The organism is Amycolatopsis sp. CFH S0740 (assembly GCF_004522315.1).
In the GTDB taxonomy this organism is placed as follows: Bacteria; Actinomycetota; Actinomycetes; order Mycobacteriales; family Pseudonocardiaceae; genus Amycolatopsis; species Amycolatopsis nivea.
Genome location: NZ_SDLS01000027.1, coordinates 1 through 57,370 on the forward strand (window position 1 = coordinate 1; position 57,370 = coordinate 57,370).

Genomic DNA, 57,370 nt, shown 5'->3' on the forward strand with positions numbered 1-57,370 from the left:
TGGTTCGTGTCCCGGCGGCCGCCCGGTTTCCCTGGCGACTTGGAGAACTTTACACGCCCTCCCAGGGCCCGAAACAGGGGGGTACCTTAACTGCGTTCCCGCAGGTCAGACCCCCTGTTTCGGGCCGAGGGCGAGATCAGGCCCCGACGCGGACGCCGGCGACCGTGCGCTTGCCCTTGCGGACCACGAGCCAGCGGCCGTGGAGGGCGTCGGAAGCCGAGGGCTTCCACTCCTCGTCGGCGATCTTCACGTTGTTCACGTACGCGCCGCCCTCCTTCACTGTCCGCCGCGCCGCGCCCTTGCTGTCCACCAGTCCCCCGGCGAGCAGCAGGTCGACGATCGTCGCGTCTCCCGCGGGCTCGACCTGGCCGTTCGGGACCTCGGCCATCGCCGCGTCGAGCGTCGGGCCGTCGAGGTCGGTCAGCTCGCCGCGGCCGAACAGGGCCTGGCTCGCCGCGATGACCTGACGCGTCTGGTCCTCGCCGTGCACCAGGTTCGTGAACTCCTCGGCCAGCCGCTTCTGCGCAGCGCGCAGGTGCGGACGTTCCTCGGTTTCCTTCGCCAGCGCCTCGATCTCCTCCCGGTCGAGGAAGGTGAACAGGCGCAGGTAGCGGAGCACGTCAGCGTCGCCGACGTTCACGAAGTACTGGTACCAGGCGTACGGCGAGGTCAGCTCCGGATCGAGCCACACATCGCCGCCACCGGTGGATTTGCCGAACTTGCGCCCCTCGGCGTCGGTAACCAGCGGCGCGGTCAGCGCGTGCGCCGTTCCGCCTTCGACTCGGCGGATCAGGTCGACGCCGCCGACGAGGTTGCCCCACTGGTCCGAGCCGCCGACCTGCAGCTTGCAGCCGTGCTTGCGGTACAGCTCCAGGTAGTCCTGCGACTGCAGCAGCAGGTAGCTGAACTCGGTGTAGGACATGCCGTCGCCCTCGAGGCGGCGCTTGACCGTCTCCCGGTTCAGCATCACGTTCACCGAGAAGTGCTTGCCGACGTCCCGCAGGAACTCCAGCGTGTTCTGCTTCGAAGTCCAGTCGAGGTTGTTCTCCACGATCGCGCCGGTCGGCGAATCGTCGAAGTCCACGAACCGCTCCAGCTGCCCGCGGATCCGCCCCGCCCAGTCGGCGACGACGTCCAGGGTGTTCAGCGTGCGCTCCCCGTTGTCGCGGGGGTCGCCGATCATCCCGGTGGCTCCGCCCGCCAGCACGATCGGCCGGTGCCCGGCGCGCTGGAACCGCTTGAGCATCAGCAGCGGGACGAGGTTGCCGGCGTGCAGGCTGGGCGCGGTCGGGTCGAAGCCGCAATAGAGCGTGAGAGGGCCGCGGTCGAGTTCTCGGCGCAGGGCGTCGATATCGGTGGATTGCGCGATCAGGCCGCGCCAGGACAACTCGTCAAGGATGTGCTCACTCACACCTGTAGATGATCCCCCACCAGGTCAAACGACTATCCCGCGGGTCGCACCTGCCGGCGTTTCCCGCCGCGGCGGTAGGTCGAGACGGCTGGTGAGCCGTCGATCCAGAACCGCCACGGCGTGTCCATCGCCATCGCGACGCCGACGCGCGGGCCGGTGCGCACGTTGTCCGCGGGCACGCGTTCGCCGGCGAGCAGCCGCACCGGCGATTCCGGGTCGGTGAGATCGAGCCCGTTCTGCTCGCGGGCGAGACCCAGCACGGAGGTGAGGATGGCCGGGCCTTTGGCGAGCTCGCCGTTGCCGCGCGCGTTAGGCCGCCGCTTCCGCACGATGTCCGCGCCCTCGACGACCTCGCCGGCGCGCAGCAGCACCGCGCCCGGCTGGCCGTCCTCGGTGCCGACGACGTTCGCGCAGAAGTGCATGCCGTAGACGAAGTACACGTAGAGGTGCCCGGCCGGACCCCACATCACCGCGTTGCGCGGGGTTTTCCCGCGGTAGCAATGCGAAGCGGGATCGTCGAGCCCGCGATAGGCCTCGACCTCGACGAGCCGCACCCCGACCCGGCCTTCGGGCGCGTCGGCCTCGAGGACGGCACCGAGCAGCAGCCGAGCCAGGTCGACCGGGTCCAGTGCCAGTTCTTCGCGCCGGAACAACCGGTCCACACGCACTCCCCTCGTCAGGCCGCCAGCCTAACCAGCGGCCCGACGACAGATCACTTCAGCCACTGCCGATGCGCCGCGACGCGCTCGACCAGGCGTTCCCGCTGCTCGGCAACCCGGTCCGGAGCGGTGCCGCCGCGCGCGTCGCGCGAACGCACCGAGCCTTCGACGGTGAGGACTTCGCGCACCGCCGGGGTGAGCGCCGGGTTGATGGCCTGGAATTCCTCGTCGGTCAGCTCGTCGAGCCCCGCCCCGCGCGCCTCCGCGACCCGCACGCTCTCCCCCGCCGCCTCGTGCGCGACGCGGAACGGCACGCCCTGGCGCACCAGCCATTCGGCGATGTCGGTGGCGAGGGTGAACCCGGCGGGAGCCAGTTCGGCGAGCCGGTCGGTGTGGAAGGTGAGCGTGCCGAGCATCCCCGCGATCGCCGGGAAGAGCAGTTCCAGCTGTTCGACCGAGTCGAAGACCGGTTCCTTGTCTTCCTGCAGGTCGCGGTTGTACGCGAGCGGCTGCGCCTTGAGCGTGGCGAGCAGGCCGGTGAGGTTGCCGATCAGCCGTCCGGCCTTGCCGCGGGTCAGCTCCGCGACGTCCGGGTTCTTCTTCTGCGGCATGATCGAGCTGCCGGTGGCCCACGCGTCGTCCAGCGTGACGTAGCCGAACTCGGCGGTGTTCCAGATGATCACCTCTTCGGCGATCCGCGACAGGTTGACCGCGAGCATCGCGACGGCGAACGCGAACTCGGCGACGAAATCGCGCGAGGCGGTGCCGTCGATCGAGTTCTCCACGCTGGTGTCGAAGCCCAGTTCGGCGGCCACGGCTTCTGGGTCGAGGCCGAGCGACGAACCGGCCAGCGCGCCCGAACCGTACGGCGATTCCGCGGTGCGGGCGTCCCAGTCGCGCAGGCGGGAGACGTCGCGCAGCAGCGACTGGCCGTGGGCCATCAGGTGGTGCGCGAGCAGAACCGGCTGCGCGTGCTGCAGGTGGGTGCGCCCGGGCAGGATCGCGTCCGGGTGCCGGGACGCCTGCGACACCAGGGCGTCGATCACGTCGAGCGTGCCCGCGACCACGCGGCGCGCGGCGTCGCGCAGCCACATCCGGAACAGCGTCGCGACCTGGTCGTTGCGGGAACGGCCTGCCCGCAGCTTGCCGCCCAGTTCAGCGCCGGCGCGCTCGATCAGACCGCGTTCGAGTGCGGTGTGCACGTCCTCGTCGGCGACCGTCGGGGTGAACGCGTCGGACGCGACGTCCTGCGCCAGCGTGTCGAGCGCGTCGAGCATCCCGGTCAGTTCCGCTTCGGTGAGCAGACCCGCCTTGTTCAGCACGCGGGCGTGCGCGCGCGATCCGGCGATGTCGTAGGGCGCCAGGCGCCAGTCGAAGTGGGTCGAGGCGCTCAGCGCCGCCATCGCCTCGGCCGGCCCGCTGGCGAACCGGCCGCCCCACAGCTGCACCGGCTGGTCTTTCCCGCTCACGTTCTGCCTCTCTCGTCCGGCGTCTCAGGACGCCTGGGTGCTCGGATGCTGGGTGTTTCCCAGCGGAGTCTGCCCGGTCGCGCGGCGGTGCCGCCGTCCGACCGGGCGAAGCCGCCTCCCGGGGAGGCCGGCCACGGTCGCGCTGCCCGCGTGCAGCACCAGCCGCACCTCGGCGGACACGCGCTCCTGCGCCCGCCGGACGAACGCGTCCAGCGGCTCGCGCAGCGGCGAGAACCACAATCCGTCGTGGACCAGTTCGGCCCACCGGCGGTCGACGCCGCGTTTGAACCTCGCCAGATCACGGTCGAGCGTGACCGATTCCAGCTCCTGGTGCGCGGCGATCAGCACCGCCGCGCCCGGTGCGTCGTAAGCCTCGAACCGGCCGATCCCGTGCGGCCCGGCCCGATGTCCGAGCCGCTGCACCGCCTCGGCGACGCTGACCGTCTCGCCGTCGACCGCGACCGGCACCCCCTCTTCGAAGGTGACAACCACCTCGTCCGGCGCGCCGAGGTTCGCCACTGCGTCCTCGGTCCAGCGGTAACCGTCGTCCGCGGTCCGGCCCCACAAAGTCCGGCTCGTCGACAACTCTTGCCTGCCTCGGACGCCGAGTTCCACGATCTCGAGGTCCGGCGCGAGTACCGCGATCCTGCTGGACAACGTGTCTCCGCCACCGTGTGCGACGGCGGAGGCGTTCCGGTCCCTCGCGGTCGCGACGAGCTGGCTTGCCAGCAGCGGCCGGGCCAGCGCTTCGATCAGCGGGTGCCGGTCGAGAATCAGCGCATTCGCTTGCAGCGCAAGCAAACAGTAACTGTTCGCGAACTCCTCGCGGACATCCGCGACCACGACGTCAGCGGCCCCGTCGGCCATCGCCTGCCGCTGGAGCGCGCACAGATCCACGTCGCCTGAGCCGAAATCCACGGCGACCGCGACCACTTCGCCTTGTTCCTGAAGGAGACTCAGCGCGGATGAGGAGCCGTGCCCGCCCGGATAGGCGAGCACGACCCGCCGGGTCACGGCTCGTTTCCTTCCGCCGAACCTTGGGCGAGCGCGGTGAACCGCTCGGCGAGGTCTCGTCCGGTGAGCGGTTCGCGCGCGATCACCGCAACCGTGTCGTCGCCCGCGATGGACCCGACGACTTCTTCCAGCGCAGCGCGGTCGATCGCGCTCGCGAGGAACTGCGCGGCGCCCGGCGGCGTGCGCAGCACGGTGAGGTTGCCCGACGAGTCCGCCGACACCATCAGCTCGGCGAGCAGCCGGGACAGCCGCGAGGTGCCGCCCTGGACGCCGCGCACGGGACTGCCGTCCTCGGGGATGACGTAGACCGGCGCGCCCGAGTCGGCGCCGCGCAGCTTGATCGCGCCGAGTTCGTCGAGGTCGCGCGACAGCGTCGCCTGGGTGACCTCGATCCCCTCGGCGGCGAGCAGCCGCGCGAGTTCCGTCTGGCTGCGGATGGCCATCGTGGACACCAGTTCGGTGATCCGCGCCTGGCGCCCGACCCGGCTGCTGGTCATTGGCCGTTCTGCCCGAACAGCCAGACCAGCAGGGCTTTCTGCGCGTGCAGCCGGTTCTCCGCCTCGTCCCACACCGCGCTGGCCGGGCCGTCGAGCACCTCGTCGGTGATCTCCCAGCCGCGGTGCGCGGGCAGGCAGTGCAGCACGATCGCCTCGTCGGCGGCGCGCTTCAGCAACGCGGCGTTGACCTGCAGCGCGCGGAACGGGCCGACCCGGTCGAGGCCGTCGTTCTCCTGGCCCATCGACGTCCAGGTGTCGGTGACCAGCACGTCCGAGCCGTCGACGGCCTCGTGCGCGTCGGTGTAGACGTTCGCGCTGCCGCCGGTTTCGGTTCCGCGCTGCTTGGCGTCGAGCATCACCTGCTGGTCGGGCTGGAACCCCTCCGGCGACACGACACGCACGTTCATCCCGGCCGTCGTGCCGCCGAGCAGCAGCGAATGCGCCATGTTGTTGGCGCCGTCGCCGAGGTAGGTGAGCGTGAGCCCGGCGAGCTTGCCCTTGCGCTCGCGGATGGTCATCAGGTCCGTGAGCACCTGGCACGGGTGGAATTCGTCGGTGAGCGCGTTGACGATCGGGATCGACGCGACCGACGCCATCGAGTCGATGCGCTTCTGCGCGAAGGTGCGCCACACGACGGCGTCGACGTAGCGCGACAGCACGCGCGAGGTGTCCTCGATGGTCTCCTCGCGGCCGAGCTGCATCGAACGGCCGTCGACGATCACCGGATGCCCGCCGAGTTGGCTGATGCCGACCTCGAACGAGAACCGGGTGCGGGTGGAGTTCTTTTCGAAGATCGCGGCCACCGTGGAGCCGGCGAGCGCCTTCGTGCCGAGCGGGTCGGCTTTCAGCTGGTCGGCGAGGTCGAGCAGAGCGGCCTGCTCGGCGGGGGTGACGTCGTCGTCGCGGAGGAAATGGCGGGGCATCAGTCGGATTCCTTCGTGGTGGTGGAGTCGAGCACGCCCGGGAGGGCGGAGAGGAAGCCGTGCGCCTGCTGCTCGTCGAGCACGAGCGGCGGGGCGAGCCGGACGGTGTCCGGGGCGACCGGGTTGACGAGGTAGCCCGCTTCCTGCGCGGCCTTCGCGACCGCCGCGGAAACCGGCTTCCGCAGACCGATGCCGAGCAGCAGCCCCGCGCCGCGGACCCCGGACACGAGCGGGTGGCCGAGCGCCTCGACTCCCGCGGCGAGGTCCTTGCCCAGCGCGGAAACGTGGTCGAGCAGGTCATCCCGGACGATGGTGCGCAGCACGGCCAGCCCGGCCGCGCAGCACACCGGGTTGCCGCCGAAGGTCGTGCCGTGCTGGCCCGGCTTCAGCAGGTCGCCCGCCGCGCCGACGCCGATCACGGCGCCGAGCGGAAGCCCGCCGCCGAGGCCCTTCGCGAGCGTGATCACGTCCGGCACGATCCCGGCCTGCTGGAAGCCGAACCACGTGCCGAGCCTGCCGATCCCGGTCTGCACCTCGTCGAGGACGAGCAGCGCACCGGCGGCCTTGGTGATCTCGCGCGCCGCGTGCAGGTAGCCGTCCGGAGCCGGGATCACCCCGGCCTCGCCGAGCACCGGCTCCAGGAAGACCGCAGCGGTCTCGCCGTCCACGGCGGCCCGCAACGCGTCTACGTCGCCGTAGGGAACGTGCGTGACGCCCGGAACCAGCGGCTCGAACGCCTCGCGCTTCGAGGGCTGCCCGGTGAGCGACAGCGCGCCCATGGTGCGGCCGTGGAACGCGCCCTCCGCCGCGACGACCTTGCTGCGGCCGGTGAGCCGGGTGATCTTCAGCGCGGCCTCGTTCGCCTCCGCGCCGGAGTTCACGAACAGGACTTTCCCTTGCCCGTTCAGGCCCGCGACGTCCAGCAGGGTTTCGGCGAGTTCGACCGCGACCGGGTTCACGTACAGGTTCGACGTGTGCCCCAGCTTCGAGATCTGCTCGGTGACCGCGCGCACCACCTCCGGGTGGGCATGGCCGAGCGCGTTCACCGCGATGCCGCCGACCAGGTCGACGTACTCGGCGCCGTCCGCGTCCCACACTCGCGCGCCTTCGCCGCGCACCAGGGTCAGGCCGGGGGTTCCGTAGTTGTCCATGACGGCCGACTGCCAGTGCTGCTGGCCGTCCGCATTGGACTTGAGGGTAGTCACGCGTGCTCCGTTCCGGGGTGCGCTGCCTCGGGCAGCACCATGGTGCCGATGCCGCGCGAAGTGAAGACCTCGAGCAGCACCGAATGGGCGAGCCTGCCGTCGATGACGTGGGCGCCGCGCACGCCGCCGCGCACCGCGCGCACGCACGCCTCCATCTTCGGGATCATGCCGCTGGCCAGGCCGGGCAGCATGCGTTCGAGACGGTCGACGGGGATCCGGTCGATCAGCGACGACCGATCCGGCCAGTTGGCGTAAAGGCCTTCGACGTCGGTGAGCACGACGAGCTTCTCCGCACCGAGCGCCGCGGCGAGCGCGCCCGCGGCGGTGTCGGCGTTGACGTTGTGCACCACGCCGTCGATGTCGGGGGCAACCGTGGACACCACCGGGATGCGGCCGGCGTTCACGATGTCGAGCACCGCGGCCGGATTCACCTCGGCGACCTCGCCCACGAGGCCGATGTCCACCTGCTCACCGTCCACAGTGGCCTGTTTGCGCTCGGCGGTGAACAGCCGCGCGTCCTCGCCGGAAATGCCGACCGCGTACGGTCCGTGCGCGTTGATCAGGCCGACCAGCTCGCGGCTCACCTGCCCGACGAGCACCATGCGCACGATGTCCATGGTCTCCGGCGTGGTGACGCGCAGCCCGCCCTTGAACTCCCCCGGCACGCCGAGCCGGGACAGCATCGCGCTGATCTGCGGGCCGCCGCCGTGCACGACCACCGGGTGCAGCCCGGCCAGCCGCAGGAACACCATGTCCTCGGCGAACGCGGCCTTCAGCTGGTCGTCGATCATCGCGTTGCCGCCGTACTTGACCACGACGGTCGCGCCGTTGAACCGCTGCAGCCACGGCAGCGCTTCGATCAGCACCCCGGCCTTCTCGGCCGCGCTGGCGAGCCGTTCGTCCGCGGAGACGAGCCTTCCGGTATCCGTCATGACGAGTACGCGCTGTTCTCTTCGACGTACGCGTGCGAGAGGTCCGTGGTGTAAATCGTGGCCTCGCCCGAACCTACTCCGAGATCCACGACGACGTCGATCGCCCGCCCGGACAGATCGGCCGCGGACCGGTCCTCGGCCGTGGTGCCGCCCGCGAACAACGTGACGCCGTTGATCGCGATCGACACCGTCTCGGGGTCGATCCGCGCCGGTGCGCGGCCAAGCGCCATCGCGATGCGGCCCCAGTTGGGATCGGACCCGAACAAGGCGGTCTTGACCAGGTTGTCCTCGGCGATCGTCCGAGCCACGGCGATCGCGTCGGCTTCGGACGCGGCGCCCTTCACCGTGACGTCGACGTCCTTGGTGGCGCCTTCGGAATCGGCCCGCAGCTGCAGCACCAGGTCGTGGCTGACCTTGGTGAGCAGCTCGGTCAGCTCGGCTTCGGTCGGCTCCACCCCGCTCGCGCCCGAGGCGAGCACGAGCACGGTGTCGTTGGTCGACGTCCCGCCGTCCACGTCGAGCCGATCGAACGTGACGTGCGTGGCGGCGCGCAGCGCACGGTCGAGAGTTTCCTTGTCCGCCACGGCATCCGTGGTCAGCACGGACAGCATCGTCGCCAGGTTCGGCGCGAGCATTCCCGCGCCCTTGGCGAACCCGCCGACGCTCCACCCGGAGTCGTGCCGGGCGAACGCCTGCTTCGGTTTGGTGTCGGTGGTCATGATGCCGGTGGCCGCGTTGAGCGCCGCTTCCGGGCCGGCGTCCAGCGCCTTGACCGCACTGTCCACACCGGACAGAACGGCGGGCATCGGCAGCCGCTCGCCGATCAGGCCGGTGGAACACACCGCGACCTCGATCGCCCCGGCGCCCAGCACCTCGGCGACCTTTTCCGCGGTGGCGTGCGTGTCCTGGAACCCGCCTGGCCCGGTCGCCGCGTTCGCCCCGCCGGAGTTGAGCACGACGGCCTTCAGCTTCTGCTGTTTCAGCACTTCCTGCGACCACAGCACCGGCGCGGCTTTGATCACGTTGCGGGTGAACACGCCCGCCGCGACGTCGAGCGGGCCGTCGTTGACGACCAGCGAGAGGTCGAGCGCGCCGGAGGCTTTGATCCCGGCGGCCACGCCCGCGGCGCGGAAACCCTTCGGTCCGGTGACGGTCACGGTGCCACTCCCACGGTGGAAAGTCCGGTGGCCTCGGGGAAACCGAGCGCCAGGTTCATCGACTGGACGGCACCGCCCGCGGTGCCCTTGGTGAGGTTGTCGATCGACGTGACGACGACCAGCCTGCCCGCGCCGTCGTCGATCCCGAGCTGGAGCTGGACGTTGTTCGAGCCGACCGTGGCCGCGGTCGTCGGCCAGGTCCCTTCGGGCAGCACCTGGACGAACGGCTCCGCGTCGTAGGCCTTCTCGTAGACCGCGCGCGCGGCGGCCTCGTCGACGTCGCCCGCGAGCTGGGCGCTCGCCGTCGTGAGAATGCCGCGCGGCATCGGCGCGAGCACCGGCGTGAACGAAACGGTCACCGGCTTGCCCGCCGCGCCGGAGAGGTTCTGCACGAACTCCGGCGTGTGCCGATGCGCACCGGCGACGCCGTACGCGCTCGCGTTGCCCATGACCTCGGACCCGAGCAGGTTCGGCTTCAGGCTCTTGCCCGCACCGGACGTCCCCGTCACCGACACCACGGTGACCGCGGGCTCGATCAGCCCCGCCGCCAACGCCGGGGCCAGCGCCAGCGACCCGCCGGTCGGGAAACAGCCCGGAACCGCGATCCTCTTGGTCCCGACGAGCTTCTCGCGCGCACCAGGCAGCTCGGGCATCCCGTAAGGCCATTGCCCCGCGTGCTCGCCGGAGTACCACCGTCGCCAGTCCGCCGCGTCCGCGAGCCGATGGTCGGCCCCAAGATCGACCACGAGCACGTCCGGCCCGAGCTGCGCCGCGATCTCGGCCGAATGGCCGTGCGGCAGAGCAAGGAACACGACGTCGTGGCCCGCGAGCGTCTCCGCGTTCGTCTCGAGCAGCACCCGCCCGGCCAGCGGAGCGAGGTGCGGCTGGTGCGCGCCCAGCGTCGTCCCCGCGCTGCTCGCCGCCGTGAGAGCGCCGATCTCGACCTCGGGATGGGTCAGGAGCAGGCGCAGCAGTTCGCCGCCCGCGTACCCGCTGGCACCGGCTACCGCGATCTTCACCGTCATACGAATGATTATGCACGAGCGTGCAAGCTCAAACAAAGAGGGTTTGCTCACCCTGACCGTCCCCTCCCCGGGACTTCCTTGGATTCCCTGCGTTCTCCAGGCTTTTTCCGCCGCCGCGATGGACTGGATCAGCCCTGATCGACGGCGTGCCGATGCGGTTCCGCGGCGGCAGGACTTCCGGACGGGCTTAGGCGACGGGTTCCTGGCCCGCGCTAACGACCGAGCCGCCTGAACAGGCGGACTCGTCAGCCGCGCGAGCTGGGTGCACGGGTTGTTCCAGCCCGCCGAGCCGCCCAGCCAAGACCGCTCAGCAACGCGCATCGTTCAACCGTTCGAACCTGCCTCCTTGACCGCCTGCCCTGTACCTGAGCCACCAGACCTGCGCGGGCACCACCTGTTCCGCGCCCGCCGCTCACCCCGGCACCTCAGCCGCGTGTCCGGCACCCACCGTCGCCCCGGAGCCCACGCCGCAAATCCGGCGCGCACGCCACCAGTCCGGCGCATGCCGCCCGCGCTGGGCCCAATCCGTCACTCCGGCACCCACCACTCGCCACGGAACCTATGCCGTAAGTTCCGCGCGAGCGCCGCTCGCCCGGGAGCCCAGGCCACCGTCCCGCGCGCATGCCGCTCGCCTCGAGACCCACGCCGCAAGTCCCGCGCTGCGGAACCCGCGCCACAACTCCCGCGCGCGCCGCGTCGCGGAACCCGCGCCAGAAATCCAGCGCGCACACCGCCGATCCCGGAGCCCAAACCCCAGTCCGGCCAGCAGCCACCGCCACGCCGGGCCCGCCTCGGGATGCGAACCCGGCGGGCACTCGTCAGTCCACCCCCTCCTCCGCTTCGCGCAGACTCGGCGGTGTGGGCAGATGATTTCCCGGATGTTCCGGATCGCACCCGACCCTCGGCAGCCGCGCCCGGATCCCGCCGGGCGTTCGCGCGAAATGGCGCGCCAACTCGATCACCGAGTCCCCGGCGAGCCAGCGGGCTTCCAGATCCGCGTCCATCTCGTCGGTCCACGGCCGCCCCTGCTGGGCCGGGCGTCCGCGCGATCTTCGCCGCGAGCCGCCGCCCGCGAAGGTGCGCAGGCTCGTGTCGAGCAGTTCCGCGACGGTCGCCACGGACGTCACGTCGAGTTCGAGTCTGCCCTCGACGACGGGTTCGCCGTCCGGCCGTTCTCCGCCGACCGTGACGGTGACCCGCTCGGGCTCGCCGTCCTCGGTGCGGGTGACGACGGCGACCTGGTACTGGACATCTCCTGACCGGACCTCGGTCCGGTGCTCCTGAATGATCGTCATGGCCGCGAAGGTATCCGCGACCCCCGACAATTTTCGATCACTTAACGCGATCGGGTGACTGCGGTCCGAAATTGTCAGACCCTCGTCGTAGCGTCCTCGGCGACCCGAAAACGACCGAGGGGGCTCGATGGACCAGCGGAAAAGAACAATGCCCCGGCCTGGCAGGCCAGGCCGGGGCACCGCGCAGGACAACTCAGAAACGCAGCAGACCGGCAAGCAGGCCCTGCTTCTCCTCCGCCGCGGCCTTCGCCGCGGCATCAGCCTTCTGCTGCGCATCGGAAGCGACCGGAGACGGAACCGGCTGCGGCACTGCGGCGCACTGGACGTCGGAGCGGTCGCCTCGCACCCGCTTCGGCAACGCGCCGGTGGCGAGGTAGTCGGCGACCCTGTCGTCCACGCACGAAACCCCGGAGAGCGATCCGGCGTGCGTCGTCCCGCCGGGCGCGCTGATGAGGCTCGAGCGCGGGTAGCGCTTGCGCACTTCGAGGCTGCCCGAGTACGGCGTCGCCGCGTCGAGTTCCTCGCTGATCAGGAGCGCGCCGCTCGCCTTCGAGCCGTCGATGTCCATCGGCTTGCCCGGCTTCGCGGGCCAGTTCAGGCAGGTCGCGTTGTACCAGGTGTTGCTCCAGGTCTCGAAAGGCGCGCGAGTGTGGGTGGCCCAGGCGTCGCGGCGCCAGCGGTCCCAGTCCTGCGGCCACTGGACATCGGTGCACTGCACCGCGCTGTAAACCGCGTAGCCGTTGTCGTCGCCAGGCGCGTTCGACTTGTCGTACAACGCTTTCAGCGTCTGCCAGTCGCCGCGGTGCACCCATCCGTCGAAGGCCTTGGCCATGTCTTCCCAGCCGAACACGTAGTAGCCGGCTTGAAGGAAGATGTCGGTCCACTCGTCGCCGCCGATCACGCCGCCCGCCGGGGCGCGGTCGAGCTTCCGCTGCTGCGCGTACCAGAGCTGCTCGACGGCCGAACCGGTCTTGCCGAGGTGGTAGACGTTGTCGTACTTCGCGAGCCAGTCGAAGTAGATCTTGATGTTGCGGTCGAAGGCGACGTCCTGGTCCAGGTTGGCGTCGTACCAGACCTTGCGCGGGTCGACGTTCCCGTCGAGCACCATCCGGCGCATGCGGTCCGGGTACAGCGTGCTGTACACCTGCCCGAGGTAAGTGCCGTAAGAGAACCCGTAGTAGTTGATCTGCTTCTGGCCCAGCGCCTTGCGGAGGCTTTCCATGTCCTGCGCGACGTCAGTGGTCTTGATGTGCTCGAGCAGCGGGCCGTTCTTCGCGCAGGCCTCGGCGTAGCCCTTCGTGCGAGCGCGCCAGGTGTTCTCCAGCTGCGGGGTCTTCGGCACGTAAGCCGGACGGACTGGAGCGAAGTAGTTCCCGTCGCACGTGAGCGCCGGTTTGCTGGAGCCGACACCGCGAGGGTCGAAGCCGATCCAGTCGTAGCTGTCTCCGGCGTGCTTCGGCACATTCCGGCCGAGCACCGAAAGACCGAGGCCGGAGCCTCCCGGCCCGCCCGGGTTCACCAGCAGCACGCCCTGGAACTTCGCGGTCTTGTGCTTCACCCGGGAAACGGCGATCTGCGCCTTCTCGCCCGACGGCTGCGCGTAATCCATCGGGACCTCCAGGAATCCGCATTCGGCTCCCGACTTGGCGAGTCCCGGTGCGGAACACGGTCCCCACTTGATCGGCGGCGCGTAGCCCGGCCCTTCGGGCTGCACCGCGGTGGCGGCGGGTGCGACAGCCAGCGTTCCGGCCGCGACAGCGGCGGCGGCCAGCGCGGTGACGATTTTCCTCACAGTGGTCCTTTGCGTCCGACGGCAACCAGGGCTCGTCGAAGCTACCGGCTGCGCGGCAGAATCTCGTTTCCCGACACGAGCCGCGCTGTCCCCCGATCGTCGGGATCCGAGACGACGGAGGTGGTCCTCAATGGGTGCGGGCGAAGCCTTGATCACGGCGGTGCGAACCGGGCTGGCCGAGCTGGCGGACCCGGTCAAAGCACCGGAGATGCAGGCGTACATGAAGTCCGCGATGCCGTTTCGCGGCGTGCCGAAACCGCCGCGCGGCAAGCTTATGAAGACGGTCTTGGCCGAGCATGTTCTGCCCGATCGAGTGACGTACGTCGAGACCGTGCTCGCGTTGTGGCGGCAAGCGGAGTACCGCGAGGAGCGGTACTCCGCGATCGACCTCTCCGGGCACCGTGCCTACCGGCAATGGCAGGACCCGGAACTGCTGGAGGTGTACGACGAGCTGATCGTCACCGGTGCGTGGTGGGACCACGTCGACGAGGTCGCGATCCGCCGGGTCGGGCCGATCCTGCGCGAGCACCGGGCGGCAGTCGCGCCGGTTCTGCGCCGCTGGATGACAGACGCTGATCGCTGGCGCCGGCGGACGGCGGTGATCTGTCAGGTCAGCGCGAAAGGCGAGGTGGACCAGAAGCTGCTCGCCGACGCGATCGAGGCGAACCTCGAGGACCGGGATTTCTTTCTGCGCAAGGGAATCGGCTGGGCACTGCGGGATCATGCTCGTGCCGAGCCGGAGTGGGTCCGCGCGTTCGTCCGCGCACACCCGGGGCTGTCCCCGCTGTCCGTCCGGGAGGCGATGAAGCACCTCAGCTGAAGCGAACCGTTCGAGGAAAAGGAAAGGAGGGTGCCATGACACCAGCGCTCCCCCGCCCCGGCTGACCGGCCGGTGGCCGGAGCGCGGGACGGGGACAGCGTCGGATCAGGCGCGGAGCGTCGCTCCGAAGCGCTCGCCGGCAGCGGCGACCGCGGCGTCGCGGGCCTTGGTGGCCTCGTCGACGGTCAAGGTGCGGTCCGCGGCGCGGAAGCGGAGCTTGTACGCCAGGGAACGCTTGCCTTCGCCGAGCTGCTCGCCGGCGTAGACGTCGAAGAGGGTGATCTCCTCGAGCAGTTCGCCCGCACCTTCGCGGAGCACGTCGGCGAGGTCGGCGGACGGGACGTCCGTGCCGGCGACCAGTGCGACGTCCAGCAGCACCGGCGGGTAGGCCGAGATGCTGGGCGCCGGACGGGAGTCGGGCAGCGGGATCGCGTCCAGGTCGAGTTCCATGGCGACCGTGCGCGGCGGCAGGCCGAGGGCCTCGACGACCTTCGGGTGCAGTTCGCCCGCGTGGCCGACCGGCCAGTCGCCGACGCGCAGCTGGGCGCACCGGCCCGGGTGCCACGGCAGCAGGTCGGCGGCCTGCACGGTGAGCTGCACGCCGGCGGCCTCGGCCACCAGGCGCGCGGCCTGCACGGCATCGGCCCAGCCTGCCTGGTCGCCCTTGCCCCACCAGCCGGCGCGCGGGCGCTGGCCGCTGAGGACGACGGCGACGTGCACCGGCTGCGCGGGCACGGCGGCCTCCAGCACGGCGAGGTCCTCGTCGCTCGGGCGGTGCTCGACGCCGAGGTCCGGGACCTTGAGCTGGTTCGGCTTCGGCAGCACGACCTGGCCGACGTGGAACAGCGACACGTCCTTCAGGCCGCGGGACACGTTGCGCTGCAACGTCTCCAGCAGGCCCGGCAGGAGGGTGGTCGCCATCCGGTCGTGGTCGGCTTCGAGCGGGTTCTGCACGCGCACCGTCGTGCGGCGGATGTCGTCCTCGGGCAGGCCGAAGGCGTCCCACACGGCGTCGCCGATGAACGGGAACGGGCGCACCTCGACGTAGCCCGCCTCGGCGAGCGCGCCGGACACCGCGCGGCGGCGGCGCTGGACGTCGGTGAGGCCGCGGCCCGCGGGCGCGGCGGGCAGCACCGACGGGATGCTGTCGTAGCCCTCGAGCCGCAGGACCTCCTCGACGAGGTCCGCCGGCTGCACGAGGTCGCCGCGCCAGCTCGGCGGGGTCGCGGTGACCAGGCCGACGCCCTGGTCGCTCGTGCTGAGCTGGACTTTGCAGCCGATCTGGCCGAGCCGCCGCACCGTGACGCCGCGTTCGTAGCGGACGCCGGCGACCTGGTCGGGCAGGTTGATCGGCATGGTCACCGGGGCGTGCGGGGCGACGCCGCCGACGTCGGTGCGGCCCGGGCGGATCGCGCCGTCGCCGTACTGGCGCAGCAGCCGCGCGGCGAGCTCCACCGCGGCCGCGCACAGCGCCGGGTCGGTGTAGCGCTCGAAGCGCTTCGCCGCCTCGGAGAACAGCTTGTGCCGGCGCGCGGTGCGGCTGATCGACGCCGGGTTCCAGTGCGCCGCCTCGAGCAGCACGTCCGTGCTCTCCGGCGTGATCTCCGTGCTGGCGCCGCCCATCGTGCCGGCGAGGGAGATGACGCCGCTGTCGTCGGCGATCACGATGTCGTCCGCGTCGAGGGTGCGCTCGACGTCGTCGAGGGTGGTGAGCTTCTCCCCCGCCTTCGCGCGGCGGACCACCAGGTCGCCCTGGATGGAGCCGGTCGCGAACGCGTGCAGCGGGTGGCCGAGCTCGAGCATCACGTAGTTGGTGACGTCGACCGCGAGGGAGATGGACCGGATACCGGCCAGCATCAGCCTGCGGCGGATCCGCCACGGCGTCGGCGCGGTCGCGTCGAGACCGGTGACGCGGCGCAGCACGAACCGCGGGCAGCCCTCGGGGTCCTCGACCCGGACCGGCCACGCTTCGCCCTCGGCCTCCGGGAAGTTGTCGAGCATCGCCGGGTCGCCGAAGGGCACGTCGAGCGCGTTCGACAGCTCGCGCGCCAGGCCGCGGATCGACAGCGCGTAGCCGCGGTCCGGGGTCGGCGTGACCTCGATGACGGTGTCGTCGAGACCGAGCAGGTCCTTCGCGTCGTCGCCGGGGCTCGCCGTGCCCGGCGGGAGCACGAGGATGCCGCTGTGGTCGTCGCCGAGGCCGAGTTCGGCCGCCGAGCAGATCATGCCGTCGCTGACCTTGCCGTACGTCTTGCGCGCGGCGATCTCGAAATCGCCCGGCAGGACCACGCCCGGCAGCGCGACCACGACGAGGTCGCCCTCGGCGAAGTTGCTCGCGCCGCAGACGATGCCGCGCGTCTTGATGCCGTGCGGACCTTCGTTCTCGAGCGGGCCGTCGTCCTCGTCGTCGTCCTCTTCGGACAGTTCGGCGTCGTCGGGCTCCGGGTCGGGTTCCTCGCCGACCTCGACGCGGCAGAACCGCACCGGCTTCTTGAAGCCGGTCAGCTCCTCGATCTCCGCGACGCGGCCGACCACGAGCGGGCCGGTCACCGGGCCGAGCTTGCTGAGCTCGTCGACCTCGATCCCGATCCGCACGAAGGCGTCGGCCAGGTCCTGCGGCGTGACGTCGGCATCCACCTCGAGATGCTCGGTCAGCCAGCTCACCGGGACTCGCACTACGCCTCCGTTCCGAAGGGAAGGGTGAACCGGACGTCGCCTTCGACCATGTCGCGCATGTCCGGGATGCCGTTGCGGAACTGCAGGGTCCGCTCGATGCCCATGCCGAACGCGAAGCCCGAGTAGACCTCGGGGTCGACGCCGCACGCGCGCAGGACGTTCGGGTTGACCATGCCGCAGCCGCCCCATTCGACCCAGCCGGGGCCGCCCTTCTTCTCCTCGAACCAGACGTCGACCTCCGCCGACGGCTCGGTGAACGGGAAGAAGTGCGGGCGCAGCCGCGTCGTGGAGCTCTCGCCGAACATCGCGCGGGCGAACGCGTCGAGCGTGCCCTTGAGGTGCGCCATGGTGAGGCCCTTGTCGACGGCGAGGCCTTCGACCTGGGTGAACACCGGCGTGTGGGTGGAGTCGAGTTCGTCGGTGCGGTACGTGCGGCCCGGGCACACGACGTACACCGGCAGGTCGCGGTGCAGCAGGCTGCGGGCCTGCACCGGCGAGGTGTGCGTGCGCAGCACCAAGCCGGAGCCTTCCTCGCCGACGTAGAACGTGTCCTGCAGCTGGCGCGCCGGGTGGTCCTTGCCGAAGTTGAGCGCGTCGAAGTTGAACCACTCCGCCTCGAGCTCGGGCCCTTCGGCGACCTCGTAGCCCATGGCGACGAAAACGTCGGCGATGCGCTCCGACAGCGTGCTGATCGGGTGCCGGGCTCCGCGCGGGACCTGGTCCCACGGCAGCGTGACGTCGACGGCCTCCTCGCGAAGCACGCGCTCGTCGCGCTCGGCCTGCAAAGCCGCGCGGCGCGCGTCGAACGCGGACTGCACCGCCTGGCGGGCCTCGTTGACGCGCTTGCCGGCGTCGGCCTTCTCCTGCTTCGGCAGCGCGGCGATTTCCCGGCGCGCGAGGAGCACGGGCGACTGGTCCCCGAGATGGGCCGGTTTGACGGCGGCGAGCGCGTCCAGGTCGGCCGCGCCGGCGAAGGCGTCCTCGGCCGCCTTGATCGCCGCGCGCAGGGTCTCCGGTGCGAGCACGTCGACCGGCTGTTCTGTGGCTCCGGACATGACTCCTCGGCGTCCGCTGGGACTGGTGTTGTCGGCGGCACGCGGGCATGCCGCCGCACGTGCACATCGGGCAGCTCAGTCTAGGGGATCGGGCGCCGGGCCCGGCCGCTCACCCTCCGCTTCCGGAGCGGCTGCGCCGGATCCGCCCCGTGATCACGACTGACCGTCGCCGGGGACCCGAACGGTGGTCAGCGGATCAGGTGAGAACCGCCTCCCGACCGGCTCGCCCCGGCCGCCCTCGCAAGCGGCTGCGGAGCGGCTCGGCCGGGCGGGGTTTCGGGAGTGATCGGCACCGCCAATGCGGAGCGCGGGACTGCCAGACCGAAAGCGCGGCACGGCTCGTGCCAACGGCGGCAGCGCGGGTGGCGATGGCGGCGATGGGCGGTGGCGGTGGGCGGTGGCGGCGGGCGGTGGCGGCGGGCGGTGGCGGCGGGCGGTGGCGGCGGGCGGTGGCGGCGGGCGGTGGCAGTAGCGGTGGCAGTAGCGGTGGCAGTAGCGGTGGCAGTAGCGGTGGGCGATGACGGTGGCAGTCGTGGTGGTGGCGATGGCACTGGTGGCGATGGCAGTGGCGGCGGTGACGGCGACGACGTCGCGGCGGTGCTGATGACGGCGGCGGCAGGGGGCAGCGCCGGGGGTGGTGCGGGCGCGTGGGCGCGCATGGTGTCGTCGGATGCGTAGTGATGCCAGCCATAACGCGCGGCCAGCCAGCGGGCAATCGTCGATTTGCCCGCACCGGGGGCACCGCCGATGCAGTAGACGTGCAGCAGGTCAGCGGCGGGCGGCCATCGCTGCGGTATAGACGCAGACCGCGGCGGCGGTAGCCAGGTTGAGGCTTTCCGCCTTGCCGTACAACGGGATCCGGACCGCTTCGTCAACCGACGAGAGGACGTCCTCGGGCAGGCCGTGTGCCTCGTTGCCGAAGATCCACGCCACGGGGTCTCCGAAGTGGACAGTCTCGAGCGAGGTCGAGGCGTAGCCGTGCGCGGCTAGCGTGCGGAGGCCGGCCGTGCGGAGGGCGGTGAGGACTGACGGGATGTCGCGGGCGCGGGCCAGCGGGACGTGGAACGTCGAGCCGGCGGCGGCGCGGACGCTTTTGCCGTTGTGCGGGTCGACGGTGTCGCCGGCCAGGACTACCGCGTCGGCGCCGGCGGCGTCGGCTACTCGGATCACGGTGCCCGCGTTGCCGGGTTCGGCGACGTCGACCAGGACCACCACGAGGCGGGCCGAGGCGAGGACTGTCTCCAGTGGACGGTCGACCAGCGAGCAGACCGCGATGATTCCTTGCGGGGTCACGGTTTCCGACAGGCTCGCGGCGGCGCGATCCGTGATGGGCGACACGCGGGGAGCCGACGCGACCAAAGAAGGGTGGGCGGCGGCGGCGCGTTCGGTCACGAAGAGTTCGTGGACCGTCCCGTGGGACAGGGCCGACGTGACCGCGTTGACCCCTTCGGCCAGGAAGCGGCCGGTTTTCTCTCGTTCCGCGCGCCGGGTCAGTTTGCGCGCAGCAACGACCCGGGGGGTCCGTTCGGTGAACGGATCCGCCCCGGGTCGGAAAATGCTGCCGGTCAGGCCGACTTCGCTTCGCCGGTCGTGACGTTCGCCTTGGCGAGCTCGGCGAGCGCGGTGAAGGCGGCCGCGTCGTTGACCGCGAGGTCCGCGAGGATCTTGCGGTCCACCTCGACACCGGCGGCCTTCAGGCCCTGGATGAACCGGTTGTAGGTGACGCCGTTGGCGCGAGCGGCCGCGTTGATGCGGGTGATCCACAGCTGGCGGAAGTCACCCTTGCGCGCGCGGCGGTCGCGGTAGGCGTAGTTGAGCGAGTGGAGCGTCTGCTCCTTGGCCTTGCGGTACAGCCGCGAACGCTGGCCGCGGTAACCGCTGGCCAGTTCGAGAGTCGCGCGACGCTTCTTCTGGGCGTTGACCGCCCGCTTGACGCGTGCCACTGGTCCATCCTGTCGAATTCGGGGGGTGCGAGGACCCCGGGGTGGTCGGGAAAGGGTGCGGGCCTCAGCGGCCGAGCAGGCGCTTCACGCGGCCGACGTCGTTCTGGGCGACCTCGGTGGTGCCCTCGAGACGGCGGGTGAGGCGGTTGGACTTCTTCTCCATCAGGTGGCGACGGCCGGCCTTCTGGCGACGCAGCTTGCCCGAACCGGTCACGCGGATCCGCTTCGACGTGCCCTTGTGCGTCTTCATCTTCGGCATGCTTGTAGTCCTCTTTCGTGCGGCGGCACACCGGATCACCGGTGTGCCGCTGACTGTGCTGGTCGGCGCTGGGGCGCTACGCCTCGGGAGCCGATTCGGCCGATTCGGCTTTCGCCGCCTTCGGCTTCACGTTCTTGTGCGGGGCCAGCACCATGATCATGTTGCGTCCGTCCTGCTTCGGCGACGATTCCACGAAGCCGAGCTCGGTGACGTCGTCGGCGAGCTTCTGCAGGAGCCGGAAACCGAGCTCCGGCCGGGACTGCTCGCGACCGCGGAACATGATCGTGACCTTGACCTTGTTGCCCGCCGCCAGGAACCGCGACACGTGACCCTTCTTGGTCTCGTAGTCGTGCTGATCGATCTTCGGCCGCAGCTTCTGTTCCTTGATGACAGTCAGATGCTGGTTGCGCCGGGAGTCGCGGGCTTTCTGCGCGCTCTCGTACTTGAACTTGCCGAAGTCCATGAGCTTGGCCACGGGCGGGCGTGCCTGCGGGGCCACCTCGACGAGGTCGAGGTCCGCCTCCTGCGCAAGCCGCAGCGCATCTTCGATCCGGACAATGCCGACCTGCTCGCCGTTGGGGCCGACGAGCCGGACTTCCGGCACCCGGATGCGGTCGTTGATGCGTGTCTCGGAGCTGATGGGGCCTCCTTGGTCCGAGTGATGTTTTCTCGTTTCGACCTGGTGCCCACATGATTCAGGCCCCGCCTCCGGCTGCTGCCGGTGCACGGGGCCCGCTCTGTCTCCGATCGCGCCCGGCCGGACGGCCGAACGCTTCGCCTCCGCAGTACGCTGCCGGAACGGCACGCACTGCTTCGGCGAGACCGGACCCGGACACCTGTAGCGGTGAGACGGGTGGGAGCGGGGCTCCACTTGCCGCCCCCGATCGCTCGGGAGCTGGTCGCACATGGAAGGGTACCAGACGTGCCTGAACAACCTTCGCCACCGCCCCCGTATTCCCCCGACGACCGCGGGCTCGAGGAGATCCCCAGCGTCGAGGTGATCAGCCGCGCCGCGGTGATGCTGCTGTCCGCGGGCGCCGAACGCCTCGGCCTCGCCGACGCCGACCCGGAGAACTCGCCGCACCGCGACCTCGACGAGGCACGCCGCCTCATCACCGCGCTCGCCGGGCTCGTGACCGCCTCCGCCGAGTACCTCGGCCTGCACGCCGGGCCCCTCCGCGACGGGCTGCAGTCGCTGCAGAAGGCGTTCCGCGAGGCGTCGGTCGTGCCGGACCCGCCGGGCCAGGGGCCGGGCGAGAAGTACACCGGGCCGGTTTACTGAGCCGGAAGCCGTTCCGAGAGATCTCCGAAGACCCGCCTCGCGGCATCGCCGGGGCGGGTCTTCGGCGTTTCCGGGTGAGGGCGGGCGGCGATAAGGCCTCGGGCGCGCCGGGTCGGGGCGGCGGGGCGCGGTCGGCGTGAGCCTGCTCCGGTTCAAGATCGACGCGCCCGGCGGGCCGAAGCGATGGGCCTCGTCGTGCCGGAGTCCGGCCTGGCGATCCGCGCAGATTCGGCTCGGGTGATCGCCGCCGCGCTCCGGCACCGGGTTCGGCCCGGTGACCGCGAAGATCCGGTCCGGCAGCTTGCCTGGACCGCGACCGCGCTCCGGCGCACGGACCCGCCCGGCGACCGCAGCCGAACTCCACGACGCCGACCGAAGCGGCCGCCTGACCCGCAGCTGAACCGCGTGACACCATGCGACCGACACGCCCGCGGCTGAACTGCACAACGCCAACCCGCGCGGCCGCCAGGCCCATGACTGAGCCACCCGGCGCCAATCCGCGCGGCCGCCGGGCCGACAACTAAGCCACGCGACGTCGACCCGCGCGGCCGCCAGGCCCACGACTGAGCCACGCGACGCCGATCCGCGCGGACAAAGAGGCCAGGGCTGAACCGCGCGACGGCAACCTCTCCGACCGACAGACCCGCGGGTCACCCACTCGACGCCGACCCGTGCGACCACCAGCCCGGTTGCAGAGCCGCCACCATCCCGCGCCAGCCGCATCCCGCCGTTCCGAGCCGTTGCCTCCCCGCCGACCGACATCTAACATGTTAGATGTGAGTGCACTCCCCAAGGTCTCCCGGTCGCTGCTGCGCGACGAGGCGTACGAGCGGATCCGGCACGCCATCATCGACGGCAGCCTTCCGCCGGGCACTCCCCTGCGCGACGCCGACCTCGCCGAGCAGCTCGGGCTTTCCCGCGCGCCGGTCCGGCAGGCGCTGCTGCGGCTGGCCGAGGACCGGCTGGTCGTGTCGAAGCCGCAGAGTTACACGAGGGTCGCCGAGTTCGACGCCGGCGACGTTCGCGACGCGGTCCGGCTCGTGCGGGCGTTGCATGAGCTGGTCGTGCGCGAAGCTCGGCTCAGCGCGCGGCAGATCGCGGAAATGCGCGAGGCCAACGAGCGATTCCGGGAAGCGGTGGCCGAGGGGGACGTCGGCAAGGCGATCGAGGCGGACGACGAATTGCACGACATTCCGGTGCGCGCGTGCGGCAACCGGGCGGTCGCGGCGACGCTCGACCGGTACACGCCGTTGCTGCGCCGTCTCGAGTACGCGCGGTTCAGTTCGCTGCCCGCGCATCGGTCGGTCGCCCGGCACGAGGAGCTCATCGACGCGCTCGAAAGCGGCGACGAGAAAACCGCCGCGCAGCTCACCTCAACGATTTGGACCGATCTCGAAGCCCTCCTGGAGGACGCGTGAGCCTGGCTGATTTCCCCCGTTTCCCGTTGCTCGTCGGGCCTTCGCCGGTGCACCGGCTGGAACGGCTGACCGAACACCTGGGCGGCGCGGCCGTCTGGGCCAAGCGCGAGGACCTCAACTCCGGCCTCGCCTACGGCGGCAACAAGACGCGCAAGCTCGAGTACCTCGTCGCGGACGCGCTCGCCGGGGGCGCGGACACGCTCGTCTCGATCGGCGGCGTGCAGTCGAACCACACGCGGCAGGTCGCGGCCGCGGCGGCGCGCGCGGGCATGAAAGCCGTGCTGGTGCAGGAAAGCTGGGTCGACTGGGACGATCCGCTGCACGACAAGGTCGGCAACATCCAGCTGTCGCGGATCCTCGGCGCGGACGTCCGGCTCGTCGACGCCGGGTTCGGCATCGGGTTCAAGGAGAGCTGGGAACGGGCGCTGGCGGAGGTCGAGGCGAACGGCGGCACGCCGTACGCGATCCCGGCCGGTGCGTCGGACCACCGGCTCGGCGGGCTCGGGTTCGCCAACTGGGTGCTGGAACTCGAAGAGCAGGAACGCGAACTCGGCGTTTTCTTCGACACCGTCGTGGTGTGCTCGGTCACCGGCAGCACGCAGGCGGGGATGATCGCCGGAGCGGCGGTGAGCGGGAAGCCGCGGCGGATCCTGGGGATCGACGCGTCGGCGAAGCCCGACGAGACGCGCGAGCAGATCGGGCGGATCGCGAAGAGCACGGCGGAGCTGATCGAGGCCGGGCCGGTCGGGGAAGCCGAACTCGACGAGCGGTACCACGCGGGGGTTTACGGGATTCCGGACGAGCAGACGCTCGAGGCGATCCGTACTGCCGCGCGGCTGGAAGGCATGATCACTGACCCGGTGTACGAAGGAAAGTCGATGGCCGGGCTGATCGATCTCGTGCGCAGCGGCGAGATCGCGAAGGACTCGAACGTCCTGTACGCGCACCTCGGCGGGCAGCCCGCGATCAACGCGTACACGAGCGTGCTCGGCTGAAGCTCTCGTGAGCGGCGGCTTCAGTGCCGCCGCTCACGAGAAACCGCGTCAGTCGAGGACGGCGAGCACGTCGATCTCGACCAGGAGCCCGGCGGGCAGCCCGACGTACACCGTGGTGCGGGCCGCGTACGGGGCTTCGCCGATCAGTTCGTTGTAGACCTCGTTGAACGCGGCGAAGTGGCTGGTGTCGGTGAGGTACACGCGCACCATCACCGCGTCCGCGAAGCTCGAGCCCGCTTCTTCGAGCAGCGCGGTCAGGTTCTTGAACACCTGCCGGGTCTGGCTCACGACGTCGTCGCCGACGATCTCCCCGGTGGCCGGGTCGAACGCGACCGCGCCGGCGACCTGGAGGATGTTCCCCTTGCGGACGGCCTGCGAGAAGTTCGCCGGCGGCTTCGGCGCGTTCTCGCTGGTGATCGCCGTCTTGCCCATCATTGCCCCTTTCCGTTCCCCGTCCATCCACTGTGGACGGAAGCTTCTTCGGCGGCGGCCAGCAGCTCGGGCACGAGCGCCAGCAGCCCGTCGTAGTCCAGCAGCACCTTCGGCACCGACATCGACGCCGCGGCGAGCACCTCGCCGCCCGCGCCGCGCACCGGCGCGGAAATGCAGTGGATGAAGTCCTCGTGCTCGGCATTGTCCACCGCGTACCCGCGCTCGGCGACCTGGTCCAGTTCGGCCAGGTACGCCTCGGGCGTGGTGATCGTGTTGGCGGTGAGCACGACGTAGTCGATCGCGCGGGCGATCTCCTCGCGTTTCGCCCGCGGCATCGCCGCCACGAGCACCTTGCCGACCGCGGTGCAGTGCAGCGGTGCGCGTTTGCCGACCCGCGAGTACATCCGGACCGCGTGGTGTCCCTCGAACTTGTCGATGTACACCACCTCACCGTCCTCATAGGACGCGAGGTGCACCGTGTGCCCGGTGCGCGAGTTCAGCGCGGCGAGCGCTTCGTGCGAACTGCGCCGGACGTCGCGGTCTTCCAGCGCCTGGTTGGCGAGGTCGAAAAGTGCGCTGCCGAGCCGGTAGTGCCGGGCTCCTTCGCGCCGCACGAAATGGTGCGTTTCGAGCGTGCGCAGCAACCGCAGCACGGTCGTCTTGTGCACGCCGATCTCCTCGGCCAGCTCGTCGAGCGTCTTGCCGCCGCGGGCGAGACCGCTCAGCAGCGTCAGCGCGCGGTCGAGACTTTGGCTCACGTGACCACCACTCCCTCCCCGGTGAGCCGGACCGAACCCCAGCCGTCGGCGTCCGCCTGCACCAGTTTCGTCACGACGGCCTCGGCCAGCGGCACGCCGACGTCGTCTTGAGTCAACAGTGTCGCGGCAGCTTGCAGGTGCCCGCGACGGAGCCTCGTCAGGGGGTCGGCTCCGCGCAGAGTCGCGGCCAGGAATCCGGCGGCGAAGGCGTCTCCGGCACCGACCGGCTCGACGACGTCAACCCGAAGGGCGGGCGAGAACAGCGGTTCGGCCGAGCCCTCGACGAGCGTCGCGCCGCGTTCCCCGTGCTTGACCACCAGCGTGCGCGGACCGGGCAGAAGCGCGCGCAGCCGCACCGGATCGCCGGTGCCCCACACGCGTTCCGCCTCGTCGTCGCCGGTCAGCACCAGATCGGCCTTCCCGGCCAGTTCGGCGAGGACGGACTGGTCGCGTCCGGTCCACAGCGCGGGGCGGTGGTTGACGTCGAACGACACGAGCAGGTCGCCGCGCGGCCGGTCGAGCAGTGCGCGGACGAGCGCGAGGCAGCTGTCCGAGAGCGCGGGCGTGATCCCGGACAGGTGCAGCACGCGAACACCGGAGAAGTCCAGTTGGGACACCAGTTCCGGGCCCATGCCGGACGCGGCGGAACCCGAGCGGTAGTAGCGGACCGGACTGCCGCCCGCGCCGCTTTCCTTCACGTACAGCCCGGTCGGCCTGGCCGGGTCGAAGACGACGCCGCGCACGTCCACGCCCGCCGAAGCGATCTCGCGGACGAGCGCGCGGCCGAACGGGTCGTCGCCGACCGCGCTGACCCATCCGCTCGGCACGCCGAGCGCGGGCAGGTGGCACGCGACGTTGGACTCCGCGCCGCCGATGGTGCGCAGCCAAGTGCGCACCTCGTCCGGCGGCCCGGGCTCGGCGGGCACGAACAACGCCATCGACTCGCCGATGCAGAGCACTTCGGGCGACCCGGTCGGACTGCTGGTCACTGACGTCCCTTCCCCGTTGACCTGTGGCGACCCGGATGCTACACCTATGCAACGCATTTTGCGCAACGTCCGTTGCAAGATACGCAACCGAGGTCCCAGATGAACAGCAACGCCGCTCTCACCGCCGCCGTCCGAGCCGGGCGCGGCGAACGGATCGACTGGCGCTTCCGCGCTCTCCCCCCGGCCCTGTCCGGGCTCACTCTCGACGAAGCCGCGGCCCGCCGCGCGAAGCTCTTCGACGACGGCTTCTTCGGTCCGTTCGTGGTGCTCGACGCGGCCGCGATGGAGCACAACCTCGCCACCATGGCCCGCTGGTGCGCCGAACGCGGGATCGCGCTCGCGCCGCACGGCAAGACGACGATGGCTCCGGAGCTGTTCGCCCGGCAGCTGGAGCACGGTTCGTGGGGCATCACCGCGGCGAACGCCGGGCACGTGCGGATCTACCGCGCGTTCGGCGTGCCGCGGATCCTGCTGGCGAACCAGCTCGTGGACCCGTCCGCGCTGCGCTGGCTGGCCGGCGAGCTGGCGGCGGACCCGGATTTCGAGTTCGTCTGCTGGGTCGACTCGGTGCGCAGCGTCGAGCTGATGACCGAAGCGCTCGCGGGCGCCGAGCGGCCCGTCGACGTGCTGGTGGAGCTGGGCGGCGAAGGCGGCCGCACCGGTGTCCGCGACGCCGCGACCGCACTCGCCGTTGCCGAAGCGGCGGCGAAGAGCCCGGTGTTGCGCCTGCGCGGCACCGGTGGCTACGAAGGCGCGCTCTCGCACCACACCGACGACGCGGCCTTGGCGAAGATCAGTTCCTATGTGGACAGTCTTCGGGACGCGACGATCACCTTCGCGGAGAAGGGTTTGCTTGCCGACGGTCCGGTGTACGTCACCGCAGGCGGCAGCGCGTACTTCGACCGCGTCGTGGACGAGCTGACCAAGCCGTGGCCGGACGGGCTCGACGTGGTCCCGATCCTGCGCAGCGGCGCGTACCTGACGCACGACGACGGCTTCTACCGCGAGATCTCGCCGCTCGGCGAGCACCCACGCATCGCTGGCGTCGACAGTTTCCGTCCGGCATTGCACGCGTGGGCGCAGGTCACGTCGAAGCCGACGCCGGAACTCGCGCTGCTCACCGCGGGCAAGCGCGACCTGCCGTACGACGAGGGCATGCCCGAGCCGCAGTTGCTGCGCAAGGACGGCGTGGTCACCGAGCTGACCGGGCACACCGTCCCGAAGCTCAACGACCAGCACGCGTTCCTCGAACTGCCCGAAGGGTCGCCGGTCGAGGTCGGCGACTGGATCCGGCTCGGGCTGTCGCATCCCTGCACGACGTTCGACAAGTGGTCGCTGCTGCCGGTCGTGGACAGCGACGGAGAAACAGTGGTCGATTTCGTGCGGACGTGGTTCTGATGGACCTCGTGATCCGCGGCGCGCGCGTCGCCGATGGAACCGGGGCCGCGCTGGAGATCCGCGACGTCGGGATCGACGGCGACCGCATCGCCGACGTCGCCGCGCCGGGAGAACTCACCGCACCGCGCGTGCTCGACGCGACCGGGCTGGTCCTCTCCCCCGGGTTCATCGACATGCACTCGCATTCCGACCTGCAAGTGCTTGCCAACCCGGACCATCTGGCGAAAATCAGCCAGGGCGTAACCACCGAGGTGCTGGGGCAGGACGGTCTCTCCTACGCGCCGGTCAACGACGAAGTGCTCGCGAGCCTGCGCCAGCAGCTGGCCGGATGGAACGACGACCCGGCGGGCTTCGACTGGAACTGGCGCTCGGTCGGCGAGTACCTCGACCGGCTCGACCAGGGCATCGCGACGAACGCGGCGTACCTGGTCCCGCAGGGCACGGTGCGGATGCTGGTGGTGGGCTGGGAGGACCGGCCCGCCACGGACGCCGAGCTGGCCCGGATGCAGGAGCTCATCGCGACCGGGCTGTCCGAAGGCGCGTTCGGCCTGTCGTCCGGGCTGACCTACACGCCCGGGATGTACGCGACCACCGAGGAACTGGTCGAGCTGTGCCGCGTGGTCGGCGAGCGCGGCGGCTACTACAGCCCGCACCACCGCAGCTACGGCGCGGGCGCGCTGGAGGCGTTCGCGGAGATGGTCGACGTCTCCCGCCGCTCCGGCTGCCCGCTGCACCTCGCGCACGCGACGATGAACTTCTCCGTCAACAAGGGCAAGGCACCGGATCTGTTGCGGCTGCTGGACAACGCCCTCGACGACGGCTGCGACATCACCCTCGACACGTACCCGTACCTGCCCGGCGCGACCTACCTGTCCGCGCTGCTGCCGAGCTGGTCCACCGAAGGCGGATTGGAACCCACGCTCGCCCGGCTGTCCGATCCGGACACTCGCGAACGCATCCGCGCCGAGATCGAAGAGTCCGGTTCGGACGGTGCGCACGGCGTGCCGATCGACTGGGACGCCATCGAAATCAACGGCGTGCGCCGCGAGGAGAACGCCGCATTGGTGGGGCACAGCGTCCTCGCTTCGGCCCGCAAGAACGGGAAAACCCCGGCGGAGCTGTACTTCGACACGCTGATCGACGAAAAGCTCGGCACGTCCTGCCTCATGCACGTGGGACACGAGGAAAACGTGCAGGCCATCATGCGGCACCGCACGCACACCGGCGGCTCGGACGGCCTGCTGGTCGGCGCGCGACCGCATCCCCGGGCGTGGGGCACCTTCCCGCGCTACCTCGCCCGCTACGTCCGCGAACTGGGCGTTCTCGAACTGGCCGACTGCGTCGCGCACCTCACCGGGCGCGCGGCACGGCGGCTGGGGCTGTCCGACCGGGGCCTCGTCCGCCCCGGGCACGCGGCCGATCTGGTGCTGTTCGACCCGGACACGGTCGCCGACACCGCGACGTTCGACAATCCGCGGCAGCCCGCCGCGGGTCTCTCCGCTGTCTTCGTCAACGGCGTCGCCGCGCTCGAAGACGGGTCCCCCACCGGCGCGCTCGCCGGGCATTCCCTTCGCCATCCCGGGAGTCGACGATGATCCACTGGCTGCAGACCAGCACCGCCGGTCTGCTCACGCTGGCCGCGGTGTCCATCGCGGTGCTGCTTTTCCTCATCATCAAGGTGAAGCTCGAACCGTTCATCGCCTTGATCGTGGTGGGCCTGCTCACCGCGCTGGCCGCGGGCGTGCCGGTCGGCACCCTGGTCGGCACCGCGCAGAAGACGTCCGATTCGCTGCTGGAGAAGGGTTTCGGCAGCATTCTCGGGCACATCGCGGCGATCATCGGGCTGGGCACGCTGCTCGGCTCGATCCTGGAGAAATCCGGCGGCGCGCGCGTGCTCACCGCGGCGCTGCTGCGCACGTTCGGCGAGAAACGCGCTCCGCTCGCGATGGGTCTTTCCGGCCTCATCTTCGGCATCCCGGTGTTCTTCGACATCGGCATTTTCGTGCTCGCGCCGCTGGTCTACGCCGCGGCCAAGCAGGGCGGCCGGTCGATCGTGCTGTACGCGATGCCGTTGCTGGCCGGGCTTTCCATCACGCACGCCTTCATCCCGCCGCACCCGGGACCGGTCGCCGCGGCCGGGCTGCTGCACGTGGATCTCGGCTGGCTGATCCTGATGGGCGCGGTCTGCGGCATCCCGGCCTGGTTCATCGGCGGCATCCTGTACTCGACGTGGATCGGCAAGCGCGTGAACGTGCCGCTGGCCGAGGACTTCGCGAAGCTCGCGGGCGAAGACGGCGAGCAGGACGGCCCCGCGCCGTCGCTCAAGCTGGTCGGCGGGATCATCGCGGTGCCGCTGGTGCTGATCCTGGTGGGCACGTTCGGCAGCATCCTGCTGCCCAAGGGATCCACCGGCGCGGGCATCGCCGCGTTCCTCGGCACGCCGGCCATCGCGCTGACCATCGCGACCATCCTCGCGTCGTGGCTGCTCGGCCGCCGCCGCGGGATGAGCGGCACGGACCTCGCACAGCTTTCCGCGAACGCGCTGCGCCCGGTCGCGATGATTCTTCTCGTGGTGGGCGCGGGTTCGTTCTTCGGATCGGTGCTCTCCGCCACCGGCATCGGCAAGGCGGTGGCCGGTTCCCTAGGCGACGCCGGGCTTCCCGTGCTTTTGGCCGCGTACATCATCAGCTGCGGCATGCGCATCGCCCAGGGATCCGCAACGGTCGCGATCGTGACCACGAGCGGCATCGTCGCGCCGACGGTGATGGAACTGCATTATTCGCAAGCACAATTGGCGCTCCTGGTGGTCGCGATCTCGGCCGGGTCGATCATCGCCTCGCACGTGAACGACGGCGGATTCTGGATCGTGTCCCGGTATTTCGGGCTGACCGTGACCCAGACCCTGAAAACCTGGACGGCTTTGGAAACAGTCCTTTCCTTGAGCGGTTTCGGTGTGGCAGCATTGGCGATGGCATTGGTCTGAACCACATCGGCACATGTTCCGGGGGTATTCGATGACCGAGATTTCCCGCCGCACGTTCGTCGGAGCAGTCGGCGCGGCCGGAGCCGCCGCCGTGGTGGGCGCACAGCTCGCCACGGCAGCGCCCCGCCCGCGCGCGGCTACGACGGTGTACGTCGGCAGCTACACCAACTCCGCGCCGGCCGGCCACGGACTGGACGTCACCCAGCGAGCGGCGGGAAGCCCCGCGCTCACGCCGGTGCGCACTGTCCCGAAGCTGACCGACGTTTCCTGGTTCGACCGGACTCGCGACGGCCGGATCCTGTACGTCACCAACGAAAACGAGGGCGCGGAGACCGGCACGGTGTCCGCGTTGGACATCTCCGACCCGACCCGGCCGAAGCTGCTCGGGTCGACGTCCTCGAAGGGCGGCTCGCCCACGCACCTGTCGGTGCACCCGAGCCAGAAGTACGTGCTGGCCGCGAATTACGACTCCGGCAGCGTCGTGGTGCTGCCGATCAAGTCCGGCGGCAAGCTCGGCGCGGCCACCGATCTGCAGCAGCACCAGGGCAAAGAGCCGCACGCGCACCAGGTCGTCACCGATCCGTCCGGCAAGTGGGTGCTGGCGGTCGACCTCGGCACCGACTCGGTGTACGTCTACTCGTTCGACACCGGCAAGGGAAAGCTGAAGCTGCACAAGCAGATCACCCTTCCGGCCGGTGCGGGACCGCGACATCTCGCGTTCCACCCGAACGGCAAATTCGCTTACGTCGCCCAGGAACTGCGGCCGGAGATCACCGTCGCCAGCTGGGACTCCGCCACCGGCACGTTCAAGCCGATCGCCGTGGTGCCCGCGGTTCCGCCGGGCAGCACCGGCGAACTGTTCCCCGGCGAGATCACCGTGTCGCGCGACGGGAAGTTCGTCTACGCCACCGTGCGCGGCCCCAACACCATCGCCACCTTCACCGTCGCCGACGGCGGAGCCGGGCTCACCCTGGTCTCCTCGGCGGCGTCCGGCGGCAACTGGCCGCGCCATCTCGCGCTGGACCCGGACGAGAAGTGGTTCTACGTCTCCAACCAGCGCTCCGGCACCGTCACCTGGCTGCCGCGCGACCCGGCCACCGGTCTGCCCGGCAAGTCCGCGGGCTCGCTCGCCGTCCCGAACGTCAACTCTGTCTTCTTCGTCTGAGAAAAACCGGGGCTGTCACGCCGCACAGCCCCGTCTTTCCCGGTCTTTGACCGGTCCCCGCGACAGGAGTCACCGATGAAGCTGCGTTCTGTCCTGCCCGCTGTCGCCACGCTGGCGTTGCTCGCCGCGTGCGCGCCCACCCAATCCGGCCCGGCCGCCGCAGGCGGAAACCAAACCGACGGCACCCTCAGAGTCTGGCTGTTCGACGAAGCGAACCGCGCGCCGAAGGAGGCCGCGGTCAAGGAAGCGATCACCGAATTCGAGGCCAGCCACGCCGGCGTGAAGGTCGACGTGCAGTGGGTTCCGGTCGAAGGCCGCGCGGACAAGTTCTCCGGCGCGTTCAACGACCCGTCCAACGCCCCCGACGTCGCCGAATTCGGCAACACCGACGTCTCCAGCTACGCGCAGACCGGCGCGTTGTCCGACCTCACCAAGGACATCGCGAACTGGTCGGACGGCAAGGACCTGCTTCCGTCCGTGGTGGACACCGCCAAGGCGAACGGCAAGATCTACGGCATCCCCTGGTACACCGGCATCCGCGCGTTGTACTACCGCACCGACGTCTTCGCCGAACTCGGCCTCAAGCCGCCCACGACGCTTGCCGAGCTGACCGAAGACGCGCGCAAGATCCGCGAGAAGAAGCCGGATCTGTACGGCATCGCGACCGGCGGCAAGTACACCTACGCGATGCTGCCGTTCATCTGGGCCAACGGCGGCGACCTGGCCAAACAGGACAACGGCAAGTGGGCGTCCACTGTGGACTCCCCGCAGGCCAAAGCCGGCGTCACCGCGTACGCGAACCTGATCAAGGACGACATCTGCCCGCCCGCCGCCTGCGCCAACCTCACCGGCACGCAGAGCGTCACCGCGTTCGCCGGCGGCAAGGCGGGCATGGTGATCGGCGGCGACTTCAACCGCAAGGCCGTCGAAAAGGGCGCAGTGAAGGGCAAGTACGCGATCATGCCGCTGCCCGGCACCACCCCGGGTTCGGTCGCGCCCGCGTTCGCCGGCGGCAACCTGCTCGGCGTGTTCGGCGCGAGCCAGCGCCACGGTCTCGCGGTGCAGTTCGCCGAGCTGCTGGCCGGCGTCAAGTACCAGGAGAAGATGTACGCGGCGATGGGCAACCTGCCCACCCTCGCGTCGGTGCAGAAGAAACTCGCCGCCAGCGACCCGACGTTGAAGGCGTTCGTGGACACCCTGAGCGCGGGCACCAAGTTCGTGCCGAGCACCCCGGCGTGGTCCAAGATCGACAGCCAGAACGTCCTGCCCACCGCCGTGCAGCAGATCGCGACCGGCGGCAAGGACGCGAACGCCGCGCTGGCCGACGCCGCCGGGGCGATGAACAAGAACTTCGGCTGACCCGTGGCCGCAGTCCGTTCCGCGACCGTCCGCCGCGACGGCCGCGCGGCTCTTCTCTACCTGCTGCCGGCGGGCATCCTGCTCGCCGCGCTGCTGGTGTACCCGATTTACCAGCTGGTCGTGATCTCGCTCTACGACTACGGCCAGCCGCAGGCGGCGGGTGCGGCCCCGCTGGTGTTCCTCGGCCTCGACAACTACGCCAGCCTGCTGGCCGACGTCCAGTTCTGGACGGTGCTGGCCAAGACGGTCGGGTTCGCCGCGGCCTGCGTGATCGGCAGCCTGGTCGTCGGCACGGCGCTGGCCGTGCTGGCGAGCCGGGTCCGCGCGCTGCCGCGCATGCTGCTGTTCCTGGCGGCGCTCGGCGCGTGGGCGACCCCGGCGATCGCCGGCTCCTACGTCTGGCTGTTCCTCTTCGACACCGATTTCGGCCTGGTCAACGAGGTGCTCTCGGGCATCGGGTTCAGCGGGATGGAGCACCATTCCTGGACGTTCGGCACCTTCGGCACGTTCGGGCTGGTCGCCGCCGAGGTGATCTGGTGCTCGTTCCCGTTCGTGATGGTGACCATGTACGCCGGGATCAGCGGGGTGCCGAAGGAGACGCTGGAGGCCGCCGCGCTCGACGGCGCGTCGGTCTGGCGCACGACGCGGTCGGTGGTCCTGCCCGCGGTGCGGCCGCTGCTGACCATCGCGACCGTGCAGTCGATCATCTGGGACTTCAAGGTGTTCACCCAGATCTACGTGATGACCAACGGAGGCGGCATCGCCGGGCGCAACTTGATCCTGAATGTCTACGCCTACCAGCAGGCGTTCGCCGGGCAGGAGTACGGGCTCGGCTCGGCGATCGGGGTCGTGATGACCTTGCTGCTGCTGTCGATCACCGGGCTGTACGTCCGGTCCCAGCGCCGGAGTGCCGCATGGCTCTGAAAGTGCGCCGCCCCGCGCGGCTCGTCGCCGAAATCGTGACCGTGGTGATCGCCGGGATCGTCGCGTTCCCGCTGTACTGGATGGTGCTCTCGGCGTTCAAACCGGCGGGCGAAATCCAGTCGGCGCATCCGAAACCGTGGACCTTCTCGCCGTCGCTGGACAGTTTCCAGCGCGTGCTCACGGTGTCCGGGTTCGGCCGGTATTTCCTCAACAGCCTCGTGGTCGCGGTCGTCGTGGTGCTGCTGTCCCTGGTGTTCTCGTTCCTTTCCGCGGTGGCGCTCACCCGGTTCCGGTTCCGCGGCCGGGCGGTGCTGCTGGTGATGCTGCTGGTGGCGCAAATGGTGCCGGTGGAAGCGCTGACCATCCCGCTGTTCTTCCTGATGCGCTCGGTCGGCGGCACGGTGCCCGCGTTCGGGCTCAACGAACTGGGCTCGCTCGTCCTGGTGCACCTGGCGTTCAGCCTGCCGTTCGCGATCTGGATGCTGCGCGGGTTCGTCGCCGCGGTGCCCGCCGAACTGGAGGAAGCGGCCACTTTGGACGGTGCGTCGCGGATGCGGTTCACCTGGCAGATCCTGTTCCCGCTCGTCGCGCCCGGGCTCGTCGCGGTGAGCGTGCTCGCGTTCATCCACGCGTGGAACGACTTCCTGTTCGCCAAGACGTTCATCATCTCCAAGACCGAAAACCAGACTCTGCCGCAGGCGATCCTGGTGTTCTTCAAACCGGAGGACACCGACTGGGGCGCCGTGATGGCCTCGTCCACCCTGATGACGATTCCGGTGCTGGTGTTCTTCGTGCTGGTGCAACGGAAACTCATCGGCGGGACCGCCGGGGCCGTGAAGGGATGACCATGTCCGGTTTCGACACTCTCCTCCCCCGCCCGGTGTCCGCGGAAGCGGCGCCCGGCACCTGCCCGTGGCCCGCTCCGGTGGCGGTGCGCACCGCGGAGCTGCCCGCCGAGGGCTACCGGCTGCATATCACGCCGGACGGCGTCACGCTCGAAGCGGCCGACTCCGCGGGCGAGTTCTACGGTCGGCAAACCCTGCGCCAGCTGGCCGGTCCGGATGCGTTCCGCGCCGTGTCGATCCACAATGGACCGGTCGAGCTGCCGTGCGGGACGATCACCGATCATCCGCGTTTCGCCTGGCGCGGCTGTCTTTACGACGTGTCCCGGCACTTCCGGACGAAGGCCGAGGTGCTGCGGTTCGTCGATCTGCTCGCCGCGCACAAGATGAACGTGCTGAACCTGCACCTCACCGACGATCAGGGCTGGCGGATCGAGACGCCAGAATTCCCCCGGCTCACGTCGGTCGGCGGCTGGCGGAAGTCGTCGATGGTCGGCCGGCACGACGGTCCGGAACGCGACGGCCGCCCGCACGGCGGCTACTACACTGTGGACGATCTGCGCGAGATCGTCGCGTACGCCGCCGCGCGAGCGATCACCGTGGTGCCCGAAGTGGACATTCCCGGGCACGCCCGGGCCGCCATCACCGCGTACCCGGAACTCGGCCCGGCCAGCGACACCCCTTGGGAGGTCTGGACTTCCTGGGGCATCAGCACGTCGCTGCTGCATCCGTCGGAGTCCACTCTGGACTTCTTCCGCACCGTCTTCGACCACGTGCTGGACATCTTCCCGTCCCCGGTGATCGCGCTCGGCGGGGACGAGGTGCCCGGCGTCACCGAGGCGCACCGCCGGTTCGTCCGGGCGATCGCCGACCACCTCGTCGCGCGCGGCCGCACGCCGATGGGCTGGGACGAGGTCCTCGACGGCGGCGACCTGCCCGCGATGGTGATCGGAGTGTGGCAGGACCGCGAACGCGCCTCGCTGGCGGTGAAGGGCGGGCACGAGGTCGTGCTCTGCCCCGAGGACGGCGTGTACCTCGACCACCGGCAAAGCGACCACCCGGACGAACCGATCCCGGTCGGCTACCTCCAGGATCTCGAACACTTCTACGGTTTCGAGCCCGAATCCGGACCGCACGTGCGCGGCGTCCAGGCGCAGTTGTGGTCCGAACACCTGGACACCGTGCGGCGGACGGACTACGCGGCGTTCCCTCGCTTGTCGGCGTTCGCCGAGGTCGCGTGGAGCAGCGGACCACGCGATTACGCGGAATTCCTGCCCCGGCTGCGCGACCACCATCTGCTGCGGCTGGACGCGCTCGGCGTGGAGTACCGGCCGCTCGACGGCCCGCACCCGTGGCAGACCCGGCCGGACGCGCCGGGCCGGCCCCGCTGATCGCTGCGGCTTTCTATCCCCGCGAAGCGGCGGCTCGGCTTCGGACTTGCCGAAGCCGAGCCGTATAGGTCGTTATACGCCAGCCGGGCCGAGGAACGTCCCGCCGGTCGCGTCGACGACCTGCCCGGTGACCCAGCGCGAGTCCGCCGAGGCCAGGAACGCCACCACGTCCGCGATGTCCGTCGCATCGGCGACCCGCCGGAGCGCGGACGCGCCCGCCATCCCCGCCCGCATCCGCTCGTCGGCGAACATGTGCGCGGTGCGGTCGGTCGGCGTCGGACCGGGGGCGACGCCGTTCACCGTGATCCCCCGCTGGCCGAGTTCCTGCGCCAGGCTGCGGGTGAACACGTCGAGCGCACCCTTCGTCATGCTGTACGCCAGCTCGAACGGCAGCGCGATGCGCGTGTCCGCGGACGAGATGTTGACGATCCGGCCGCCGTCCCGCAGCACCGGCAACAGCTTCTGCACCAAGAAAAACGGTGCTTTCACGTTCACCGCGAACACCCGGTCGAACTCGTCGGACGTCGCCGAGGTGATCGAACCGGCGCCGGTCGCCGCGTTGTTGACCAGGATGTCGAGCGCGACCTCGCCGGTGCGTTCGCGCAGCTCCGCCGAGAGCCGGTCGAGCAGCGTCTCCGCGTCCCCGTCGACGCCCAGCGTCGTCTGCACCGCGAATGCCTGCCCGCCGTTCGCCTCGATCGCCGCGACGGTCTCCTTGGCTGCCCCTTCGTCGCTGCCGTAGTGCACGGCGACCAGCGCGCCGTCGTGCGCCAGCCGCGCCGCGATGGCCCGGCCAATGCCCTTGCTGCCGCCGGTGACCAGTGCGGTCTTCTGCGTCATTTCTTGCTCCCCTTGAGTGGTGTGAACTTCGATGTCCACACTTTCGGGGAGTCCGCTTACCGTGGGCGCACGAAGCGCTGACGGGTCCGGTCAGCGCTCAGCCAGGCTTGAGCCGGTACCAGACCTCCGGCCGTCCGACCTGCCCGTATCGCGGTTCGCGCTGGGCCAATCCGTTGTCCGCCAAGTACTCCAGGTACCGCCGCGCGGTGACCCGGGACGCCCCGATCGCGCTCGCCGCACCGCCGGCGGACAGCCCTTCGCCTGCTCCGGCGAGCGCGTCGGTGATCGCGTCCAGCGTCTCCGCGCTCATGCCTTTAGGCAGCGGCGCGGCCTCGGTGGTGCGCAGCGTGCCGAGCGCGCGGTCGATCTCCGCCTGCCCGGTGACCTCGCCGGACGCCTCGCGGAACGACGCGTAGCGCTCCAGTTTGTCCCGCAACGACGCGAAGGTGAACGGCTTCAGCAGGTACTGCACGACCCCGACCGAGACCGCTGCCTTGACCAGCGCGAGGTCGCGCGCGGAGGTCACCGCGATGACGTCGATCGGCAGCCCGGCCGCGCGCAGCGAACGGCAGACGGCGAGGCCGTGCGTGTCAGGCAGGTAGAAGTCGAGCAGGACCAGGTCGACGGGTTCGCGCTCGCAGAACCGCAGCGCCTCGCCGCCGGAATGCACCACGCCGGCGACGGCGAATCCCGGCAGCCGCTCGACGTACAGCCGGTGCGCCTCGGCCGCCACCGGCTCGTCCTCCACCACCAGCACGCGGATCACGACGACACCTCCTGCCTCGGCAACCGTACGGTGAACACCGCGCCGCCGTCCCGTCCGACGTCGATGGTGCCGCCGTAGCGCCGGACCGCCTGCACGACCAGCGCCAACCCGAGACCGTGCTCGTCCCCCGCCTTGGTCGACCAGCCCCGGCGGAACATCTCCCCCACCGCTTCCTCCGGCACGCCCGGGCCGTTGTCCGCGACGCGCAGCAGCAGACCGTCCTCTTCGGACCGCGCGGTGACCACCACCGCCGGCCGCGTGCCGGATTCCCGCACCACCGCGTCGATTCCGTTGTCGATCAGGTTGCCGAGGATCGTCACCAGGTCCCGTCCGGCCACGCCGGGGCCGAGGTCGTCGATCATCGTGTCCGGCGTGATGGTGAACTCCACGCCGCGTTCGCTCGCCTCCGCGGCCTTGCCGAGCAGCAGCGCGGCCAGCACCGGTTCGGCGACCGCGGTCATCACGCGGTCGGTGAGCTCCTGCGCCAGCGCGAGTTCGGCGGTCGCGAACTCCACGGCGTCCTCGGGACGGCCGAGTTCCACCAGCGACACGACCGTGTGCAGCCGGTTCGCCGCTTCGTGCGCCTGTGACCGCAGCGCTTCGGCGAGGCTGCGCGCGGTGGTCAGCTCGCCGGTGAGGGTCTGGAGTTCGGTGTGGTCGCGCAGGATCACGACGGTGCCTTGCGCGCGTCCGCCCGAGCTGACGAGCGTCGTGCTCACGACCAGCACCCGCGAATCCGTCAGGTGCAGTTCTTCGGTGCGGTTTTCCGGCGCGGTGAACGCCGCCGTCAGCTCAGGCGACAGCCCCAGGTCTGCGAGCGGCTGACCGACCGGGTCGCCGGTCAGCCCGAGCAGGGTGCGGGCGCCGTCGTTGCACAACCCGACCCGGCCGTCGCGGTCCACCAGCAGCACACCCTCGCGGACCGAATGCAGCACCGCCTCGTGGTACTCGAACAGATTGCTCAGCTCCGCGGGCGCGATGCCGCGCGTCTGCCGCTTCAGCCGCGCGCTCACCAGCCAGCCCCCGCAGGCGCCCACCAGCAACACCGCCGCCGCGACGCCGAGCAGCGGCCAGACGCGTTCCTGCACCTCGGCCGAGATCGCCGCGATCGTGATGCCCACCGCGACGAGCGCGACCACCCGATGGTTCGCGTCGAACACCGGCACCACCACGCGCACCGACGGGCCGAGCGAACCGGTGTAGGTCTCGGACACGACACCGCCCTGCTGGGCCGCCTCGATGTGCCCGAGGAACCGCTGCCCGATCAACGCCGGATTCGGGTGCGTGTAACGGATTCCTTGCGGCGACATGATCGTCACGAAGTCCACGCGCGTGTCCACGAGCACCCGCTGCGCATACGGCTGCAGCGTCGCGGTCGGGTCCGCGGTGGCGGCCGCCCGAGCGACGTCGGGCGCGTCGGCGATCGAACGGGCCACCGCGAGCGACTGCTCCCCGGCCCGGTCGGTCGTCGTGCGCCGGGCGTCGAGATAGGCGATAGTGATGCCGCCGGAGACGAGCACGAGCAGGATCGCCAGCTGCAGCACCAGCAGCTGACGGGCCAGGCTCCAGCGGCTCGTCCGGATCCGAGGTGTCGGGGGCACCCGCTCATACCAGCACACGCACGGGTCCGGCAGCACTCCGGCGCCGCTGCCGGGAAGTCCACACCGGACAGACCCGCCGCGAACTCAATGAACACAACGGTGACGCCGGTCATATCCGCCCCGCATAGTGACCCGCGTTCCCCCCACCGAGCTGGAGGCAACGGTGCCGACACCGACCCCCGAAGCGAGCGCGCCCAAGCGCGACCGCACGCGTTACCTGTACCTCGCCGTGATCGCCGCCGTCGTGCTCGGCGTAGCGGTCGGGCTGCTCTGGCCGTCCGTCGGCAAGAGCCTCGCCCCGCTGGGCACCGGCTTTGTCAACCTGATCAAGATGATGATCTCGCCGATCATCTTCTGCACCATCGTGCTGGGCATCGGCTCGGTCGCGAAGGCGGCGAAGGTCGGCAAGGTCGGCGTCACCGCGCTGGTCTACTTCATCGTGATGTCGACGTTCGCGCTCGCGATCGGGCTCGTCGTCGGCAACCTGCTGCACCCGGGCAGCGGCCTGCACCTCAACCCGGCCGACGTGTCGAAGGTGCACCAGCAGGCGAAGGGCGGCGAGGGCACCACCGACTTCCTGCTCGGCATCATCCCGAAGACCTTCGTGTCCGCGTTCACCGAGGGCCAGGTGCTGCAGACGCTGCTCGTGGCGCTGCTCGCCGGGTTCGCGCTGCAGAAGCTCGGCAAGCGCGGCGAGCCGATCCTGCGCGGCATCGAGCACATCCAGCGGCTCGTGTTCCGCGTCCTCGCGATGATCATGTGGGCCGCCCCGGTGGGCGCGTTCGGCGCGATCGCCGCGGTGGTCGGCGCGACCGGCTGGGGCGCGCTGCGCAGCCTGCTGGTGATCATGCTCGGCTTCTACCTGACGTGCCTGGTGTTCGTGTTCGGCGTCCTCGGCGCGGTGCTGTGGCTCGGCGCGCGGGTCAACATCTTCAGCCTGCTGCGGTATCTCGGCCGCGAATTCCTGCTGATCCTGTCGACGTCCTCTTCGGAATCCGCGCTGCCGCGGCTGATCGCGAAGATGGAGCACCTCGGCGTCAGCAAGCCGGTCGTCGGCATCACGGTGCCCACCGGGTACTCGTTCAACCTCGACGGCACCGCGATCTACCTGACGATGGCGACGCTGTTCATCGCCACCGCGCAGGACCAGCCGCTCGCGCTCGGCGAGCAGATCACGTTGCTGCTGTTCATGATCATCGCGTCGAAGGGCGCGGCGGGCGTGAGCGGCGCCGGCATCGCGACCCTGGCCAGCGGCCTGCAGTCGCACCGCCCGGAACTCGTCGACGGCGTCGGCTTCATCCTCGGCATCGACCGGTTCATGTCCGAGGCGCGGGCGCTGACGAACTTCGCCGGCAACGCGGTCGCGACCGTCCTCATCGGATCGTGGATGAAGGAATTCGACCGCGACCGCTCGCGCCAGGTCTTCGCCGGACAGGCCCCGTTCGACGAAGCGACCCTGCTCGACGACAAACCGGCCGAGCCCGCTCAGCCCGTCCCGGCGAACGCCTGAGACCCAGTCCGCGCCCGGGTCCCTTCCCCCCGGGCGCGGACTGTTACGGCGCCGCGACCGTGCACGTCCCCCGTGCGCACGGCCGCGGCGCCTTTCCAGTTCAGCAAGCAGTGCGGCCGTCGTACCCCTGCCGCGAAACCGCGATCGCCTCGCGGTGCCGTTCCGCCCAGTCGACCAAACCGGCCAGCGAGTCGTACAGCTCGCGCGCCATCTCGGTCGCCTCGTATTCGACGCGCGGCGGGACCGTCGGGTAGACCGTGCGGGTCAGCAGGCCGTCGCGTTCCAGGTTCCGCAGGGTGAGCGTGAGCATGCGGCGGCTGATCCCCTGCACCGAGCGTTCGAGTTCGGTGAACCGCACCGGCCCGCGCGTCGCCTCCAGCAGGATGCCGATCACCCACTTCCCGCTGATCCGGTTCACGACCTCCATCACCGTGCACACCGCGAATTTCGCCGGGTCGAAGTCCGTGGCCTCGTCGGTCACAGCGATGTTCCCCTGGGACATGAAAGTGCCTCCTTCCGCAGTGCTCCATGGTCACACATGATGGGCACTGTAACAAGAGATGCCCTGGCTACGACCAGCGGAAACTCTCCCCTGTGCCGGTTATGGAGGACCTTGTCATGCCCGAAACCATTCGGCATCGCGGCGCGGCGCTCGCCGTGCTGTCCGCCGCCTCGCTGATGGTGGTGCTCGACAGCTCGATCGTCGCGGTGGCCCTGCCGGTGATCCAGACCGACCTGGGCTTCAGCGCGCCCGGGCTGGCCTGGGTGGTCAACGCCTACCTCGTCGCGTTCGGCGGCCTGCTCCTGCTGTCCGGCCGCCTCGGCGACCTGGTCGGCCGGCGGCGGGTGTTCCTCGCCGGCATCGTCGTCTTCACCGCCGCTTCGCTGGCCGCCGGCCTCTCGCCGAACGCCACCACGCTGGTGGTCGCGCGTTTTGTCCAGGGCGTCGGCGGCGCGCTGGCGTCCGCGGTTGTGCTGGGAATGATCGTGACGCTCTATCCCGAGCCGCGCGCCCGCGTCCGCGCGCTCGGCGTTTACAGCTTCACCCAAGCCGCGGGCGCGTCGATCGGCATGGTCGCGGGCGGCGCGCTCACGCAGGGCCTCGACTGGCACTGGACCTTCTACATCAACCTGCCCATCGGCATCGCCGCGCTCGTCCTGACTCCGCTGGTCGTCGCCTCCGATCGGGGTCTCGGCCTGCGCACCGGCATCGACGTGCTGGGCGCGCTGCTGGTCACCGCCGGGGTGATGCTGCTGGTGCTGGGCATCGTGCAGGCAGGCGATGCCGGGTGGACGTTCCTGACCATCCTGACTCTCGCGGCTGCGGTCGCCCTGCTCCTGCTGTTCCTGCTGCGCCAGGCCCGGACGCGCACCCCGTTGCTGCCCTTGCGGTTGCTCCGGGTGCGCGCGATCAGCGGGGCCAACCTGACCATGGTCGTAATGGTCGCCGGATTCCTGGGATTCCAGTTCGTCACCGCGCTGTACCTGCAGCAGGTCCTCGGTTTCGACGCGCTCACCACGGGTTTCGCCTTCGTCCCGACACCGGTCATGATCGCCGCGTTCTCGCTCGGCCTGGCTGACTGGCTGAACAGCCGCTTCTCCCCGCGCGCGGTCCTGGTCGCCGGTCTGCTGACGACGTCGGTCGCGTTCCTTTACCTGACCCAGGTCCAGACGGCTGGCGGCTACGCCTCGCACGTGCTGCCGTCGCTGATCCTGATGGGCGCCGGGGCGGGAATGGCGATCCCGGCGCTGATGGGCTTGGCGATGTCCGCCGCGACCCCCGACGACTCCGGCGTGACTTCGGGGTTGATCACCACGACCCAGCAGGTCGGCGGCGCGCTGGGAACCGCAGTGCTCGCCACCGCCGCCGCGACCCGCACGGCCGAGGTGCTGAGCGGAGGCGCTTCGGAGAAGGAGGCGCTGGCGTCGGGATTCCGGGTAGCTTTCGGCTTCAGCGCCGGGTTGACCGCTCTCGCCGCGATCCTCGCCGCGGTGCTCCTGGGCCGCCGAGCGGTCGGGGCTCCGGCCGCCGCTCCGGAACCGGTCGCCAGCTAGGCCGCTCGTTCTGGCCGGTTATCTCGACTCATCTCGACGCCGCGAGGTAACCGGCCAGCCCGTGGTGCCCGCGCCGCATCATCCACGCGTGGTTGGCGCGGAAGAACGGCCGGGCGATGACGTCCAGCCTGCGCAGCAACGGTTTCCGCACCTGAACGTGCTGCGTGATCTCCAGCCGGGAACCCCCGCCGTCGGCGTGGATCGCCCCGGCGAGCAGCCCGTCGAGGTCCCCGCTCAACCGGACGCGCACCCGCAGCCCCGCCGCGTCCTGCTGCTCCCGGTGCATCGCGACGACGATCCGGTACGGCAGCCGGGACCGGCAGACGACCTGGGCGGTGTCGTCGTCGACCTGGCGCACCGACTGGACGTCCGGCCACCACCGCGGATACGACTCGAGGTCGACGATCGCGTCGAACACCCGCCCGGGGAGAGTCGGCAGCCACCAGTCGCTCCGGAACGTGTACTCGGCGTCCCTCTTCTTTTCGAGGACCACAGCCCGCCCCTCTCTCCCGATCAGCGGAACGCGTGCTTGTCGATCTTGACCGCCGTTTCCTAGGCTGGCCATTCCTTGGGTACGCCGCCGCCTGAACCATCGAGGAGGCTTGCCGTGCCGACCGCCGCCCGAACCGTCCTGGCCGCACTGGCCGCGCTGCTGACCGTGACGCTAGTCGGCTGCGGCACCGCTTCGCCGCCGCCAACGGCCCCCGCCTTCACCGCGACTCTCACCTCGCCCACGAACGTCGTGCTGCACTGGCCTGCCGACCCGGCCGCGGCGGGCTACCTCCTCGAATACGCCAACGCCGCCGACGGACCGTGGACCGCGCTGCAGTACCTCCCGCCCGGTCAGACCTCGTATACCCATCCGAACCTGATCCCGGAAACGCCGTTCTACTACCGAATCCGGTCCTTCGCCGGTCCGGTGTCGGCGACCGTCACGGCGGGCAACGCTGCCCCGCCCGGCGCCGCCGCCCAGCAGTCCGCCCCGGCCGATCTCACCGCGGCCCCGGCAGCGGACCAGAACCTGCACTTCACCTGGGCCGACCGCTCGACCGACGAGGCCGGTTTCCTGCTGGAGATCCGCCGCCCGGGCACGCCTGACTTCGTCCCGGTCGAGGTGACCGATCCCAACGCCACCCAATGCGCGCTGTCGCTCCTGCCCGGCGAGCAAGGCTCTGCTTTCCGCCTCCGCGCACTGTCCTACGGCCCGCTCTCCCCCGTCGTCGAGCGCACGACCGGAAAGGACTGACCCGTCCGCCAGACAGCGAAGAGCCGCCCGGTCCTGGGACCGGACGGCTCTTCTCGGCTCGGATCAGAGCGGCTGGATGCGGATCAGGCCGGGTTCAGCACCTGTGCGAGGAACTCGCCGGTGTAGCTCCCCTCGGTGGCCGCGACCTGCTCGGGCGTGCCCTCGGCGATCACCGTGCCGCCGCCGGAGCCGCCCTCCGGGCCCATGTCCACGATCCAGTCGGACGTCTTGATCACGTCGAGGTTGTGCTCGATCACGATCACCGTGTTGCCCTTGTCCACCAGCCCGTTGATCACGCCGATCAGCTTGCTGATGTCCTCGAAGTGCAGGCCGGTGGTCGGCTCGTCGAGGATGTAGACGGTCTTGCCGGTGGAGCGCTTCTGCAGTTCGCTCGCCAGCTTGACGCGCTGCGCCTCGCCGCCGGACAGCGTCGGCGCCGGCTGGCCGAGGCGGACGTAGCCGAGACCGACGTCGACCAGGGTCTGCAGGTGCCGGTGGATCGCCTTGATCGGCTCGAAGAACTCGGCCGCCTCCTCGATCGGCATGTCCAGCACGTCGGACACCGTCTTGCCCTTGTAGTGCACCTCGAGCGTTTCCCGGTTGTACCGGGCGCCCTTGCACACCTCGCACGGGACGTAGACGTCCGGCAGGAAGTTCATCTCGATCTTGATCGTGCCGTCGCCCGCGCACGCCTCGCAGCGGCCGCCCTTGACGTTGAACGAGAACCGGCCCTGCTGGTACCCGCGGACCTTCGCCTCGGTGGTGGCCGCGAACAGCTTGCGCACGTGGTCCCACACGCCGGTGTAGGTGGCCGCGTTGGAACGCGGCGTGCGGCCGATCGGCGACTGGTCGACGCGCACCAGCTTGTCGACGTTGGCGAGCCCGTTGACCCGGGTGTGCCTGCCGGGGACCTGGCGCGCGCCGTTGAGCTTGTTCGCCAGCACCTGCGCGAGGATGTCGTTGACCAGCGTCGACTTGCCCGACCCGGACACGCCGGTGATCGAGACGAGGCAGCCGAGCGGGAACGACACGTCGATGCCGCGCAGGTTGTGCTCGCGCGCGCCCACCACGGTGAGCTGCCGCTTCTTGTCGACCGGCCGCCGGATCGCCGGGATCTCGATCTGCCGCCGCCCGGAGAGGTACGCGCCGGTGATCGATTCCTTGTTCTTCAGGATCTTCTTGTACGGGCCGCTGTGCACGATGTGCCCGCCGTGCTCGCCCGCGCCCGGGCCGATGTCGACCACCCAGTCGCTGGCCCGGATGGTGTCCTCGTCGTGCTCGACCACGATCAGCGTGTTGCCGAGGTTGCGCAGCCGGGTCAGCGTCTCGATGAGCCGGTGGTTGTCGCGCTGGTGCAGGCCGATCGACGGCTCGTCCAGCACGTACAGCACGCCCACCAGTCCGGAGCCGATCTGCGTCGCCAGCCGGATGCGCTGCGCCTCGCCGCCGGACAGCGTGCCGGACGCGCGGTCGAGCGACAGGTAGGTGAGGCCGACGTCGAGCAGGAAGCGCAGCCGCGCCTGGATTTCCTTGAGCACCGCGCCCGCGATCATCGCCTCGCGCGGGCCGAGCACCAGTTCGTCGAGGAATTCCGACGCCTCCGCGATGGACAGCGCGCAGACCTCGGCGATCGACCGGTCGCCCTGCGTCGCGTGCTCCAGCGTGACCGCGAGGATCTCCGGCTTGAGCCGCGTGCCCTGACACGCCGGGCACGGCACCTCGCGCATGTAGCCCTCGTACCGCTCGCGCATGTACTCCGAGTCGGTCTGCTCGAGGCGCCGCTCCAGGAACGGGATGACGCCCTCGAAGGCCGCGTAGTACGAGCGCTGCCTGCCGTACCGGTTGCGGTAGCGGACGTGCACCTGCTCGTCGACGCCGTGCAGCACTGCCTTCTGCACCCGGGCGGGCAGCCGCCGCCACGGCGTGTCCATGCGGAACCCGACCGCTTCCGACAGCGATTCCAGCAGCCGCAGGAAGTAGTCGGCGCTCTGCCCGCCCGCCCACGGCGCGATGGCGCCTTCGGCGAGGGACAGTTCGTCGTCCGGCACCACCAGTTCCGGGTCGACCTCCTTGCGGATGCCGATGCCGGTGCACTCGGGGCACGCGCCGTAAGGCGAGTTGAACGAGAACGACCGGGGTTCGAGGTCCTCGATCGCCAGCGGGTGGCCGTTGGGGCAGGCCAGGTTCTCGGAGAAGCCGCGCACGCGGTGCGGGTCGTTCTCGTCGAGGTCGACGAATTCCAGCTCGACCAGGCCGTCGGCCAGCCGCAGCGCCGTTTCCACCGAGTCGGTGAGCCGCTGCCGCGCGCTGGTCTTGACCGCGAGCCGGTCGATCACCACGCCGATCTGGTGCTTTTCCTGCTTCTTCAGCTTCGGCGGGTCGGTGAGCGGGTGCACCGTGCCGTCGACCACCACGCGCGCGTAGCCCTGCTGCTGCAGGTTCTGGAACAGGTCGAGGTACTCGCCCTTGCGCCCGCGCACGACCGGCGCGAGCACCTGGAACCGGGTGCCCTCGGTCATTTCCAGCACCTGGTCGACGATCTGCTGCGGCGTCTGCTTGCTGATCGCCTCGCCGCACTTGGGGCAGTGCGCCTTGCCGGCGCGGGCGTAGAGCAGCCGCAGGTAGTCGTAGACCTCGGTGATGGTGCCGACGGTCGACCGCGGGTTGCGCGAGGTCGACTTCTGGTCGATCGACACCGCGGGCGAGAGGCCCTCGATGAAGTCGACGTCCGGCTTGTCCATCTGGCCGAGGAACTGCCGCGCGTACGCCGACAGCGACTCCACGTACCGCCGCTGCCCCTCGGCGAAGATCGTGTCGAAGGCCAGGCTCGACTTGCCCGACCCGGACAGGCCGGTGAACACGATCATGCTGTCGCGGGGCAGATCGAGATCCACGCCGCGGAGGTTGTGCTCGCGCGCTCCGCGAACAACGAGGCGATCAGCCACGCCTTCGTCCCTTCCATCGTTCTGCTCGGTGGCCCGCCGGGAGATCCGGTGCCGACGGACGTGCCCAGGGTAGGGACGACCACCGACAAAAACCGGACCGCACGTGTTCTGCCTGGGGTTTTCCGCTCTCCGGGGGCCGGGGGAAGCGGCCCGCGGCGGGGTCGCCGGACGCTGTCGGAGGCCCCGCGCGGCAGAGCGGATGCGCGGGCTGGCCCGGTTCCACGATACAGGTCGGCGAAGTGCGTCCGGCCCGGGTGCACGGGCCCCGGGAACCGGCGCGGGGCAGCGCCTTCGGGCGGGTTTCGCGAAAAGTGTCGCCCCCTGCCGATACGTTCGGGGCGTGGCGAGCGAAGAAGCCGGAGCAGTGCGGATCTACGCGGCGGGGAAAGGCGGCGACACCCCGGGACCGGGCGGCTGGTCCGCTCTGCTGGCCTACGGCGACCATCGGAAAACCCTCACCGGCGGGGCGGCGGACACGACCGCGGGCCGGATGGCGCTGACGGCTGCCGTGGAAGCACTCGAAAGCCTGAAAAGGCCGGTCCGCGTGCACCTGTACAGCGACAGCGAGTATCTCCGCACCGCGCTGGACGGTCATGATTCGGATGACCTCCTCCCCCGCCTCCGCACCTGCGCTGCCCAGCACGAGATCACCTGGCGGGATGCCGAGGACCCGGCCGCCCGCACCCAGCTAGCCGAACTGGCCGACCTCGCGACGGCGGCCCGCCCCACCGGACGCCCGCCCGCACTGCCGGAGGACGACGAGTGCCGGCACGGCATGACGAAGGCCTACTGCGCCGACTGCCGCCAGCTCGACGCGGGAGTGCTGCCGACCGGCTACCACACGGCGGGCGGCCACGCCTACCACAACGACGCCGACTGCTACTGGCTGCGCAGGGGCCAGCAGCGGCAGGAGCGGATGGGCCGCGACACCCACGAGATCGTGCGGATCGCCTGGGCTTCGGTGATCCCTGGGGAACTCGCCCCGTGCGAGCACTGCTGCACGACGGAATGGCTGGAACTCAATCGGCGCAGGTCAGGGCTTAGCCGGTTTGCATGACGCCCGGACCCGGTCGAACCGGCCTTCGGCGAGGTCGTCCGCAACGCCCCGGCCCCGACGATCCCGAACCACGCCACACCGCTGCACAACGGCCGACACAGCACCTACGCAGACGACCACTCTGCACGACGCCGGACCCGGTCACACCGGCCTTCGGCGACGTCCGCAACGCCTCAGCCCCAGCGATCCCGCACCACTCCAGCCCCGCAATCGCCGACACCACACCAACGCAGATGAGGGCTCACCCGCCCTGCACAACGCACCGCACCCGGTCGAACCAGCCAGCGACGACACCGTGCGCAACGCCTCAGCTCCAGCGATCCCGCACCACGTCAGCCACGCAATCGCCGACGCGACACCAACGCAGGTAAGGGCTCACCCACTCTGCATAACGCACCGCACCCGGTCGAACCGTCCCTCGGCGAGGTCGTCCTCGCGGATCAGCCAGTACAGAACGCCGACGTCGCCCCACGTGAGGCCCGCGTCGCCGTCGCTGTCGATCTGCGCGAGCAGGACCCACCGCAGCGCCTCGTCGGCGAGAGCGGACTCCGACGTGTCCTCCGGCAAGACCGCCGCGGCGACCTCGTCCTCCGGCGGCCCCTGGACCGGCCAGGAGCAGCCGCCGATCTGGTGGTACGGCGCGGCTGAGGACTCGCGGAGCAGGTCGAAGAACTCCTCGGACCAGTTGTCCGGGTCGGAGAGCGGCAGTCCGTCGCGGGCGAGCGTGCGGCGCAGCACCTCCTGCTGGGAGTTCGGGAAGGTGCCGACGATTTCTCCGGACACCTCAAGCCGCGGGTAAACCTCGGCCCCCTCCGGCGCGGCCCGTTCCGCGGTCTCGGCGCCGGCCGGGACGACCACGACCCCGCCGAGAGAAGTCAGATCGACCGGCCCTTCGGCCTCGAACCAGTCGTCGCAGTAGAAGAACAGCAACGAACCCGACGCGGGCAACTCGATCCCGCCAGGCACCCGAGGCAGCGCAGCACAGTCCACGGAGGCGACGAAGTTCATCGGCAGCTCGCCCCGCCAGACGGGCCACTCCACGTCCGCGGGCAGCGCGGGGTTCCCGCCGAGACACCCGACGCGCGCCCCGTTCCCGCCGGTGCTCAGCCGCACCGCGGGCCGGAACAGGGTTTCCCAGGCCTCGGCCACGTCCGGCGGAAGGTTCTCGCGCGCCAGCTTGGCGAGCGGGTCGATCCAAGAGGTCATAGGGAGATCTTGACAGCAGGCGCCGACAAAAACGGCCGCGTGGCCACCGCATGGGTGATCCGGCTACGGTGGGACCTCGTGAACATCGCCGACACGTACACCGGACACGTCGAACCGGGCGGCGACGCCGCGCGCCGGACGCTGGACGGGCTCACCATCACCAAGCTCTCCGTTGGCCCGATGGACAACAACGCGTACCTGCTCGTGTGCCGCGAGGAGAACGAAGCGCTGCTGATCGACGCGGCCAACGACCCGGAACGCATCTCGGACCTGATCGGCCACGGCCCCGACCGCCCCGCGCTGCGCACCGTCGTGACGACCCACCAGCACCCCGACCATTGGCAGGCACTGGGCGCGGTAGCCGGAGCGAACGGCGCGAACACCGCGGCGCACCCGCTGGACGCGGAACCGCTGCCGGTCCCCCCGGATTTCCTGGTCGAACACGGAGACACCCTGAAGGTCGGCACGGTGACGCTGGAGGTGATCCACCTGCGCGGCCACACGCCGGGTTCGATCGCGCTGCTGTACCGGGATCCGTCCGGCCACCCGCACTTGTTCACCGGGGATTCGCTCTTCCCGGGCGGGGTCGGGAAGACCGGCTCGCCGGAGGACTTCAAGTCGCTGCTGGACGACGTGGAGACGCGAATCTTCGGCGAGTTGCCGGACGACACGTGGTTCTATCCGGGGCACGGGGACGATTCGACGTTGGGTGAGCAGCGTCCGCATTTGGCGGAGTGGCGCGAGCGCGGCTGGTGAGCTGCGCATCCACCCAACTGATCCACGAACCAGGTAGAAGCGCAAATTTTCCTCAGCGAGGTCTGCCAGGTTTCGTGTTGTCGTGAGATCAGACCTAGCCCGCTGACAGGACCGAGTTTGCAAGAACCGGTTCCAACGAGGCCAAAAGCGCCACACCCTTGCTCTGGGTGTCTGCTCGGCATGGCATACGGGTCGGCCAGATGCGCCTCCGAGGCATTGCCTGCCGAGCGTTGTCGTCTCCGGAACCAGCCAGGGCAGCCTCAGAGTACTGGTTCCGTTTGGAGCAGGCGGCGCTGATGCTGGCTGGAAGTCCGCTGCGACACCAATGTCAGCCTCGACAGCGCTCACATTCCCTGTAACCGAGTCTCCGCGGCCACAGTCAGAACCAAGACCGTGGCCGCGGGACCACCCTCCGCATCTGCAACTTCAGCCAGCACCACACCGTCGGAGGAACCTGAATTCCTCGCAGGTACAGAGCCACCCGTTCTAGATCTCGCCGGTTCAGCCCCCACTCGCGCAATGATCCAGCGTTTTTTACTCCCGGCCGCGTTGCCTCTACGAAGAAGCCAGAGCCATTCTCAGAACTCGCTGGCCAAGTCCTACGACATCAACCGATTCGCTGCCTCAACCAGCATCTCTGCCCTGCCCTGCAGGAACGGTGCAAACTCGTCATCGAAGACGTTTTTTGGGCATACCGCACACTTGAGAATCTCATCCACCTTTGCACTCGGCATCCGTGCACGGTAGACGCTAGGAGCGTCTCCACCCAACGTCTTGTTATCAGCAGCCGAGATCATCGCAAAGTTGGCAAGAACACTCGCAGATGCAGTGCCGATATCCTCCTTTGCCAAGAAGGCTTGCGGCATCAAATGATGAAACTCCGAGCGATTGTAGGCAGACAGAACCTTCTGCAGAGAAACCGGAGAACCTGAGACGAAACTCAGCGGACGGGCATTCACGAGAAGCAAAACGAAAGACCTGGTATCGACTGCAGAAACCGAGAATTTCTTCTCAAGAAAGAAGTCAACGTTGAGACTTACAGAAACATCTGCAAGAGCAGAAGGCCTCCCTTCCCTCAATTTGACAGCTTCTTCGATATCACGCTTTAGATTACGGAGGACTCCGGCGCTGAATCGGCGCGAGAAGAAGGACCGCCAGAGCCATCTAACCAGCACCGCCCGCTGCTCGTCGCTAACATTGCGCGACTTCCCTTTTTCATGCGCAAAGAAGACACACAAAGGAACCAGAACTGCCGGATACGGAAGGTTGCTTAGTTTTTCAACGCGCAGATGACTGCGCACAAAATCGATTGCGCCGCGAACACCGTTCTCGATCTCGTCAAAGCGGTCCCTAACCTCGGTTCCGCTCATGTTCATCAGCGTGTTGGGAGCGGCGTCGCGCGCCACAACGGCAGCGCAGCATCTCAACAACAAGTTCGAGTCAGCGCCAACCTCGCCGAACCCGAAGGGTGCAAGCACTTCAGCCAAGCCAGCGAAGCGGGTTTGGAGATCAAACTCCTCGCTCCACGTCCAGGCCGACAGAAGCTGCAGAACGTCCAACTCGACGCCAAGCCGGTTGACACGTTCGAAGACAATCGCAACTTTGCCGCGGTTATCAGTAACGATGTCTTGAGTGGGAATCCTCGCCTCCTTGAAGATCGACTGAACCGAGTCGATCACTTCAGCCTCTTCATCAGTGAAGTTGCCGGTAGCCTTTCGATAAGCAGTCGTGTCAAAAAATGTATTGATTGGAAAGTGCCGCCCGGGGTCAACCTCTTCATCCTCGAGCGCAAGGAACTGACTTTCTTGCAGATCACCGGCAGCAGACAGGCTGAAGTAGATACGAGGCCAAGTTTCCCCATCATCAGGCTCGAGATCAGTCTGAAAAGTACCAAAGATCGAAGTCAAACGCTGCTGACCATCGAGAACGTAACTAATGGGAAAATCAGCCGTTGGCTCAGGCAAGGAGAATGGCCCCAGCCTTCGTTCGGATTTCAACTTCTCCTTTGTCTGCCAGAGGATCGCAGATCCGAACGGATACCCTTTGTATATAGAGTCCATCAGGTAGGCAACTCGGTCCGGATCCCACACGAACCCACGCTGGAATGCCGGCACCCGCAGCTGCCCCTGCCGAACCTGCTCGATCAAAGTTCTGATCGACACCTCGCCCATCAATCGCTCCCTCAGCGCAACGTTCGCGGAGCCACGCACCCAAGCACCCAGCCCCCACCACATAGATCGATACGGAGCCGTCCGTGATCCAGCTCCATAGCTGCTGGGATGCAAGTCGTACAGCCAGGGAGGGGTGTTACACGGCTCGGTCGCTTTGGTCTGCCGACATAGATGTCGTGCCAGGTTCGCCTGGGATCCACTGTTCCGGCGACGCGTCGCGACGACGACCCCACGCTGTCCACAAATAGACAGTCCGCCAGGGAAATTCGGCCTGCCAACCGCGCGCGGCGCGTTGACCAGCGAGCCTCCGGCGAGTACTCAGGCGAAGGTCAACTTTCACAGCACTCGGGGAGCGGCATGACAGCGCAACTGTGGTCACGGCGGACCTTGCTCGGCGGCGCAGCGGGCAGCGCAGCACTGCTCATCACCGGCTGCGCGTCAAAGCAAGCCAAAGCCGCCGCCATGCCGCCTGCCCAGCCCGGCGGGGCGCGGGTGATGATCATCCGGCACGCCGAGAAGCCGTCCGGTTCGACCGGGCCGCAAGGGATTGACGTGAACGGCAGTCCCGATTCCCACTCCCTGACTGTTCGCGGCTGGACCCGGGCCGGTGCGCTCGTCGAGTTGTTCGCGCCAGCGAAAGGTTCACTGAGGGAAGGCCTCGCTCGCCCGACCGCTGTCTACGCGGCAGGCGGCAACGGCGGCGAGGGCACCCGGCCCAGGGAGACTGCCGGGCCGGTGGCGGAGCGGCTGGGCAAAACCGTCCTCACCACTCATGCCAAGGGCAGCGAGAGCGCACTCGCGGCCGAGGTCGCCCGGCGGACGGAGCCGACCTTGATCAGTTGGCAGCACGAGGAGATTCCCGCCCTCGCGGCTGCCTTCGGGGTTGCTGCGCCGCAGAAGTGGCCGGACGAACGGTTCGACGTCGTCTGGGTGCTGACCCCGGCCGGGTCCGGCTGGACACTTACTCAGGTGCCGCAGCTGCTTCTGGCCGGGGACAGCGCCGAACCGATCAAGTAGCCTACTGCCGCTCGTAGGGAAGCTTCTCCCCCGCCTCCACCGCGAACGGCAGGTGATTCCCCTCCGGCGGCAACGGGCACGTAGCGAAATCCGTGAACGCACACGGCAGATTCACCGCCCGGTTGAAATCCAAAGTCACCGTCCCGTCCGCAGCAGCCTCGGCGACCGGCAGCGAACGGTTGGCAGCATAAGTAGTCACCCCACTAGTCGCATCAGTGAAAAGAATGCTGTACCCGCCAGTCTTCCCATTGAACGCAGTAAGCGTGTACTCAACCCCATCCCGCTCGAAGACAACCCGCCCAGGTGCCGTGTAGACATGCGACAGTCCCTCCACAACCGCACCCACAGTCGTCGGCCGGGGCTCGTCGAAGGGCTCGAAACGGCCAGTCAGAACCCAAGCCGGATCGGGTTCGTACACGGGGACCCCGTGGAAGGCTTGCAGCACAGGGGCTTTCGGGTCGTGCACGCGGATCAAGTACCCCGACCGGCGGGCGATCTCGATTTCCACCGAACCGGCCGTGACCCGGGTGCCCGCGCCGCTGTTCACTAGCTCGAAGCGGTGGACATCCGTCAGCAAAGTGCCTTCGTGCCGCAACTCCCCGCCGGCCGGATCGACGTACGCGGCTTCGGCGTCTTGCCACCATCGGCCGGGCAGGCCGGGATAGGTCCGGGGCGCATCCTCGAGCCAGTCGAGCGACACCAGGGCCAGCCAGCCGTACGGATCGGCCAGCGTCTTTTCCCGTTCCGCTTTCCAGTCCTGCCACGCCTGCGCGAACTCCACCGCCATGTCCGGATCCCTTCCGTGAGTGTCCAGGGGACAACACCGGACCCGGCATGGCATTCCGGCTCCCAGCACGTGGGAACGGTAGGGTCGCCGCGTGGCGGAGCAGACGGAACAGGCCGTGGAGATCTACACCGACGGCGCGTGCAGCGGCAATCCCGGACCGGGCGGCTGGGGCGCGCTGCTGCGCTACGGCAAGCACGAGCGCGAGCTGTACGGAGCCGAGGACACCGTCACCACCAACAACCGCATGGAGCTCATGGCTCCGATCCGCGCGCTGGAAAGCCTCACCCGCGCGTCGGTGGTGCGGATCTACACCGACAGCACGTACGTCCGCAACGGCATCCTCCAGTGGATGCCCCGCTGGAAGAAGAACGGCTGGCAGACGCAGGCGAAGCAGCCGGTCAAGAACGCCGACCTGTGGCAGCGCCTCGACACCGCCTGTCAGCAGCACGAGGTCGAGTGGCTGTGGGTCAAGGGCCACGCCGGACTTCCGGAGAACGAGCGCGCGGACAAGCTCGCGGTCAAGGGATCGCAGGAAGCCGCCGCGGCCGGAGTGCGCCGGGCTCGCGGCTGAGCCGTGCGGATCGACTCGCGAGCTTGGCCGTACCGGTTCGACGAGTTCATGACACGGTGGCTGCGCATGCGGGATCCCGTCCTCCGGCGGACATCGTCGACAGTGTTCTGACCCGCGAAGGTGCGCACCGGTTGGCAGGGCTCACGTCGACGCACGATCTGGTCGTCACGGCCCGCCCGGTGCCGGATGAGCCATCGATCGCGATCGTGGTCGTCCGAGCAATGCCGTCCACCGACAAAAAAATTAGTCTTGACAGTAATAACCATCGGCAGGCAGGCTCGGCAGCACCAGAAAGCCGAGAGGACCAGCCATGCCGAAGTTCACGACCGTCGCCGAGTACGTCGCCGCGCAGCCTGAAGTGCTCCGCGAGGTCTACGCCGCTCTCCTGCCCGCGCTCGACAACGCGATGCCCGAACCGGCCGCGCTCTACCACGGCGCGCCCACCTGGAAAGCGGGCAAGAACCCGGTCTGCCTCGCGAAGGCGTACAGCTCATACGTCACGCTCGCTTTCTGGCGCGGCCAGCTGATCGAGGGCGGTGGCCTCGAACCGAGCGCCCGCGAGATGGCCCACGTGAAGCTGCGCAGCGCCGAGGACGTCGACGCCAAGCAGATCACCGCCTGGGTGCAGCAGGCTCTTGCACTGGAGACAGAATCAGCAGCGTGACGAACCCCTGCCCCTGCGGGCTGCCCGAGCCATACGCCGATTGCTGCGGCCGGTTCCACCGCGGCGACCAGAACGCTCCGACGGCCGAGTTGCTGATGCGGTCCCGCTACTGCGCGTTCGCCGTCGGCGAGCCCGATTACCTGCTCGACACCTGGCATCCGGACACGCGCCCGAAGCGGCTGCGGCTTGACCCCGCGCAGGAGTGGACCCGGCTGGAGATCCTCGGCCGGACCGGCGGCTCGCTGCTGCAGAACGAGGGCACCGTCGAGTTCCGCGCGCACTACCGCCACCAGGGCCGTGACGACTCGCAGCACGAGAACAGCCGGTTCGTCCGCGAGGGCGGGCGCTGGTACTACGTCGACGCGCTCTAGGCGGAACCGCAGGCGAAAATCGGGCGAAAAGACCCCGTCGAGGTCTGTTCCCGGCTCCTCCGGACGGCTACTATCACCGGCAATCGTTAAGGAACTTTACTAACAATCGCCGCCGCCAGGAGCCCGAGGAGGACCGCTCGTGACCCCACGCCGGCCAAGAATGCCCGGACGGCTGTTAGCAGTCGCCGCCCTGACCGCAGCGCTGATCCCCGGAGTCGCCGGGGCCGCTTCGGCCGGGCCGGAACCCGGGCAGGCCGCGATCCCCGGCTATCTGATCCAGTCCTCGGCCAAGGTGCCCGACGACGCCTCGGTGTCGAAGCCCGGTTTCGACGCCAAGGGCTGGTACCCGGTCGGCTCGCAGTCGACGGTGTACGCCGGGCTGCTCGCCAACGGCCGCTACTCCGACCCGTTCTACTCCACGAACATGAAGAACGTGCCGGCCGCGGACTTCAAGGTGCCGTGGTGGTACCGCGCCGACATCAAGGTCGCCGACCCGTCCCAGCGCACCTACCTCGACGTCAGCGGCGTGCTGTCCAAGGCCGACGTCTGGGTCAACGGCGCCCGCGTCGCGACCAAGGACGAGGTCAACGGCCCCTACACCCGGCACGACCTCGACGTGACCAAGCAGGTGCACGAGGGCGTCAACAGCGTCGCGTTCAAGGTCTACCCGAACGACCCGAACAACGACCTGTCGATGGGCTGGATCGACTGGGCGCAGACCCCGCCGGACCAGAACATGGGGCTCGCGCGCGAGGTCGTCGTCCGGCACAGCGGGCCGGTCGCGCTCCGCGGCGCGCACGTCGTCACGAAGCTGAACGTGCCCGCGCTCGACCACGCCGACCTCACCGCGAAGGCCGACGTCCGCAACGACTCCGACGCGCCGGTCCGCACCACGGTGTCCGGCACCGTCGCGGGCAAGCCGGTGAGCCAGGACGTTTCCCTTGCCGCGCACGAAAAGAAGACCGTCACCTTCCCCGTGATCGGCGTCGACAAGCCGCAGGTGTGGTGGCCCGCCGGCATGGGCGGACAGCCGATGCAGCAGCTGGACCTCACCGCGAGCGTCAGCGGGACCACGTCCGACGCGAGCCACTCCAGCTTCGGCATCCGCGACGTCAAGGCTCCGCTGAACTCCAGCGGCGGGCGGCAGTACGTCGTCAACGGCAAGCCGCTGATGATCAAGGGCGGCGGCTGGTCCCCCGACCTGCTGCTGCGCTGGGACGCGGGCCGGGCGGCGGACAAGCTCGCCTACGTCAAGAACCTCGGCCTCAACACGGTGCGGCTCGAGGGCCACATCGAACCCGACGCGTTCTTCGACCTCGCGGACCGGATGGGCGTGCTGACCATGCCCGGCTGGGAATGCTGCGACAAGTGGGAAGGCCAGGTCAACGGCGACGAGAAGGGCGAGCCGTGGACCGAGGCGGACTACCCGATCGCCAAGGCGTCGATGACCGCCGAGGCCGAGCGGCTGCGCGACCACCCGAGCGTGCTGTCCTTCCACATCGGCAGCGACTTCGCGCCCGACGCGCGGATCGAAAAGGGCTACCTCGACGCGTTGTCGGCGGCGGACTGGCCCGCGGCGGTGATCTCCGCGGCGTCGGCCAAGGCGTCGCCGAAGCTCGGCCCGTCCGGGATGAAGATGAACGGCCCGTACGACTACGTCCCGCCGAACTACTGGTACGACAAGGCGCACAAGGACGCGGGCGGCGCGTGGAACTTCAACTCCGAGACCAGCGCCGGGC

The 57,370-nt window shown here is 69.6% G+C and carries 52 protein-coding genes (1 of these 52 cut by a window edge); 22 read left to right on the forward strand and 30 right to left on the reverse strand.

What is annotated here, in order from left to right:
* Positions 1-136: 136 nt before the first annotated feature.
* From tyrS to EIZ45_RS34275, 12 genes are all read right to left on the reverse strand, one after another.
* Entirely contained in the window at positions 137-1,411 is a 1,275-nt protein-coding gene (gene tyrS / locus EIZ45_RS34220) for a tyrosine--tRNA ligase (RefSeq protein ID WP_134667954.1), read from the reverse strand.
* 32 nt (positions 1,412-1,443) lie between these two features.
* Positions 1,444-2,079: a DNA-3-methyladenine glycosylase gene (locus tag EIZ45_RS34225; RefSeq protein ID WP_037818187.1), complete on the reverse strand. Its 636-nt coding sequence runs from the start codon at positions 2,077-2,079 to the stop codon at positions 1,444-1,446.
* Between the two features lie 44 nt (positions 2,080-2,123).
* Positions 2,124-3,539 carry an argininosuccinate lyase gene (gene argH / locus EIZ45_RS34230; RefSeq protein ID WP_134667955.1) on the reverse strand — a complete coding sequence of 472 codons (1,416 nt, stop codon included), beginning with the start codon at positions 3,537-3,539 and terminating at the stop codon, positions 2,124-2,126.
* A 24-nt stretch (positions 3,540-3,563) separates the two neighbouring features.
* Positions 3,564-4,553, reverse strand: a complete 990-nt coding sequence (locus tag EIZ45_RS34235; RefSeq protein ID WP_134667956.1) for an argininosuccinate synthase domain-containing protein — start codon at positions 4,551-4,553, stop codon at positions 3,564-3,566.
* Positions 4,550-5,050, reverse strand: a complete 501-nt coding sequence (locus EIZ45_RS34240) for an arginine repressor (RefSeq protein ID WP_037818182.1) — start codon at positions 5,048-5,050, stop codon at positions 4,550-4,552. The genes EIZ45_RS34235 and EIZ45_RS34240 overlap by 4 nt, the downstream gene beginning before the upstream one ends.
* Complete coding sequence (gene argF, locus EIZ45_RS34245; RefSeq protein WP_134667957.1) at positions 5,047-5,973, reverse strand: ornithine carbamoyltransferase; 927 nt, start codon at positions 5,971-5,973, stop codon at positions 5,047-5,049. Before argF ends, EIZ45_RS34240 begins: the two co-directional genes overlap by 4 nt.
* Positions 5,973-7,178, reverse strand: coding sequence for an acetylornithine transaminase (locus EIZ45_RS34250; protein ID WP_134667958.1), 1,206 nt, complete (start codon positions 7,176-7,178; stop codon positions 5,973-5,975). The genes argF and EIZ45_RS34250 overlap by 1 nt, the downstream gene beginning before the upstream one ends.
* Positions 7,175-8,110, reverse strand: a complete 936-nt coding sequence (gene argB, locus EIZ45_RS34255) for an acetylglutamate kinase (RefSeq protein WP_037818179.1) — start codon at positions 8,108-8,110, stop codon at positions 7,175-7,177. The genes EIZ45_RS34250 and argB overlap by 4 nt, the downstream gene beginning before the upstream one ends.
* A complete protein-coding gene (gene argJ, locus EIZ45_RS34260; RefSeq protein WP_134667959.1) occupies positions 8,107-9,267 on the reverse strand; it encodes a bifunctional glutamate N-acetyltransferase/amino-acid acetyltransferase ArgJ in 1,161 nt (386 codons plus the stop codon). The genes argB and argJ overlap by 4 nt, the downstream gene beginning before the upstream one ends.
* Positions 9,264-10,292 (reverse strand): N-acetyl-gamma-glutamyl-phosphate reductase, encoded by a 1,029-nt coding sequence (gene argC, locus EIZ45_RS34265; RefSeq protein WP_134667960.1) that lies wholly within the window; start codon positions 10,290-10,292, stop codon positions 9,264-9,266. The genes argJ and argC overlap by 4 nt, the downstream gene beginning before the upstream one ends.
* 818 nt (positions 10,293-11,110) lie before the next feature.
* Positions 11,111-11,587 (reverse strand): helix-turn-helix domain containing protein, encoded by a 477-nt coding sequence (locus EIZ45_RS34270; protein ID WP_134667961.1) that lies wholly within the window; start codon positions 11,585-11,587, stop codon positions 11,111-11,113.
* A 193-nt stretch (positions 11,588-11,780) separates the two neighbouring features.
* Positions 11,781-13,379, reverse strand: coding sequence for an alpha/beta hydrolase (locus EIZ45_RS34275; protein WP_134667962.1), 1,599 nt, complete (start codon positions 13,377-13,379; stop codon positions 11,781-11,783).
* Positions 13,380-13,509: 130 nt separating this feature from the next.
* Between EIZ45_RS34275 and EIZ45_RS34280 the strand changes: the two genes are divergently transcribed.
* Entirely contained in the window at positions 13,510-14,199 is a 690-nt protein-coding gene (locus EIZ45_RS34280; protein ID WP_134667963.1) for a DNA alkylation repair protein, read from the forward strand.
* Between the two features lie 105 nt (positions 14,200-14,304).
* Here EIZ45_RS34280 and pheT read toward each other — a convergent pair whose 3' ends face one another.
* The 6 genes from pheT to infC all read right to left on the reverse strand — a co-directional run bounded on the left by pheT (position 14,305) and on the right by infC (position 20,772).
* The gene (pheT, locus tag EIZ45_RS34285) at positions 14,305-16,875 is read right to left on the reverse strand and encodes a phenylalanine--tRNA ligase subunit beta (protein WP_134667964.1); all 2,571 of its coding nucleotides are present in this window, start codon (positions 16,873-16,875) and stop codon (positions 14,305-14,307) included.
* Positions 16,875-17,930, reverse strand: a complete 1,056-nt coding sequence (gene pheS, locus EIZ45_RS34290; RefSeq protein ID WP_043828483.1) for a phenylalanine--tRNA ligase subunit alpha — start codon at positions 17,928-17,930, stop codon at positions 16,875-16,877. Before pheS ends, pheT begins: the two co-directional genes overlap by 1 nt.
* A gap of 768 nt (positions 17,931-18,698) precedes the next feature.
* Positions 18,699-19,487 (reverse strand): TrmH family RNA methyltransferase, encoded by a 789-nt coding sequence (locus tag EIZ45_RS34295; protein ID WP_370318226.1) that lies wholly within the window; start codon positions 19,485-19,487, stop codon positions 18,699-18,701.
* 8 nt (positions 19,488-19,495) lie between these two features.
* Entirely contained in the window at positions 19,496-19,873 is a 378-nt protein-coding gene (gene rplT, locus EIZ45_RS34300; RefSeq protein ID WP_009079612.1) for a 50S ribosomal protein L20, read from the reverse strand.
* Between the two features lie 64 nt (positions 19,874-19,937).
* Complete coding sequence (gene rpmI / locus EIZ45_RS34305; RefSeq protein WP_037818166.1) at positions 19,938-20,132, reverse strand: 50S ribosomal protein L35; 195 nt, start codon at positions 20,130-20,132, stop codon at positions 19,938-19,940.
* A gap of 76 nt (positions 20,133-20,208) precedes the next feature.
* The gene (gene infC, locus EIZ45_RS34310) at positions 20,209-20,772 is read right to left on the reverse strand and encodes a translation initiation factor IF-3 (RefSeq protein ID WP_200864208.1); all 564 of its coding nucleotides are present in this window, start codon (positions 20,770-20,772) and stop codon (positions 20,209-20,211) included.
* A gap of 282 nt (positions 20,773-21,054) precedes the next feature.
* Between infC and EIZ45_RS34315 the strand changes: the two genes are divergently transcribed.
* The 3 genes from EIZ45_RS34315 to EIZ45_RS34325 all read left to right on the forward strand — a co-directional run bounded on the left by EIZ45_RS34315 (position 21,055) and on the right by EIZ45_RS34325 (position 23,827).
* Entirely contained in the window at positions 21,055-21,414 is a 360-nt protein-coding gene (locus tag EIZ45_RS34315) for a DUF1844 domain-containing protein (protein WP_037818165.1), read from the forward strand.
* Positions 21,415-22,190: 776 nt separating this feature from the next.
* Positions 22,191-22,832 (forward strand): GntR family transcriptional regulator, encoded by a 642-nt coding sequence (locus EIZ45_RS34320; protein WP_370318221.1) that lies wholly within the window; start codon positions 22,191-22,193, stop codon positions 22,830-22,832.
* Positions 22,829-23,827 (forward strand): 1-aminocyclopropane-1-carboxylate deaminase, encoded by a 999-nt coding sequence (locus tag EIZ45_RS34325; RefSeq protein WP_134667966.1) that lies wholly within the window; start codon positions 22,829-22,831, stop codon positions 23,825-23,827. Before EIZ45_RS34320 ends, EIZ45_RS34325 begins: the two co-directional genes overlap by 4 nt.
* 48 nt (positions 23,828-23,875) lie before the next feature.
* On the opposite strand, the gene EIZ45_RS34330 is transcribed toward EIZ45_RS34325, so the two are convergent.
* The 3 genes from EIZ45_RS34330 to EIZ45_RS34340 are packed head-to-tail and all read right to left on the reverse strand — an operon-like array spanning position 23,876 to position 25,955.
* Positions 23,876-24,259, reverse strand: a complete 384-nt coding sequence (locus tag EIZ45_RS34330) for a RidA family protein (RefSeq protein WP_043828490.1) — start codon at positions 24,257-24,259, stop codon at positions 23,876-23,878.
* The gene (locus EIZ45_RS34335) at positions 24,259-25,017 is read right to left on the reverse strand and encodes an IclR family transcriptional regulator (protein ID WP_043828492.1); all 759 of its coding nucleotides are present in this window, start codon (positions 25,015-25,017) and stop codon (positions 24,259-24,261) included. Before EIZ45_RS34335 ends, EIZ45_RS34330 begins: the two co-directional genes overlap by 1 nt.
* Positions 25,014-25,955: a sugar kinase gene (locus EIZ45_RS34340; protein WP_238608317.1), complete on the reverse strand. Its 942-nt coding sequence runs from the start codon at positions 25,953-25,955 to the stop codon at positions 25,014-25,016. The genes EIZ45_RS34335 and EIZ45_RS34340 overlap by 4 nt, the downstream gene beginning before the upstream one ends.
* A gap of 150 nt (positions 25,956-26,105) precedes the next feature.
* Here EIZ45_RS34340 and EIZ45_RS34345 point away from each other — a divergent pair, with 150 nt between their 5' ends.
* The 8 genes from EIZ45_RS34345 (at position 26,106) to EIZ45_RS34380 (ending at position 36,068) form a co-directional block, all read left to right on the forward strand.
* Positions 26,106-27,404: an amino acid deaminase gene (locus EIZ45_RS34345; RefSeq protein WP_037818157.1), complete on the forward strand. Its 1,299-nt coding sequence runs from the start codon at positions 26,106-26,108 to the stop codon at positions 27,402-27,404.
* Entirely contained in the window at positions 27,404-28,999 is a 1,596-nt protein-coding gene (locus EIZ45_RS34350; RefSeq protein WP_134667967.1) for an amidohydrolase family protein, read from the forward strand. Before EIZ45_RS34345 ends, EIZ45_RS34350 begins: the two co-directional genes overlap by 1 nt.
* Positions 28,996-30,387: a GntP family permease gene (locus EIZ45_RS34355; protein WP_134667968.1), complete on the forward strand. Its 1,392-nt coding sequence runs from the start codon at positions 28,996-28,998 to the stop codon at positions 30,385-30,387. The genes EIZ45_RS34350 and EIZ45_RS34355 overlap by 4 nt, the downstream gene beginning before the upstream one ends.
* 31 nt (positions 30,388-30,418) lie before the next feature.
* On the forward strand, positions 30,419-31,552 hold the full coding sequence (locus tag EIZ45_RS34360; protein ID WP_134667969.1) for a lactonase family protein: 1,134 nt from the start codon (positions 30,419-30,421) through the stop codon (positions 31,550-31,552).
* A 75-nt stretch (positions 31,553-31,627) separates the two neighbouring features.
* Positions 31,628-32,911, forward strand: coding sequence for an extracellular solute-binding protein (locus EIZ45_RS34365; protein ID WP_134667970.1), 1,284 nt, complete (start codon positions 31,628-31,630; stop codon positions 32,909-32,911).
* 3 nt (positions 32,912-32,914) lie between these two features.
* A complete protein-coding gene (locus EIZ45_RS34370; protein ID WP_037818152.1) occupies positions 32,915-33,835 on the forward strand; it encodes a carbohydrate ABC transporter permease in 921 nt (306 codons plus the stop codon).
* Positions 33,826-34,680 (forward strand): carbohydrate ABC transporter permease, encoded by an 855-nt coding sequence (locus EIZ45_RS34375; protein WP_037818151.1) that lies wholly within the window; start codon positions 33,826-33,828, stop codon positions 34,678-34,680. The genes EIZ45_RS34370 and EIZ45_RS34375 overlap by 10 nt, the downstream gene beginning before the upstream one ends.
* 2 nt (positions 34,681-34,682) lie before the next feature.
* Entirely contained in the window at positions 34,683-36,068 is a 1,386-nt protein-coding gene (locus EIZ45_RS34380; RefSeq protein WP_134667971.1) for a beta-N-acetylhexosaminidase, read from the forward strand.
* 72 nt (positions 36,069-36,140) lie between these two features.
* Here EIZ45_RS34380 and EIZ45_RS34385 read toward each other — a convergent pair whose 3' ends face one another.
* The 3 genes from EIZ45_RS34385 to EIZ45_RS34395 all read right to left on the reverse strand — a co-directional run bounded on the left by EIZ45_RS34385 (position 36,141) and on the right by EIZ45_RS34395 (position 39,275).
* Entirely contained in the window at positions 36,141-36,908 is a 768-nt protein-coding gene (locus EIZ45_RS34385) for an SDR family oxidoreductase (protein ID WP_134667972.1), read from the reverse strand.
* Positions 36,909-37,005: 97 nt separating this feature from the next.
* Entirely contained in the window at positions 37,006-37,674 is a 669-nt protein-coding gene (locus EIZ45_RS34390; RefSeq protein ID WP_037818149.1) for a response regulator, read from the reverse strand.
* Positions 37,671-39,275 (reverse strand): sensor histidine kinase, encoded by a 1,605-nt coding sequence (locus tag EIZ45_RS34395; RefSeq protein ID WP_167756637.1) that lies wholly within the window; start codon positions 39,273-39,275, stop codon positions 37,671-37,673. Before EIZ45_RS34395 ends, EIZ45_RS34390 begins: the two co-directional genes overlap by 4 nt.
* A 163-nt stretch (positions 39,276-39,438) precedes the next feature.
* On the opposite strand from EIZ45_RS34395, the gene EIZ45_RS34400 reads away from it, so the two are divergent.
* Positions 39,439-40,785 (forward strand): cation:dicarboxylate symporter family transporter, encoded by a 1,347-nt coding sequence (locus EIZ45_RS34400; protein WP_037818148.1) that lies wholly within the window; start codon positions 39,439-39,441, stop codon positions 40,783-40,785.
* Between the two features lie 100 nt (positions 40,786-40,885).
* Here EIZ45_RS34400 and EIZ45_RS34405 read toward each other — a convergent pair whose 3' ends face one another.
* Entirely contained in the window at positions 40,886-41,287 is a 402-nt protein-coding gene (locus EIZ45_RS34405; protein ID WP_134667973.1) for a helix-turn-helix domain-containing protein, read from the reverse strand.
* Positions 41,288-41,403: 116 nt separating this feature from the next.
* On the opposite strand from EIZ45_RS34405, the gene EIZ45_RS34410 reads away from it, so the two are divergent.
* Entirely contained in the window at positions 41,404-42,840 is a 1,437-nt protein-coding gene (locus EIZ45_RS34410; RefSeq protein ID WP_167756638.1) for an MFS transporter, read from the forward strand.
* 28 nt (positions 42,841-42,868) lie between these two features.
* On the opposite strand, the gene EIZ45_RS34415 is transcribed toward EIZ45_RS34410, so the two are convergent.
* Positions 42,869-43,333, reverse strand: coding sequence for an SRPBCC family protein (locus EIZ45_RS34415; protein WP_037818146.1), 465 nt, complete (start codon positions 43,331-43,333; stop codon positions 42,869-42,871).
* Positions 43,334-43,447: 114 nt separating this feature from the next.
* Here EIZ45_RS34415 and EIZ45_RS34420 point away from each other — a divergent pair, with 114 nt between their 5' ends.
* Positions 43,448-44,086: a fibronectin type III domain-containing protein gene (locus EIZ45_RS34420; protein ID WP_134667975.1), complete on the forward strand. Its 639-nt coding sequence runs from the start codon at positions 43,448-43,450 to the stop codon at positions 44,084-44,086.
* A gap of 83 nt (positions 44,087-44,169) precedes the next feature.
* Here the strand turns inward: EIZ45_RS34420 and uvrA are convergent, their stop codons facing one another.
* The gene (gene uvrA, locus EIZ45_RS34425; protein ID WP_037818144.1) at positions 44,170-47,031 is read right to left on the reverse strand and encodes an excinuclease ABC subunit UvrA; all 2,862 of its coding nucleotides are present in this window, start codon (positions 47,029-47,031) and stop codon (positions 44,170-44,172) included.
* 340 nt (positions 47,032-47,371) lie between these two features.
* On the opposite strand from uvrA, the gene EIZ45_RS34430 reads away from it, so the two are divergent.
* A complete protein-coding gene (locus EIZ45_RS34430) occupies positions 47,372-48,088 on the forward strand; it encodes an RNase H family protein (protein WP_238605657.1) in 717 nt (238 codons plus the stop codon).
* Between the two features lie 375 nt (positions 48,089-48,463).
* Here EIZ45_RS34430 and EIZ45_RS34435 read toward each other — a convergent pair whose 3' ends face one another.
* Complete coding sequence (locus EIZ45_RS34435) at positions 48,464-49,294, reverse strand: YwqG family protein (protein ID WP_134667977.1); 831 nt, start codon at positions 49,292-49,294, stop codon at positions 48,464-48,466.
* 78 nt (positions 49,295-49,372) lie between these two features.
* Here EIZ45_RS34435 and EIZ45_RS34440 point away from each other — a divergent pair, with 78 nt between their 5' ends.
* The gene (locus EIZ45_RS34440; RefSeq protein WP_037818231.1) at positions 49,373-50,050 is read left to right on the forward strand and encodes an MBL fold metallo-hydrolase; all 678 of its coding nucleotides are present in this window, start codon (positions 49,373-49,375) and stop codon (positions 50,048-50,050) included.
* 599 nt (positions 50,051-50,649) lie between these two features.
* On the opposite strand, the gene EIZ45_RS34445 is transcribed toward EIZ45_RS34440, so the two are convergent.
* Positions 50,650-52,221 carry a DUF262 domain-containing protein gene (locus EIZ45_RS34445; RefSeq protein WP_134667978.1) on the reverse strand — a complete coding sequence of 524 codons (1,572 nt, stop codon included), beginning with the start codon at positions 52,219-52,221 and terminating at the stop codon, positions 50,650-50,652.
* 357 nt (positions 52,222-52,578) lie between these two features.
* Between EIZ45_RS34445 and EIZ45_RS34450 the strand changes: the two genes are divergently transcribed.
* Positions 52,579-53,238: a hypothetical protein gene (locus tag EIZ45_RS34450; RefSeq protein ID WP_134667979.1), complete on the forward strand. Its 660-nt coding sequence runs from the start codon at positions 52,579-52,581 to the stop codon at positions 53,236-53,238.
* A gap of 1 nt (position 53,239) precedes the next feature.
* Here the strand turns inward: EIZ45_RS34450 and EIZ45_RS34455 are convergent, their stop codons facing one another.
* Complete coding sequence (locus tag EIZ45_RS34455; RefSeq protein ID WP_134667980.1) at positions 53,240-54,025, reverse strand: DUF1684 domain-containing protein; 786 nt, start codon at positions 54,023-54,025, stop codon at positions 53,240-53,242.
* A gap of 91 nt (positions 54,026-54,116) precedes the next feature.
* On the opposite strand from EIZ45_RS34455, the gene rnhA reads away from it, so the two are divergent.
* The 4 genes from rnhA to EIZ45_RS34475 all read left to right on the forward strand — a co-directional run.
* Complete coding sequence (gene rnhA / locus EIZ45_RS34460) at positions 54,117-54,596, forward strand: ribonuclease HI (protein ID WP_037818141.1); 480 nt, start codon at positions 54,117-54,119, stop codon at positions 54,594-54,596.
* Positions 54,597-54,906: 310 nt separating this feature from the next.
* On the forward strand, positions 54,907-55,260 hold the full coding sequence (locus EIZ45_RS34465; protein ID WP_134667981.1) for a DUF1801 domain-containing protein: 354 nt from the start codon (positions 54,907-54,909) through the stop codon (positions 55,258-55,260).
* Positions 55,257-55,631, forward strand: coding sequence for a YchJ family protein (locus EIZ45_RS34470; protein WP_134667982.1), 375 nt, complete (start codon positions 55,257-55,259; stop codon positions 55,629-55,631). The genes EIZ45_RS34465 and EIZ45_RS34470 overlap by 4 nt, the downstream gene beginning before the upstream one ends.
* 160 nt (positions 55,632-55,791) lie before the next feature.
* Positions 55,792-57,370 carry the 5' portion of an exo-beta-D-glucosaminidase gene (locus EIZ45_RS34475; RefSeq protein ID WP_134668026.1) on the forward strand. Its footprint extends 1,061 nt past the window's final position, so only the first 1,579 of its 2,640 coding nucleotides appear in the window; its start codon is at positions 55,792-55,794; its stop codon lies off the right edge, out of view.

What these genes read in the sequence shown, in the direction of transcription:
- EIZ45_RS34240 (WP_037818182.1), bottom strand. Translation starts at nt 5,050, where the DNA reads ATGACCAGCAGCCGGGTCGGGCGCCAGGCGCGGATCACCGAACTGGTG.
- argF (WP_134667957.1), bottom strand. Translation starts at nt 5,973, where the DNA reads ATGCCCCGCCATTTCCTCCGCGACGACGACGTCACCCCCGCCGAGCAG.
- argB (WP_037818179.1), bottom strand. Translation starts at nt 8,110, where the DNA reads ATGACGGATACCGGAAGGCTCGTCTCCGCGGACGAACGGCTCGCCAGC.
- argC (WP_134667960.1), bottom strand. Translation starts at nt 10,292, where the DNA reads ATGACGGTGAAGATCGCGGTAGCCGGTGCCAGCGGGTACGCGGGCGGC.
- EIZ45_RS34270 (WP_134667961.1), bottom strand. Translation starts at nt 11,587, where the DNA reads ATGACGATCATTCAGGAGCACCGGACCGAGGTCCGGTCAGGAGATGTC.
- EIZ45_RS34280 (WP_134667963.1), top strand. Translation starts at nt 13,510, where the DNA reads ATGGGTGCGGGCGAAGCCTTGATCACGGCGGTGCGAACCGGGCTGGCC.
- pheS (WP_043828483.1), bottom strand. Translation starts at nt 17,930, where the DNA reads ATGTCCGGAGCCACAGAACAGCCGGTCGACGTGCTCGCACCGGAGACC.
- rpmI (WP_037818166.1), bottom strand. Translation starts at nt 20,132, where the DNA reads ATGCCGAAGATGAAGACGCACAAGGGCACGTCGAAGCGGATCCGCGTG.
- EIZ45_RS34330 (WP_043828490.1), bottom strand. Translation starts at nt 24,259, where the DNA reads ATGGGCAAGACGGCGATCACCAGCGAGAACGCGCCGAAGCCGCCGGCG.
- EIZ45_RS34340 (WP_238608317.1), bottom strand. Translation starts at nt 25,955, where the DNA reads ATGGCGTTGTTCGTGCCCGCCGAGCCCGGGCCGCCGGACGAGGTGCGC.
- EIZ45_RS34345 (WP_037818157.1), top strand. Translation starts at nt 26,106, where the DNA reads ATGAACAGCAACGCCGCTCTCACCGCCGCCGTCCGAGCCGGGCGCGGC.
- EIZ45_RS34350 (WP_134667967.1), top strand. Translation starts at nt 27,404, where the DNA reads ATGGACCTCGTGATCCGCGGCGCGCGCGTCGCCGATGGAACCGGGGCC.
- EIZ45_RS34355 (WP_134667968.1), top strand. Translation starts at nt 28,996, where the DNA reads ATGATCCACTGGCTGCAGACCAGCACCGCCGGTCTGCTCACGCTGGCC.
- EIZ45_RS34360 (WP_134667969.1), top strand. Translation starts at nt 30,419, where the DNA reads ATGACCGAGATTTCCCGCCGCACGTTCGTCGGAGCAGTCGGCGCGGCC.
- EIZ45_RS34365 (WP_134667970.1), top strand. Translation starts at nt 31,628, where the DNA reads ATGAAGCTGCGTTCTGTCCTGCCCGCTGTCGCCACGCTGGCGTTGCTC.
- EIZ45_RS34375 (WP_037818151.1), top strand. Translation starts at nt 33,826, where the DNA reads ATGGCTCTGAAAGTGCGCCGCCCCGCGCGGCTCGTCGCCGAAATCGTG.
- EIZ45_RS34380 (WP_134667971.1), top strand. Translation starts at nt 34,683, where the DNA reads ATGTCCGGTTTCGACACTCTCCTCCCCCGCCCGGTGTCCGCGGAAGCG.
- EIZ45_RS34385 (WP_134667972.1), bottom strand. Translation starts at nt 36,908, where the DNA reads ATGACGCAGAAGACCGCACTGGTCACCGGCGGCAGCAAGGGCATTGGC.
- EIZ45_RS34405 (WP_134667973.1), bottom strand. Translation starts at nt 41,287, where the DNA reads ATGTCCCAGGGGAACATCGCTGTGACCGACGAGGCCACGGACTTCGAC.
- EIZ45_RS34410 (WP_167756638.1), top strand. Translation starts at nt 41,404, where the DNA reads ATGCCCGAAACCATTCGGCATCGCGGCGCGGCGCTCGCCGTGCTGTCC.
- EIZ45_RS34435 (WP_134667977.1), bottom strand. Translation starts at nt 49,294, where the DNA reads ATGACCTCTTGGATCGACCCGCTCGCCAAGCTGGCGCGCGAGAACCTT.
- EIZ45_RS34445 (WP_134667978.1), bottom strand. Translation starts at nt 52,221, where the DNA reads ATGGGCGAGGTGTCGATCAGAACTTTGATCGAGCAGGTTCGGCAGGGG.
- EIZ45_RS34450 (WP_134667979.1), top strand. Translation starts at nt 52,579, where the DNA reads ATGACAGCGCAACTGTGGTCACGGCGGACCTTGCTCGGCGGCGCAGCG.
- EIZ45_RS34455 (WP_134667980.1), bottom strand. Translation starts at nt 54,025, where the DNA reads ATGGCGGTGGAGTTCGCGCAGGCGTGGCAGGACTGGAAAGCGGAACGG.
- EIZ45_RS34465 (WP_134667981.1), top strand. Translation starts at nt 54,907, where the DNA reads ATGCCGAAGTTCACGACCGTCGCCGAGTACGTCGCCGCGCAGCCTGAA.